At 66.5% G+C, this 56893-nt stretch carries 52 protein-coding genes and 2 tRNA genes (2 of these 54 only partly in view); 20 read left to right on the top strand and 34 right to left on the bottom strand.

Annotated features, from left to right (window positions below; genetic code table 11):
• The 4 genes in view from msbA to NJD74_RS06035 are tightly spaced (at most 3 nt apart) and all read right to left on the bottom strand, a layout consistent with a single transcriptional unit that may run on beyond the window.
• A protein-coding gene (gene msbA, locus NJD74_RS06050) for a lipid A export permease/ATP-binding protein MsbA (protein WP_070470672.1) crosses the window boundary here: on the bottom strand, positions 1-276 show its 5' portion. The gene continues 1473 nt to the left of window position 1, outside the view; 276 of the gene's 1749 nt are visible here — the first part of the coding sequence; its start codon is at positions 274-276; the stop codon falls past the left edge of the window.
• Complete coding sequence (locus tag NJD74_RS06045) at positions 273-695, bottom strand: biopolymer transporter ExbD (RefSeq protein WP_019183376.1); 423 nt, start codon at positions 693-695, stop codon at positions 273-275. The genes msbA and NJD74_RS06045 overlap by 4 nt, the downstream gene beginning before the upstream one ends.
• Positions 696-698: 3 nt before the next feature.
• Complete coding sequence (locus NJD74_RS06040) at positions 699-1373, bottom strand: MotA/TolQ/ExbB proton channel family protein (RefSeq protein ID WP_070470674.1); 675 nt, start codon at positions 1371-1373, stop codon at positions 699-701.
• A gap of 3 nt (positions 1374-1376) precedes the next feature.
• The gene (locus NJD74_RS06035; RefSeq protein ID WP_319623848.1) at positions 1377-3785 is read right to left on the bottom strand and encodes a DNA internalization-related competence protein ComEC/Rec2; all 2409 of its coding nucleotides are present in this window, start codon (positions 3783-3785) and stop codon (positions 1377-1379) included.
• Positions 3786-4010: 225 nt separating this feature from the next.
• On the opposite strand from NJD74_RS06035, the gene NJD74_RS06030 reads away from it, so the two are divergent.
• On the top strand, positions 4011-5474 hold the full coding sequence (locus tag NJD74_RS06030; RefSeq protein ID WP_319623847.1) for an MASE1 domain-containing protein: 1464 nt from the start codon (positions 4011-4013) through the stop codon (positions 5472-5474).
• A gap of 84 nt (positions 5475-5558) precedes the next feature.
• On the opposite strand, the gene NJD74_RS06025 is transcribed toward NJD74_RS06030, so the two are convergent.
• Together NJD74_RS06025 and uvrB are read right to left on the bottom strand one after the other, a co-directional pair.
• A tRNA-Val gene (locus NJD74_RS06025) sits at positions 5559-5633 on the bottom strand.
• Between the two features lie 107 nt (positions 5634-5740).
• Entirely contained in the window at positions 5741-7771 is a 2031-nt protein-coding gene (gene uvrB / locus NJD74_RS06020; protein ID WP_019183381.1) for an excinuclease ABC subunit UvrB, read from the bottom strand.
• Between the two features lie 202 nt (positions 7772-7973).
• Here uvrB and NJD74_RS06015 point away from each other — a divergent pair, with 202 nt between their 5' ends.
• A complete protein-coding gene (locus NJD74_RS06015) occupies positions 7974-8456 on the top strand; it encodes a GspH/FimT family pseudopilin (protein WP_051010499.1) in 483 nt (160 codons plus the stop codon).
• A 69-nt stretch (positions 8457-8525) separates the two neighbouring features.
• On the opposite strand, the gene NJD74_RS06010 is transcribed toward NJD74_RS06015, so the two are convergent.
• From NJD74_RS06010 to grxD, 11 genes are all read right to left on the bottom strand, one after another.
• Positions 8526-8602: transfer RNA gene (locus NJD74_RS06010), tRNA-Asn, on the bottom strand.
• Between the two features lie 68 nt (positions 8603-8670).
• Positions 8671-9063 carry a type IV pilin protein gene (locus tag NJD74_RS06005; RefSeq protein WP_070427008.1) on the bottom strand — a complete coding sequence of 131 codons (393 nt, stop codon included), beginning with the start codon at positions 9061-9063 and terminating at the stop codon, positions 8671-8673.
• 59 nt (positions 9064-9122) lie between these two features.
• Positions 9123-12938: a PilC/PilY family type IV pilus protein gene (locus NJD74_RS06000; RefSeq protein WP_319623846.1), complete on the bottom strand. Its 3816-nt coding sequence runs from the start codon at positions 12936-12938 to the stop codon at positions 9123-9125.
• Between the two features lie 10 nt (positions 12939-12948).
• Entirely contained in the window at positions 12949-13467 is a 519-nt protein-coding gene (locus NJD74_RS05995) for a PilX N-terminal domain-containing pilus assembly protein (RefSeq protein WP_070470681.1), read from the bottom strand.
• A gap of 1 nt (position 13468) precedes the next feature.
• Positions 13469-14638: a PilW family protein gene (locus NJD74_RS05990; protein WP_070427005.1), complete on the bottom strand. Its 1170-nt coding sequence runs from the start codon at positions 14636-14638 to the stop codon at positions 13469-13471.
• The gene (gene pilV / locus NJD74_RS05985; RefSeq protein ID WP_070427004.1) at positions 14635-15117 is read right to left on the bottom strand and encodes a type IV pilus modification protein PilV; all 483 of its coding nucleotides are present in this window, start codon (positions 15115-15117) and stop codon (positions 14635-14637) included. Before pilV ends, NJD74_RS05990 begins: the two co-directional genes overlap by 4 nt.
• Entirely contained in the window at positions 15114-15629 is a 516-nt protein-coding gene (locus tag NJD74_RS05980; protein WP_167390320.1) for a GspH/FimT family pseudopilin, read from the bottom strand. Before NJD74_RS05980 ends, pilV begins: the two co-directional genes overlap by 4 nt.
• 161 nt (positions 15630-15790) lie before the next feature.
• A complete protein-coding gene (gene ppnN / locus NJD74_RS05975) occupies positions 15791-17179 on the bottom strand; it encodes a nucleotide 5'-monophosphate nucleosidase PpnN (protein ID WP_319623845.1) in 1389 nt (462 codons plus the stop codon).
• A gap of 297 nt (positions 17180-17476) precedes the next feature.
• Positions 17477-20659, bottom strand: a complete 3183-nt coding sequence (locus NJD74_RS05970; RefSeq protein WP_319623844.1) for a TonB-dependent receptor — start codon at positions 20657-20659, stop codon at positions 17477-17479.
• 405 nt (positions 20660-21064) lie between these two features.
• Positions 21065-21805 (bottom strand): SDR family NAD(P)-dependent oxidoreductase, encoded by a 741-nt coding sequence (locus NJD74_RS05965; RefSeq protein WP_070470683.1) that lies wholly within the window; start codon positions 21803-21805, stop codon positions 21065-21067.
• Positions 21802-22122 carry a Grx4 family monothiol glutaredoxin gene (gene grxD, locus NJD74_RS05960; protein ID WP_019186185.1) on the bottom strand — a complete coding sequence of 107 codons (321 nt, stop codon included), beginning with the start codon at positions 22120-22122 and terminating at the stop codon, positions 21802-21804. Before grxD ends, NJD74_RS05965 begins: the two co-directional genes overlap by 4 nt.
• Before the next feature lie 162 nt (positions 22123-22284).
• On the opposite strand from grxD, the gene NJD74_RS05955 reads away from it, so the two are divergent.
• Positions 22285-22866, top strand: a complete 582-nt coding sequence (locus NJD74_RS05955; protein WP_070470685.1) for a Fe-Mn family superoxide dismutase — start codon at positions 22285-22287, stop codon at positions 22864-22866.
• Positions 22867-22995: 129 nt separating this feature from the next.
• Here the strand turns inward: NJD74_RS05955 and NJD74_RS05950 are convergent, their stop codons facing one another.
• Complete coding sequence (locus NJD74_RS05950) at positions 22996-24144, bottom strand: 5-(carboxyamino)imidazole ribonucleotide synthase (RefSeq protein ID WP_070470687.1); 1149 nt, start codon at positions 24142-24144, stop codon at positions 22996-22998.
• Positions 24141-24644, bottom strand: coding sequence for a 5-(carboxyamino)imidazole ribonucleotide mutase (purE, locus tag NJD74_RS05945; protein WP_019186188.1), 504 nt, complete (start codon positions 24642-24644; stop codon positions 24141-24143). The genes NJD74_RS05950 and purE overlap by 4 nt, the downstream gene beginning before the upstream one ends.
• Positions 24645-24703: 59 nt before the next feature.
• Here purE and NJD74_RS05940 point away from each other — a divergent pair, with 59 nt between their 5' ends.
• The 4 genes from NJD74_RS05940 (at position 24704) to NJD74_RS05925 (ending at position 27411) form a co-directional block, all read left to right on the top strand.
• Positions 24704-24973 (top strand): Trm112 family protein, encoded by a 270-nt coding sequence (locus NJD74_RS05940; RefSeq protein ID WP_019186189.1) that lies wholly within the window; start codon positions 24704-24706, stop codon positions 24971-24973.
• On the top strand, positions 24970-25827 hold the full coding sequence (nadC, locus tag NJD74_RS05935; RefSeq protein ID WP_319623843.1) for a carboxylating nicotinate-nucleotide diphosphorylase: 858 nt from the start codon (positions 24970-24972) through the stop codon (positions 25825-25827). The genes NJD74_RS05940 and nadC overlap by 4 nt, the downstream gene beginning before the upstream one ends.
• A gap of 95 nt (positions 25828-25922) precedes the next feature.
• The gene (locus NJD74_RS05930; RefSeq protein ID WP_070470690.1) at positions 25923-26972 is read left to right on the top strand and encodes a DUF2272 domain-containing protein; all 1050 of its coding nucleotides are present in this window, start codon (positions 25923-25925) and stop codon (positions 26970-26972) included.
• An 82-nt stretch (positions 26973-27054) separates the two neighbouring features.
• Positions 27055-27411 (top strand): DUF3301 domain-containing protein, encoded by a 357-nt coding sequence (locus NJD74_RS05925; RefSeq protein WP_019186192.1) that lies wholly within the window; start codon positions 27055-27057, stop codon positions 27409-27411.
• Positions 27412-27589: 178 nt separating this feature from the next.
• On the opposite strand, the gene NJD74_RS05920 is transcribed toward NJD74_RS05925, so the two are convergent.
• The 6 genes from NJD74_RS05920 to NJD74_RS05895 form a co-directional block, all read right to left on the bottom strand.
• Entirely contained in the window at positions 27590-28033 is a 444-nt protein-coding gene (locus NJD74_RS05920; RefSeq protein WP_019186263.1) for a ClpXP protease specificity-enhancing factor, read from the bottom strand.
• Between the two features lie 152 nt (positions 28034-28185).
• Complete coding sequence (locus NJD74_RS05915) at positions 28186-28821, bottom strand: glutathione S-transferase N-terminal domain-containing protein (protein WP_019186262.1); 636 nt, start codon at positions 28819-28821, stop codon at positions 28186-28188.
• Between the two features lie 160 nt (positions 28822-28981).
• Positions 28982-29728 (bottom strand): cytochrome c1, encoded by a 747-nt coding sequence (locus tag NJD74_RS05910; RefSeq protein ID WP_019186261.1) that lies wholly within the window; start codon positions 29726-29728, stop codon positions 28982-28984.
• Positions 29721-30980 carry a cytochrome bc complex cytochrome b subunit gene (locus NJD74_RS05905; RefSeq protein ID WP_019186260.1) on the bottom strand — a complete coding sequence of 420 codons (1260 nt, stop codon included), beginning with the start codon at positions 30978-30980 and terminating at the stop codon, positions 29721-29723. The genes NJD74_RS05910 and NJD74_RS05905 overlap by 8 nt, the downstream gene beginning before the upstream one ends.
• 2 nt (positions 30981-30982) lie before the next feature.
• Positions 30983-31603 carry a ubiquinol-cytochrome c reductase iron-sulfur subunit gene (petA, locus tag NJD74_RS05900; protein ID WP_019186259.1) on the bottom strand — a complete coding sequence of 207 codons (621 nt, stop codon included), beginning with the start codon at positions 31601-31603 and terminating at the stop codon, positions 30983-30985.
• Between the two features lie 171 nt (positions 31604-31774).
• Positions 31775-32731: a lytic transglycosylase domain-containing protein gene (locus tag NJD74_RS05895; RefSeq protein ID WP_319623842.1), complete on the bottom strand. Its 957-nt coding sequence runs from the start codon at positions 32729-32731 to the stop codon at positions 31775-31777.
• Between the two features lie 119 nt (positions 32732-32850).
• Here NJD74_RS05895 and miaB point away from each other — a divergent pair, with 119 nt between their 5' ends.
• The 8 genes from miaB to NJD74_RS05855 all read left to right on the top strand — a co-directional run bounded on the left by miaB (position 32851) and on the right by NJD74_RS05855 (position 40654).
• A complete protein-coding gene (gene miaB, locus NJD74_RS05890) occupies positions 32851-34314 on the top strand; it encodes a tRNA (N6-isopentenyl adenosine(37)-C2)-methylthiotransferase MiaB (RefSeq protein ID WP_302476393.1) in 1464 nt (487 codons plus the stop codon).
• 228 nt (positions 34315-34542) lie between these two features.
• Positions 34543-35529, top strand: a complete 987-nt coding sequence (locus NJD74_RS05885) for a PhoH family protein (protein WP_070426995.1) — start codon at positions 34543-34545, stop codon at positions 35527-35529.
• Complete coding sequence (ybeY, locus tag NJD74_RS05880; RefSeq protein ID WP_019185849.1) at positions 35526-36011, top strand: rRNA maturation RNase YbeY; 486 nt, start codon at positions 35526-35528, stop codon at positions 36009-36011. Before NJD74_RS05885 ends, ybeY begins: the two co-directional genes overlap by 4 nt.
• 55 nt (positions 36012-36066) lie before the next feature.
• Positions 36067-36753, top strand: coding sequence for a hypothetical protein (locus tag NJD74_RS05875; RefSeq protein WP_319623841.1), 687 nt, complete (start codon positions 36067-36069; stop codon positions 36751-36753).
• Positions 36754-36835: 82 nt separating this feature from the next.
• Positions 36836-37429, top strand: a complete 594-nt coding sequence (locus NJD74_RS05870; protein WP_319623840.1) for a hypothetical protein — start codon at positions 36836-36838, stop codon at positions 37427-37429.
• A gap of 64 nt (positions 37430-37493) precedes the next feature.
• Positions 37494-38375 (top strand): transporter associated domain-containing protein, encoded by an 882-nt coding sequence (locus tag NJD74_RS05865; protein WP_046272009.1) that lies wholly within the window; start codon positions 37494-37496, stop codon positions 38373-38375.
• Positions 38376-38383: 8 nt separating this feature from the next.
• Positions 38384-39640 carry a DUF4105 domain-containing protein gene (locus tag NJD74_RS05860; protein ID WP_319623839.1) on the top strand — a complete coding sequence of 419 codons (1257 nt, stop codon included), beginning with the start codon at positions 38384-38386 and terminating at the stop codon, positions 39638-39640.
• 15 nt (positions 39641-39655) lie between these two features.
• Positions 39656-40654, top strand: coding sequence for a magnesium and cobalt transport protein CorA (locus tag NJD74_RS05855; protein ID WP_319623838.1), 999 nt, complete (start codon positions 39656-39658; stop codon positions 40652-40654).
• Between the two features lie 185 nt (positions 40655-40839).
• Here the strand turns inward: NJD74_RS05855 and NJD74_RS05850 are convergent, their stop codons facing one another.
• The 7 genes from NJD74_RS05850 to NJD74_RS05820 form a co-directional block, all read right to left on the bottom strand.
• Positions 40840-42204 carry an NAD-dependent succinate-semialdehyde dehydrogenase gene (locus NJD74_RS05850; RefSeq protein ID WP_046272011.1) on the bottom strand — a complete coding sequence of 455 codons (1365 nt, stop codon included), beginning with the start codon at positions 42202-42204 and terminating at the stop codon, positions 40840-40842.
• Between the two features lie 116 nt (positions 42205-42320).
• Entirely contained in the window at positions 42321-43166 is an 846-nt protein-coding gene (locus tag NJD74_RS05845; protein ID WP_019185856.1) for an ABC transporter permease subunit, read from the bottom strand.
• Positions 43163-44074: an ABC transporter permease subunit gene (locus tag NJD74_RS05840; RefSeq protein WP_019185857.1), complete on the bottom strand. Its 912-nt coding sequence runs from the start codon at positions 44072-44074 to the stop codon at positions 43163-43165. The genes NJD74_RS05845 and NJD74_RS05840 overlap by 4 nt, the downstream gene beginning before the upstream one ends.
• The gene (potA, locus tag NJD74_RS05835; protein ID WP_019185858.1) at positions 44071-45204 is read right to left on the bottom strand and encodes a polyamine ABC transporter ATP-binding protein; all 1134 of its coding nucleotides are present in this window, start codon (positions 45202-45204) and stop codon (positions 44071-44073) included. The genes NJD74_RS05840 and potA overlap by 4 nt, the downstream gene beginning before the upstream one ends.
• 164 nt (positions 45205-45368) lie before the next feature.
• Positions 45369-46475 (bottom strand): polyamine ABC transporter substrate-binding protein, encoded by a 1107-nt coding sequence (locus NJD74_RS05830; RefSeq protein WP_319623837.1) that lies wholly within the window; start codon positions 46473-46475, stop codon positions 45369-45371.
• Positions 46476-46607: 132 nt separating this feature from the next.
• Positions 46608-48005 carry a glutamine synthetase family protein gene (locus tag NJD74_RS05825; RefSeq protein WP_319623836.1) on the bottom strand — a complete coding sequence of 466 codons (1398 nt, stop codon included), beginning with the start codon at positions 48003-48005 and terminating at the stop codon, positions 46608-46610.
• On the bottom strand, positions 48002-48760 hold the full coding sequence (locus NJD74_RS05820; RefSeq protein ID WP_319623835.1) for a gamma-glutamyl-gamma-aminobutyrate hydrolase family protein: 759 nt from the start codon (positions 48758-48760) through the stop codon (positions 48002-48004). Before NJD74_RS05820 ends, NJD74_RS05825 begins: the two co-directional genes overlap by 4 nt.
• A 197-nt stretch (positions 48761-48957) precedes the next feature.
• Here NJD74_RS05820 and NJD74_RS05815 point away from each other — a divergent pair, with 197 nt between their 5' ends.
• The 4 genes from NJD74_RS05815 (at position 48958) to NJD74_RS05800 (ending at position 54017) form a co-directional block, all read left to right on the top strand.
• Positions 48958-50244, top strand: coding sequence for an FAD-binding oxidoreductase (locus tag NJD74_RS05815; protein WP_319623834.1), 1287 nt, complete (start codon positions 48958-48960; stop codon positions 50242-50244).
• Between the two features lie 185 nt (positions 50245-50429).
• Positions 50430-52007 carry an MASE1 domain-containing protein gene (locus tag NJD74_RS05810; RefSeq protein WP_319623833.1) on the top strand — a complete coding sequence of 526 codons (1578 nt, stop codon included), beginning with the start codon at positions 50430-50432 and terminating at the stop codon, positions 52005-52007.
• Positions 52008-52138: 131 nt separating this feature from the next.
• Complete coding sequence (locus NJD74_RS05805; RefSeq protein ID WP_070471792.1) at positions 52139-53485, top strand: diguanylate cyclase; 1347 nt, start codon at positions 52139-52141, stop codon at positions 53483-53485.
• A gap of 70 nt (positions 53486-53555) precedes the next feature.
• A complete protein-coding gene (locus NJD74_RS05800) occupies positions 53556-54017 on the top strand; it encodes a bacteriohemerythrin (protein WP_019185865.1) in 462 nt (153 codons plus the stop codon).
• Here the strand turns inward: NJD74_RS05800 and NJD74_RS05795 are convergent, their stop codons facing one another.
• Positions 54018-55295, bottom strand: a complete 1278-nt coding sequence (locus NJD74_RS05795) for an MFS transporter (protein WP_319623832.1) — start codon at positions 55293-55295, stop codon at positions 54018-54020.
• A 172-nt stretch (positions 55296-55467) separates the two neighbouring features.
• Here NJD74_RS05795 and NJD74_RS05790 point away from each other — a divergent pair, with 172 nt between their 5' ends.
• On the top strand, positions 55468-56094 hold the full coding sequence (locus NJD74_RS05790) for a hypothetical protein (RefSeq protein ID WP_070471793.1): 627 nt from the start codon (positions 55468-55470) through the stop codon (positions 56092-56094).
• A gap of 6 nt (positions 56095-56100) precedes the next feature.
• Here the strand turns inward: NJD74_RS05790 and NJD74_RS05785 are convergent, their stop codons facing one another.
• A protein-coding gene (locus NJD74_RS05785; RefSeq protein WP_102789216.1) for an aldehyde dehydrogenase crosses the window boundary here: on the bottom strand, positions 56101-56893 show its 3' portion. 710 nt of this gene lie beyond the right edge of the window; only the last 793 of its 1503 coding nucleotides appear in the window; the start codon falls outside the window, past its right edge; the stop codon is at positions 56101-56103.

Here is a 56893-nt window from a genome sequence, read left to right as displayed (position 1 = left end):
CCCGGTGCGGGCCAGCGCGTAGTCGCTGACCAGGGTGGCCAGGCTGCGCATCATGAACAACCCGAGGATGGTCAGCGGCAGGATCACCGCCATGCGCGGCTCCGGGTTGACGAACCCCCGGTTGACCAGCGGCTCCATCAGCTTGGTGAAGCTGTAGCCGGCCAGCGCCTCGACCACCATCGCGATCACGGCCGCGACCATGAACACCCAGTACGCCCCGGTGTACCCGAGCAGCCGCTTGTAGATCGGCCAGACGGAAGAATGTTTCTTGCTCATGGACGCACCTCCGGCGCGGTAGCGATGGCGATGCGGCGGAAGCCCAGCTGGCCCAGGGCATCCTGGGCCGTGACCACGGCCTGGTAAGGCGTACGCGCGTCGGCGCGCAACAGCACGGTCTGTTCCCGATCGCTGCCGGCGACGGCGGCAATCGTCTGCTTGACCGACTCGACGTCGGTGCGCAGCACTTCCTGATCGTTGATGAAGTAACGCCCCTCGGCATTGACCAGCACGCTCAGCGAGCGCGGCGGCTCGGTGGTGTCCTGCTGGCTGGCGGTCGGCAATTGCAACTGCAGCGTCGAGCGCGCGTCGAAGGTGGTGGTGACCACGAAGAAGATGATCAGGACGAGGATCACATCGATCAGCGGGACCAGATCGATATGCGGTTCGTCCTGGATCCGGTCATTGCGGATACGCATCCGTCAGCCCTTGACCGTGACCGGTGCGGCGCCGGCTTGGGCACCAGCGGCACGCGGGGCAGTGTTCATCACGCCCGGGCGGCCATCCAGCGCGTCCAGCAGGGCCGAAGCTTCCTGCTCCATCTCGATCACGTAGCCGGCGATGCGGCCCTTGAAGTAGCGATGGAACATCAGCGCGGGGATCGCCACGATCATGCCGGTGGCGGTGCACACCAGTGCCTTGCCGATACCGCCGGCCAGCTGGTTCACATCGCCCACGCCGTGGTCGAGGATGCCCATGAACATCTGGATCATGCCGACCACCGTGCCGAGCAGACCGAGCAGCGGGCCGGCCGAGGCGATCGTGCCCAGGGCGTTCAGGAACCGCTCCATGCGGTGAACCAGGTGCCGGCCGGCGTCTTCAATGCGCTCGCGGATCTGGTCGCGCGGGCGATTGCGTGCTTCCAGCGCGGTGGCCAGCAGCGCGCCCAGCGGCGAATTGCCGCGCAGCGACTGGATGTGGCTCGGGTCAAGCTTGCCGCGTGCGGCCCAGTTGCGCACTTCCTGCCCCAGCCCCGGGGGCAGGACTTCATTGCGGCGCAGGGTCCAGAAACGCTCCAGGACAATTGCCAAAGCCAGTACGCCCAACAGCAGCAGCGGCAGCATCGGCCAGCCACCGGCCTTGACCAGTTCCCACACGTTTCAATCCTCCGGCCCAGCGGCCGCCTGTTTGATCGCCGATAGGATAGCAGCCGACCGGCTCCGCTCCGCGGCATCCCACCAACGCCGCTCGAAAACCCGTTGTTCACGCACCTGCAGGCCTTCACGCCCGAGCCAGATCCGCACCGCGCCGCTCTCGGCCGTGTTGAGCACCTCCGCGCCCACCGCCTGCCAGCGCGACACCACCTCGGCGCGCGGGTGGCCGAAGCGATTGCGATGGCCAGCCGAGACGATCGCCAGGCGCGGCGCGACGGCATCCACCCAGGCCGGGGTGGACGAGCTGGCACTGCCATGGTGCGGCACCACCACGGCTTCGGCCGCCAGCAGCGCACCTGCCTGCTGGAGCAGCCGCGCTTCGCTGCCTTTTTCGATGTCGCCGGCCAGCAGGATCGCCCCCCGGGCGGTTTCCAGCCGCAGCACGCAACTGCTGTCGTTGATCGACCGGGCTTCGCCGGGAAGAGGATGCAGCACCCGGAACGTGACCCCGTCCCACGCCCAGGATTGTCCGGCATGGCAGGCCGATGCGCGGCCACGCAGGGCGCCCTGCGGTGCCTGCACGACCGCATCGGGGAAGCTGCGGCGCACCCCGCGCAGGCCACCGGTGTGGTCGCGGTGGTCGTGGCTGATCATGATCCGGTCCAGCCGCCCCTGGCCCAGCGCACGCAGCGTGGGCACCACGATCCGCTCACCGGCATCGAAGCCATCGTCGGTCCCGGGGCCGGTGTCGTACAGCAGCGTGTGGCGGCGCGTGCGCACGACCACCGCCAGGCCCTGGCCCACGTCCATCACCAGCAGCTCCACCTCGCCCTCGCCAGGCCCGTGACGCGCCGGCCATAGCAGCGGCAGGCACAACAGCAGCGCCGCCACCCGCCCGCCACTGCCGCGCGGCAACAACAGCCAGAACACGCCGGACACCGCCGCCAGCAACGCCCAGCGATTGGCCTGTGGCAGCCACCACAGCGACAGCTCGCTGCGCGCGGCGTAGCCGAACAGCCACCAGCTTGCGTCGAAGCACCATGCCGCCAGCTGCCAGGGCCAGCGCCCCGCCCCCTCGATCAGCGCCTCAAGCGCGGTACCGAGCAGTGCCAGCGGCACCACCACCATGGTCCACCACGGAATCGCCACCAGGTTCACCAGCGGACCGGCGCGCGAAGCCTGCCCGAACAGCGCCACGGTCAGCGGCAGCAACGCCACGGTGGCCACGCCCTGGGCACTCAGGAATCCCCGCAGCCAGCCCTGCTCGCGCCCCGGCAGGCACCAGATCAGCCACAGCACGCCGGCAAAGCTCAGCCAGAAGCCGGGGGCCAGAACCGCAAGCGGATCGAACAACAGCATCGCCAGCGCCGCCAGCGACAGCGACTGGGCGACCGTCGCCCGTCGCCGGCTGCAACGCGCCGTTGCCACCACCGCGATCATCAGCACGGTGCGCACCGTCGGCAGCGCGAAACCGGCCGCTGCTGCGTACAGCGCCGCACCTGCGACCGCCGCGGCTGCGGCGCCCATCGGGCGCGGCAGGTAAAGGCCCGCTATCGGCAGGCACCGCCAGAGCCCGCCTGCCAGCAGTGCGGCCACGCCAGCCACGACGCCGACATGGAAACCCGAAATCGCTACCAGGTGGGTCACCCCCAGCGCACGCAGGTCGTCCCAATCGGCCTGGCCGAGGCCACGGGTGTCGCCCAGTGCCAGCGCCTGGACGAAGCGGCGGCCGTCGTCCTGGACCGCGCGGGCGATCGCGTCGGCCATCCGCTCGCGCCATGCCGGCAAGCCGGCCGGCTCGCCCAGTGGATGCGCACGGGCGGGCTCGCGCACGTACCCACTGCCCGCCACCCGTTGCCGCAATGCATAGCCCTCGGCGTCGAACCCGCCCGGATTCACCAGGCCACGCGGCGGCCGGACCCGCACGTTGAGCGACCAGCGCTCGCCGGCCCGCAGCGTGCGCCGGCGATCATCGGCGGCGCCACGGAATCCGTCGTACCAGCCCAGCGCCAGGTCGCGACCGCGGAGTCTGGTGGGCATCGCCGGATCTTCGTCCACCCGGAAGCGGAAGCGGGTTCCCCCGGGACCATGGTCGGGGAGGCTGACCACCCGCCCGTGCAGCACGTGGTCGACGGCGGCGCTGCCGGGTGTCAGCTGCTGGGCGAGCCCGGCGTGGCCGTGGAAGGCCGCCCAGCCTAGACCGAAGAGGGCCGCGCCAAGGAGGCGCAGGCGGGAGGGCAGGATCCAGAGCAGAAGACCGACCGCCGCCGCCGCAACGCCCCATTCCATCGGCAGCAGCCGGGGCGAGAAGATGATCGCGCAGATGCCTGCCAACAGCGAAACGACACACGCTTTGCCGAAGATCGGGAAGGCGGCATCGGTGGCGTGATCGGCACTGTCGAGCACCCGCGACATGCGCAACGCCCCACTGAAAACCATACTGTGCTTGTTCCCACAGCGTGTGCCCATCGGCGCTGGACCTGCCCGTCTGTCGGAAACTTGGAGACTCACGGGACAGGGAAGAGGCTTGGCCTGGCCATGTGCGGGAGGCGTGACCTGCCATTGCAGCAGCCTGTATTCGCCGATAGTGTCCGAGCAGTGCTGGTGACTGGTATCCAGCCCCCCCGACAGGAGGCGACCGTGGCGTTCGACTGGTTGAGACGCGACATCCACCTGCACGTACGCCTTCATCCCGGTGGCGTGCTGCTGGCGGTGAGCTATGCCGTTGCCTTCTGGGCAGCTCGCAATGTTTCGGTCGACCAGCTCTATCTTCCTGCGGGCCTGCGCGTTGCCGCCCTGCTGCTCTGCCCACCGCGCTACTGGGTCTACCTGATTGCGGGCGAGTACGCCTTCTTCGCCCTAGCGCGGTACCCGCTGATCCCGCAATATGGCCTTGCCTGGGTCGTGGTCGCTTCGGCCAGCCTAATGCCCGCTGTCGCAGGGATCGTGCACACGCATCGACGCTGGATGGCGTCGAGCAATGACACGTGGCTGCTTTCGGTCGCCCTGCTCGCGGCGATCGTGGCCACCGCCCTGAATCAGGGCCTTGCGTATCTACTGATGCCCACGCAGCACGTGGCCGTCTCCTGGGAAGGCGCTGCGCGATATGCCGTGGGGGACTATCTGGGCATTCTATTGATCGCGCCCTTGGTCGTCATGTGGCGACGCAGGCGCATGGCTGCCGAATCAATGCGTGGCTGGACACTGGCAGCTGTGGTTTCTCTGGTAGTGATCGGCGTCAACTTGATGGTCCTGCTCCGCATGGATAGTACTGGCCTGCCAGGCTCCCATGACCCCGCCGTATTCACCGCACAGCAGATTCTTGCAGCAACTGGAACTGTACTGCTCCTGCTCGGCGCGACCACCTCGCACTACTATCATCGTTTCCGACAGAACGAGTGGCTGGGGCGCCGCGCCATCGCCATGACCAGGACCACGCTTGTCGCCGGCGAACAGGACAGGCGCGAGCGCGCTTGGTACCTGCGGAATGTCGGCGATGACATCGACCGGTCCCTGCAGAAAATCGCAAATACGCTCGCGGCAAAGGGCCAGGACGGCTTGGCCTTGGAGCTCCAGCGCTTGCATGCCGCACAATCGGGTGCGTTACGGGTGCAGGCGAACTTGGTTTACCCCGTCGAAATAGAATCCGCGGGTCTGTACGTAGCTCTCCGGGCCGGCGCGATCGCCGATGCCTGGGCGCAGACGGATCGCGTCCTGCCCGCGCATTTGATGGGCGACCCGTGTGATCTGAGCCTTGATCTGCAGTTGGCGGCGTTCCGGAGCATGGCAGACGTCGTCGCGGTCCTGCTAACGGCAGAGAAAGGATCTCTACGTCTTCGCGCACGCACGATTCAACGTGGAGGACAGCAGGGCATCGTGGTGATCGCCGGGCTTCTGGATCCCCACCGGACGCTGGCACCCGGTACTGTGGAGCTCTCCAGGCAGGCGCTCGGTGCCCGCGCGCTGGCCTATCAGGGCAACGTGCAGTGCCGAGGCAACCGGATCCGCCTGGTGTTGAGGGAGACTCGTGGCTGCCAGGCAGAGCGACACGCCAGCGCGCCAGGAACACCCGCGCTTCCACGCAGCAACGTGAGCTTCTTCTGACTGGGCGCCAGAAAACGAAAAAGCCGGCCTATTGGCCGGCTTCGTCTTGTTCCACCTGTTCCCGTGGTTTCCCAGGTACTGAAGTGGTGGGCGGTACAGGGTTCGAACCTGTGACCCCTACCATGTCAAGGTAGTGCTCTACCGCTGAGCTAACCGCCCGTTTTGCGTCCCTGCCCCGCTGCGAATGCGTCGGTGCAGGCCGCGTATATTACGGATGCCCCCCGGAAAGCGCAACACTTTTGTGAAGATATTTCACGACGTGTTGTTCAGCCCAGACTGGCCTCCTTCAACTGGCGGATCTGGTCGCGTACCCGGGCGGCATCTTCGAACTCCAGATCACGCGCGTGCTGGTACATCTGCTGCTCCAGCGCCTGCAGGCGCTTGGCGATCTGGGCCGGGTCCATGGTGCGGTAATCGGTCGCCTCTTCGGCCACGCGCCCGCCCTTGCCCTTGCCCTTCCCTTTGCCGCGCGCCTCTTTCTCGGCCGCTTCCGAACGCGCGCCTTCGAGCACATCGGTGATCGGGCGCAGGACCGACTTGGGCACGATGCCATGCAGCTCGTTGTACTCGACCTGCTTGGAACGACGGCGGTCGGTCTCGTCGATCGCGGCCTGCATCGAACGGGTCATCTTGTCCGCGTACAGGATCGCCTTGCCGCGCAGGTTGCGTGCGGCGCGGCCGATGGTCTGGATCAGCGAGCCGGTGGAGCGCAGGAAGCCCTCCTTGTCCGCATCCAGGATCGCCACCAGCGAGACCTCGGGCATGTCCAGGCCTTCGCGCAGCAGGTTGATGCCGACCAGCACGTCGAACTTGCCCAGGCGCAGATCGCGGATGATCTCCACGCGCTCGACGGTATCGATATCCGAGTGCAGGTAACGCACGCGGATGCCGTGTTCGGTCAGGTATTCGGTGAGGTTCTCGGCCATGCGCTTGGTCAACGTGGTGACCAGCACACGGTCGCCCAGCTTGATGCGCTCGTTGACCTCGCTCATCAGGTCATCGACCTGGGTGCCGACCGGGCGGATCTCGACCACCGGATCGATCAGGCCGGTCGGGCGCACCACCAGTTCGGTGATCTCGCCTTCGGTCTCGCGCAGCTCATACGGACCCGGCGTGGCCGAGACATAGATGCTGCGCGGGCAGCGCTCTTCCCACTCTTCAAAACGCAGCGGGCGGTTGTCCAGTGCCGACGGCAGGCGGAAGCCGAACTCGACCAGCGTTTCCTTGCGCGACCGGTCGCCTTTGAACATCGCGCCGATCTGCGGAATGGTGACATGCGATTCGTCGATCACCAGCAATGCATCCGGCGGCAGGTAGTCGAACAGCGTCGGCGGCGGATCGCCGGCGTTCTTCCCAGTGAGATGCCGGGAGTAGTTCTCGATGCCGTTGCAGTAACCGACCTCGGCCATCATTTCCAGATCGAACTGGGTGCGCTGCGCCAGGCGCTGCGCTTCCACCAGCTTGTTCTGCTCGTACAGCTGCTCCAGGCGCACCTTCAGTTCCGCCTTGATCGTATCCACGGCCGACAGCACGCGTTCGCGCGTGGTGGCGTAGTGGGTCTTGGGGTAGATCGTGTAGCGCATCATCTTGCGCAGGCTTTCACCAGTGAGCGGATCGAACATGCTGATCTGCTCGACCTCGCCTTCGAACAGCTCGATGCGCACCGCTTCGCTGTCCGATTCGGCCGGGAACACGTCCACCACTTCGCCACGCACGCGGAACGTGCCGCGATGCAGCTCGAACTCGTTGCGCGTGTACTGCAGCTGGGTCAGGTGCTTGATCAGGTCGCGCTGGTCGATCCGCTCGCCGGTGGAGAGGATCAGGCGCATCGACAGATAGTCCTCCGGCGCGCCGAGGCCGTAGATCGCCGAGACGGTTGCCACCACGATCGCATCCGGGCGCGACAGCAGCGTCTTGGTCGCCGCCAACCGCATCTGCTCGATGTGCTCGTTGATCGAACTGTCCTTCTCGATGAAGGTATCCGACGACGGCACATAGGCCTCGGGCTGGTAGTAATCGTAATAGCTGACGAAGTACTCCACCGCGTTGTGCGGGAAGAACGATTTGAACTCGCCGTACAGCTGCGCCGCCAGGGTCTTGTTCGGCGCCATCACCAGGGTCGGCTTCTGCACCTGCTGGATCACGTTGGCGATCGTGTAGGTCTTGCCGGAACCGGTGACGCCGAGCAGGGTCTGCTTGGCGATGCCCGCCTCGAAGTTGGCGGTCAGTTTCTCGATGGCCGCCGGTTGGTCGCCCGCCGGCGAATACGGGGATACAAGTTGGAAACGATCGCTCATGGTGCCGCCACTGCCGGGAAGCCTTCAGTATAACGGCCGGGTTGGTGACGGCCTGTTGAGGAATCCACCGATGCCTGGGGCCCGGTCAGGCTGATATTCAGCCTCGGCACCGGCGCGCAAGCTTAGAGCTCCCCGCTGACGGATGACCTGCCCCATGCGCCTCCGGCCCAGCCCGCGTGACCGAAGCGCTGGCCTCACCCTGATGGAGCTGATGGCCACCCTGGCGATCCTCGCGCTGGTGGTCGCCGTGGCGGCACCCAACCTGGCCGAGACCGTCTCCAGCCTGCGCGCCGATGCCCTGCGGCTGCAACTGAACTCGGCATTCGCCGGCGCTCGCATGGCCGCGGTGACACGGCGCGAGATCGTCACCATCTGCCCCAGCGACGATGGCCGGCGCTGCGCGTCGGAATGGAGCACGGGGTGGCTGACGTATCGCGATCCCCGTCGCCAGCCACAACCGGCCGAGGCAGACATCCTCCAGTACTACCCGGGGCAGACCGGCCTGACCCTGCGGGCTCCGGCCTCTGCCGGGCGCCCTCGCCTGCGGTTTCGTCCGGATGGCAGCAGCATGGGCGTCAACCTGACGGTCACCATCTGCACCCGAGGACAAAGACACAGCAAGGTGGTTGTCAACAATGCCGGGCGCGCCCGCTCGGAGCGACTGCGCGACCGCGCGCCCTGCTGATGCAGGCCCGCCGGAAATGCCGGCACGAAAACGACAAAAGCCGCGATTGCTCGCGGCTTCTGCAGAATCTGGCGCCCGAAGTTGGACTCGAACCAACGACCCCCTGATTAACAGTCAAGTGCTCTAACCGGCTGAGCTATTCGGGCGGGGAGGCGCATTGTACGGGGCACTCGCGCGGAGGGCAACACCCTTGTGCATGCCGCCGTCCGTCACGTCACCAGCACTCGGAGAGCGTGCCCCCACTGGTCTTGACGTTGGCCTGGTTGATGCCGAGGTCGCCACACTTGTCCTTGGCCTGGTTTCCCTGTGCGGTCGCGGTCAGCGTGAACGTGGACTGGGTGCCGACGAACCCGACACTGTAGGCGGCCGTACCCCCTTCGCGCGGCGAGCTGACCGAGTCGCCACCGCCGGGCAGCGTGAACCCTTCATAGGTGTTCTGCGTGGTATGGAACCGCTCGGCCAACTGCGCGTACTCGACCAGGTCGGCCTTGACCTGCCCGCGCTTGGACTTGCGCGTCTGCTCGACGTAACTGGGGTATGCGATACCGGCCAGGATCGCCATGACGATCACCACCAGCATCAACTCGATCAGCGTGAATCCCCCCATCGCGCGGGCGGGGACAGGCGGCACGCGTCCGGCGCGGGCCAGGGTGGGAAACGAACGACTCATTGCAACTGCCTCCAGGACTGGCGTCCACAGGGATACGGCACGTACATGGGGACGCCGCCTGCCGCGGTGACCAGCATCTGGCAGGGCTCGGCGGGCGGGTCCACCGGGGGTGGCGTTCCGCCAGGTGAACCCGGTCCACCGCCGCCTGGGCTGTCGCCGGAAATCTTGCCGGGTGGCTGCTGGCGCGGCAGTACCTGCACCCCGACATCCTTCACCGGGGCGTTGCCGCCGGTCGACAGCGGAACCGCGGCCGTGCCAGCGCCGAACTTGGTGCCGGTCGGCGACCCGGCGCGCATTTTCGACAATGCCGGCGCACCGGACTGCGCACTCAGCCCGAACAGCCAGTTGGAGCCATCCGACGCACAGCTCTTGGTGGTTGGATTGGGCACATAGGTGGGCATGAAGACCACACCGGACGCCAGCGCGGGATACGCGAGGAAGCGCTCGCCCGCCGGCAGGTCGACATGCCAGCCGCGTGAATCGGCGGGGATCGTGCCCGGCGTCATCGTCCGCACATCACCCGAGGCAGAGACGGTATACGGACGCAGATCGGCCGCGGTCATCGTCAGGGAAGGCGTTTCGTCGGAGGCATCCAGGACCGCGTACAGGGATTGGATCGATTCGTCACGGACATCTTCGTTGAAGACGAAACTGCCCGTGCCGAAGAACAGCATCACACCACCGCGGTCACCATTGGTGGCGTTGATGCCGCCGGTGATCGGCTGACGGTAGGTCAAACCATTCCTGGTGCTGGTCTGCGTGGTGAACAGCGGCGTGGAAACCCTCGCACTGGTATCGCGCAGATCGAACTTCCATACCGCGCCCTTCTGGTCGGCCGCGTACACCGTATCGGCATAACCGTCACGGCCGCGCGTATTGCGGCCGCTGCCGGTCCAACGGTCGACCACCAGGATGTTGCCCAGGCCATTCTTGCCAGCCGGCGGGCTTCCTGCCGTCTCGGACGCTTCGATCATCGTGATGTTGGGGGAGCCGGTGCCGATGTCCACCATGAACAGCACCACCTTGCCACTGGCACTGCCATAACCATTGCCGAAGATGGCCTTCCAGGTCACGGTTCCGCTCGCGTCCTTGAACGGAACGATGACCGGCTTGCCCAGCACATGGCCGATATTGGCCTTCACGCCATCAGAGCCGCTGAGGTCATTGATTTCCCACAGGCGGCTGCCGGTGCCGAAGCTGCCCGGCTTGGTCACATCCAGTGCGAACACGCCGCGGCCGCCCGCGCCGGTACTGCCGACCAGTACGGTACCCCAGCTGGTGCCGATACGCGCATCGGACACGGCGACCGGACCATCGACATAGTAGCGATGAGAAAACTTCTGGAAGGCCTGATTGTTCGGATCGAGCGGGAACAACAGGTTGCCCATGTGCCCCATGGAGGTGGCGGGAATGTAGGCGAACGTTTCCGCGCCGCCGCCACTATCCATCGTACCGCTTACACCCATGCCGCCATCAAAGGCATGCAGCATGCCGTCGTTGGCGCCGACATAGACCATGTAACGCCCACTGCGCTTGGTCTCCAGGTAGGTGGTGTAGCTCGCGCCCAGGCCTTGATCCAGCCCGCGATAACCGTAGTCATCGATGGGGGCACTGATGACCGGCGACGAATTGATGATGTCGCCAAGCACCGTGGTGCGGTCGCGGAAGCGCCCCCCTCGCCGCGTTTCCAGACTCCTTTCGCCCAGCAGGTAGCTGACCGCATTTGCGCGCGTCGCGCCGAGATCGGTCAGCTCACCAGCCGAACACCGGGCCATGCCCGGGTACAACGACGGGGACAGGTCACACAACGACTCCAGCGTGACACTGTTGCTGCTGAAGGGAAGCACGTCGGTGTTCGTACCGAAGAACACCTTGCGCGCGGTCGGCTGCGGCATCTTGGCGCTGGCTTCCCACGCGGTGGTGTACACCGCTTTGCGCGTGGCCTGGTCCACGGTGATCTGGCTCGCGGTGAGGCGGCTGAACCAGTCGGTCGATTCGTTGGCGATCTCGTAGTACGGCGCCACCGCCATCGAGCCGGTGCCGATGCGCGCGCCCGACTGCGCGTAGCTGCCCGAGGAAGATGCACCGGCCGTCACCGACGACAGCACGCGACGCATGGCCTGGGTGATGTCGGCCGGGGTACGCGCGTTGATGAACTCGCCACGCGTGTTGACGGCGGCATGCCAGATGTCATCGATGGTGCTGATCGCACCGTTCTCGCGCTTTGGCCAGTTGTTGTAGATGGAGGCGTTGGTATACGGGTCCTGGACGATATCGGGATTGAACAGCTTGCCGCGCCCGCCCAGGGTGATGCCGTAGAAATTGACGTGCAGGTTCTTCTGGCAATCCAGGCGCGGATCCGGGTTGGCCGTATTGCAGGCCTCCGGCACCGGCACCAGCCCAGGCGCGAGTTCCGGACGCAGTGGGGATTTGCCATCCTTGTTGATGTAGTACGAAGCGGCGATATCAGCCATCGTATTGTCGTAGCTATCCTTGAACGGAATGCCCATGTTGCCGTCGCCATTGGCATTGGCGACCTCCGGGCCATCAAGGTTGCTGTAGCCATCGGTGAACAGCATGACGGCGTTTTTCTGGCAAGCCAGCTGCACCGGCGCCTGATCATCGGTGCGGGTGAACTGGGTGGCCGCCGCCTTCACCGCCTGGCGATTGGGTGTACTGCCCGAGGCGTTCAACGCGATCATGTCGGCGTACAACGCACGCTTGTCGTCCTTGGTACCCAGATCGCGGATGGGCAACGCCGCACCCTTGTCGCTCATGTCGTAGTCGGCGTTGTCGTTGATCTTGAAATAGCCCACGCGCAGGTTGTCCACCGTCGCCATGGATCGGGTCATGCCGGCGATCATGGAGCGGTTGCGGTTGCCGTAGTAGGAGAACCAGTTGGCGAAGTTCTGCAACGCGACGCCGTCGGTGCTCTTGATCGTGTACTTCCACATCGTGCAACCCGTGCCACAGGCATTGGCGGCCTCCGTGCGCGCTACCGCCGTGTAGGCGCCAGGGCTCCCGGCCAACTCCGGAACCGGATCACTCTTCCCCGTGAACGGAAGAAAGAACGTCGCTGGAACGTAGGTGAAGGTCGCGTCGTACCGCGTTGGCTGGGTCTGATTCCTGCCCGCCACGTAGAAATCGGTGGTCTTCCACGTGTAGTCCTTGTTCGCCGCGTAGGCCGTTCCGTCCTTCCCGTTCGCCGCGAAGACAGTGCCCTGGGGCACCACCATTCCATCGACCATGTTGAACACGCCGGTAGTGGCCGCGGTCAGATCCACCGTGTTGGCCGCGTTCGCCGCCAGGCGTGGATCTATCAGGGTCTTGGACGTGGCTGCCTGTGCGTAATCGACCACCTTTTCCTGGGCGGTGTCATAGCGCATCCACGGCTCATACTTGATCGTGGGGTTGTAGAAGGCCGGGTTGTAGGTCGGGGAGCGTGCGAAGCCGAACTTGTCGAACGGTGCAATGCCGTAATACGCGCCGGAAATGCGCGTGCCCGGCAGCACGTAATAGAAGGCGCAGGTACCCGTAGTACTGAGCGTCTTGGTGCTGCTGAAGAAACTCTTGGCCGTCGTATTCCAGCAGGCCTGGCCATCCGCCCCGGGGAACTGGGTCTGGAAGGTCATCGAGCCGGAGTTGTCGACCGTCATGATGAAGGCCGGCTGCGCCTGCACCTGGTTGTTCAACGGCACCTGGGACAGCGTCCCCTGCCCCTGCGCGGCGATCAGCTGATAGGTCAGCACCCCGCCGCCGACCAGAACGGCCAGTACCGACGCGGAAATGAGTGTGGTCCTGCGCGATACCATGTGCGCGTCCTCAGAGCTTGAAAACCGTGTCGATCACGGTCGAAGAGGTGGGATGTTCAGCGTCATCGGCGGCGTAGCCCGTGATCTGATAGATCGGAATGGGGGTATCGCGCGGCCCGCCCAGGCCCACGCCGGTGCCGAAGGGCACGCAGGTATCGATCTGCCTGACCGTTACCGCTGGAACCGCATCGGAACTCTGCTCGCTGCCCCACTCTGACGGGTCGAAGGCAGCATCGCAGCCGGCATCGATGTCGCCGGCGACAATCAGGCTGCCATCGGGCAGCTCCTGACGATTGGCGATTTTCTCCACCAGATGCTCGGCAGTGCGCACGGTCGCTTCGGTGTTCTGGAAGGACAGATTGCTCGCACGATAATTGGCCGACATCTTCTCCTGCATGCCGGCGACCTGCATGCCCGCGATACCGATCAGCGCCAGCAGGATCAACATCACCAGCGCCACATACAGCACGGCGCCACGCTGGCGTTGTGGGGCCGGAGAACGAACGACGGGGCGGACGGAGGCGTGCATGTCAGTTCCCATAGAGTCGATTGCGCAAGGCCACCGATACCTCATAGCTGGCCCGGTAGCGCGTATCACGGGTATCGGACGGCGCGAACTCCACGCCCAGTGCGCCCTGGCGAGCCACCTTCTGCTGGGCCTGCAGCGCATCGGCCGGCTGCGGGCTGCGCGCCAGCACGCCGACCTGCACCAGGCCCACGCGTCGCCACTGCCCGGCCGCGGCCGCGTCGGTGCCCGTGGAGACGCCACTGGCGGTTGCCTGCACGGTGATGTTGCCGATGGGCGAGGCATCGACACTGATGTCCGGGGTCGAATCCAGGCCGAACAGAACCTGCAGGTTTTCGATGCCTTCCACCAGCTCCTCATTGAGCTCGGCCGGGTACGCGCCGGCCGCATTGGCGCGGGCACGGCGCAACGCTGGCTCGCCGGACGCGCCGGCCCCGATGTAGTACACGATGGACTCGGCGCGGTAGACCAGCGTCTGCCCATTGGGCGGCGCATACCTGGACAGGTCCGCGTTGGTCGCCGTGACGGTGCCCCCGGCGACGCTTCCCGGGAAAATGTCGACGTGGGCACAATCGGCGATACCGAACATGGTCGGCGCAGCGGGCGTGCCCTGGCTCAACCGGGCGGCGCGCTCGGTGTCCACCGTCAATTCACTGCCGCCGCTGTCCGCGGTGATGGCCGTGACCGGAACGCCTTCACCGGCCAGGAAGCGCAGTACCAGCACATCGCTGCCCCCCAGTGGATTCAGCCCGACGATCTCGGACGGCAGGTTGCCTGCGTCACTCCAGGCCTCGCCCAGGGTCAGGGTATCGCCCGGCGCGGTACCCCCCGCTTCATAGCCCTGCACCGCCACCGAAAAATCCAGCGGACTGCCGGCCCCGGACGCAGCGGTGAAATGATGGCGCGGGTCGCCCTCGTCCTTGATGAAATGCGCCTGATCGTTGACGCAGCCGTAGTGGCCGGCCATGCGGATGTCGCGCTCGAGGAAATCGATCGCAAACCGGGCGTTTTCCTGGGTGCGTGCCACGCCTTCAGCCAACCTCGAGGCGGTGCGCGAGGCGATGAAGACCTGGATGACGCCCAGCATCAGCACGGTGCCGATCACCACCGCGACCATCAGCTCGATCAGCGACAGACCCGACTGCCTGCGCCGTGTGTTCGGGAAAGGGCTCATAGCTGCGATGTCACGGTGAAGGTGGTCTTTTCATCGGGTTTGTCCTTGTCCCAGCGCTGGTCACCCCAAGCGATCTGGACGGTGACGCTGCCATCTTCGTAGGCCACGTTGGCACTGGCGGTCTCGCCCAATGCCTTGGCCACCTGGCACTGCCACCGCGCGACGTTCTGCTGGATGGTGACCGCATTGCCGGTCGGGCGGCCGCAGGCCCCGGCAACAGCCACCGTCCCGGGCGAGAACGATGCCGTGCTGTACCAGGCCGCCTGATAGCGATTGGCGCGCATCTGATCGATCAGGTCGTACGCCAGGTTGGTCGCCTGGGTGCGGTAGTTGGCGCTCTGGGTGAAGCGCACACTCATGGTCTGCAGCAGCGCGAAGCCGAGCAGGCCGAAAGCAAGCACGACAATGGCAACCAGCACCTCGATCAACGTGAAGCCACCCGGCGCTGCGCGCAGGCGGCGAGGATGCTTGCGCTTCATTGGCACGCTCCCTGGGCACTGCGTGCCTGGCCGGAGGAATTGATGGTCACGGTGCGCTGCATCGGTTGGCCGCTGCATTCGTCCGGCCGCAGGGTCAGCGTCTGGTCGGCAGGCGCCTGGCGGCGACCTCGCCCGTCGAAACTGATGGCCACGTTGTCCGGCCCGTCCACCACCAGCCTGGGGTGGCCCTGGCTGTAGCGCAGGACCGTTTCGCTGGTTTCCAGGGTACCGCTGCCGTCGGGGTCGGCGAAGGCGAGGATGCCGCTGTTCCAGTCCCCGTCGCAGCTGGTGCCGGTGGCGCTGCCACAGACACCGCCGCCCTTGTTGTTGCGGATCGCCTCGCTGCGCGCGAGCGACAGCAGGCCCAGCGCTTCATTGTTGGCCGCGACCACCCGGTTGGAACGGATCACGCTCAGGAAATTCGGGAACCCCACCGCGACCAGCACGGCAAGCACCGCCATGGTCACCATGAGCTCAATCAGTGTGAAGCCGTTGGACCGGCGCAAAGACATGAAACGCTCCCCAGCGTTGATGACACAGAAGATGAACGCCCCGCCGCCGATCAGCAAGCGGCGGCAGGACGAACGGTCGCCCGGAGGCGACAGGCGTCAATGGGTTGACGCAGATCGAGAACCGGCAGCGGCCCCTGCCCGCCGCCGGCCCGGTCAGGCCCTCAGGCCATGACCTTGTAGCAGGGTTGGTACTCGCCGGAGATCTTCATCCGGCGCTGCTCGACGAAGGCGCGCAGCAGTTCATCCAGGGCCTGCATCATGTCCGCATCGCCGTGGATTTCGAACGGCCCGAACTGCTCGATGCGGCGCATGCCGTCTTCCTTCACGTTGCCGGCCACGATGCCGGAGAACGCGCGGCGCAGGTCGGCCGCCAGGGCATGTGGCGGACGGCCGTGGTGCAGGTCAAGCGACGCCATCGCCTCGTGGGTCGGCACGAACGGCTGCTGGTACTCCCACGGAATCTCGATGGACCAGTTGAAGAAGAACGAATCCTTCTGCGCCAGGCGGTGCTCGCGCACGCGCTTGATGCCCTGGGCCATCTTGCGGGCGACGTTGACCGGGTCGCCGATGATGATCTCGTAGCGGCTGGCGGCCTCTTCACCCAGGGTGAGGCGGATGAAGCGGTCGATCTGCTCGAAGTACGGTGCGGCCACGGTCGGGCCGGTCAGGATCAGCGGGAACGGCAGGTCCTTGTTCTCTTCGCGCAGCAGGATGCCCAGCAGGTACAGGATCTCCTCGGCGGTGCCGACGCCACCGGCGAACACGATGATGCCGTGGCCGATGCGCACGAACGCTTCCAGACGCTTCTCGATGTCCGGCATGATCACCAGATGGTTCACGATCGGGTTCGGCGACTCGGCGGCGATGATGCCCGGCTCGGTCAGGCCGATGTAGCGCGTGGTGGTCTTGCGCTGCTTGGCATGGGCGATGGTGGCGCCCTTCATCGGGCCCTTCATCGCGCCCGGACCGCAGCCGGTGCAGATATCCAGCCCGCGCAGGCCCAGCTCGTAGCCGACCTGCTTGGTGTACAGATACTCATCGCGGCCAATGGAATGACCGCCCCAGCAGACGACCAGATTCGGGTCGCCGGGATTGAGGATGTGCGCATTGCGCAGCAGCCCGAACACCGCGTTGGTGATGCCCTCGGACGACTCCAGCTCGGCCGCGTAGGCCGGGCCCATCTCGATGGCCATGTAGGCCAGGTCGCGGACCACGGCGAACAGCAGCTCGGCCACGCCGCGGATGATCTCGCCATCGACGAAGGCCATCGCCGGGGCGTTGACCAGATCGATGCGCACGCCGCGGTCCTGCTGCGCCACCTGGATATCGAAATCGGGATACAGATCGCGCGCCGCGCGCGGATCGTCCGAGGCGCTGCCGCTGGTCAGCACGGCCAGCGCGCAGCGGCGCAGCAGCTCGTGCATGCCGCCGCCGGAGGCGTCGCGCAGGCGTGCCACTTCAGCACGCGACAACACATCCAGCCCACCGCGCGGGTAGATCCGCGCGTCCTGCACCGGCAGCGTACGCGCCGGCTTTTCGTTGATCGTCATGTCCATCTTGTTCGCTTTCCTCAAGGTTACCGACTGTACCGCTGCCCCCTTAAAAAGCAAAACGGCCGGGAAACCCGACCGTTTGGATGTGTCCTGACCGCGACAGGGGCACTGGGCCGTCGCAATTGCACTGATTTCCGCGCAACCAACTGAATATACAGGCATGCACTACCCAGCACAACACTCAGTGGGGCGGCCGATGGAGACCGGGGCGCTCCAGCCGCCTCGTCCTGACAGACAAAAAAAAGCGACCGGGTTACCCCGGCCGCTTTTCAATCATCCACTAGGTCCGACGCATCAGAACTTGTAGCGGAAGCCCAGCTGCAGCGACCACTGCGACACACCGGTGTTGAAACCGTCGGCGTCCGCGTTGGCGAAGGCGCTGTCGGTCACGGTGGCGCTCGTGTTGCCCTGGCGCTCTGCACGGAACTCGTACAGGTACTTGCCAGTGGTCGGGTCGATGCCGCGGAAGTTGGCGATGCCCTGGTCAGCATAGAAGCCGAAGTCGTCGATGCGACCCCACTTCTTGTTGAGCAGGTTGCCCACGTTCTGGATATCGAGCCAGATTTCGGACTTGTGGCCCTTCATGAAGCCCGGCAACTGCTGGGTGATACGCACGTCAAAGGTGTTGACCCAACCGGCGCGAGCCGAGTTCTGCGGGGTCACCTGGCCGGCGTAACGGTTCAGCTGTGCATTGTTCTCCATCCATGCGAAGAAGGCTTCTTCCATGGCGGCACCGCCGGTGAACAGCACGTCGCCACGACCCTTCGGCACATAGAACAGGTCGTTGTAGGTGCGGCCGTCGCCGTTCATGTCGTTGGAGTACACGAAGCTGTACGGACGACCGGTACGGCCTTCATAGAACATGCCGACCTGGGTCTCGTAGTCACCGAAGAACGCATGCTTCCAGTTCACCGAACCCGAGATGCGGTTGCGGATCTCGTAACGCGAGCGCGCAAGCGCGTTCTCGTTGGCCTGGAAGATGTAGTTGTTGTTCCAGTTCGAGGTCGCCACCGAGGAGGCGTTGCTGGCAACTTCCTTCGCATCGGTATAGGTGTAGCCCAGGTTCCAGGCCCAGTCACTGTCCGGGCTGAACGGCTTGGCCAGGGACACGGTGAACTGCGCGGTGCGGCCCTTGTCGGTGTTGTCCAGCAGCACGGCATCGCTCACCCAGCTCGGGGTGGTCGACTTGGAGGTCGAGGCGTTGGCAACGTTGCCCCAGTAGAAGTTGCGACCGTCCGGACCGCCGGTGTAGCTCGGCTGCATCAGTTCCAGGCGCTTGAAGTACAGACCATCCTTGACCTTGGTCACCAGCAGCTCGGCCGATGCGACCAGACCGTTCCACGGCAGTTCGTGATCGAACGCCAGATTGGCCTTGTACACGGACGGGGTGCGGAAATCGTCGGAGACGAAGTTCACGACCTGCTGTGCCGGACGGTTGCGGTTGTTGTACGGGTAATCGGTGCCCTGGGTGAAGTTCACGCCGTTGTTGGCGTAGATGTTGCCCAGCCACACCTGCGGCGCTTCACCACGGAAGAGGCCAACGCCACCGCGCAGCTGCGTCGGGCGATCGCTGTCGAAGGTGTAGTTGAAGCCCACGCGCGGCTGCACCAGGAAGCCGTTGTCGCCGATCGAACGGTTGTCGTAACCGAAGAACTCGCTGGCGCGCTGGTTGTAGGCCGTGTCCTTGTTGGTGTCGTACTTGTCCGCACGCACGCCCAGGGTCAGGGTCAGGTTGTTGTTGACGTACCACGTGTCCTGCACGAACAGGCCCAGGGTGGTGTAGTCGTAGTCGGCCGCAAGGCTCTCCACGCCACCGTCCACCGGGTTGCGCCAGGTGCTGACCACCGGCGTGTTGTTACGGAAGCCTTCGATGCCGTTGTAGACCAGGTAACCGTCAATGTTCGGTGCGTACAGGTTGTAGATTTCGTTCTTGCTGTAATCCGCACCGAACTTCACGTCATGGTCGCCCAGGGTGAGCGTGCCGGAGGCGAAGTAGTTCCAGGTCTTGGTGTACAGCTCGTTGTACTGGGTGTTGGCTTCGGTACCCAGGTACAGGGTCGGGTTGGCGACCGACTCGCGGTTCGAGTTCAGACCGCCGAAACCGATCAGGATCGCCGGAGTACCCGGAGCCGACGGATTGCGGATGGCCGAGTAATCGCGGTAGCTGGCCTTGATTTCGGTCGAGAAGTTGTCGCTCCAGTCGCTGAACAGCTGGCCGACGTAGGACTCGATCTTCTTGTCGTGCTGGTACCAGTACGAGCTGATCGAGGCACCGGTGGTCTGGCCGTAGCCATTGATGCGCAGCTTGTCCTGCTCCAGCTTGCTGTAGCGGAAGCTCGCACGCTGATTGTCGGTGATGTTCCAGTCCAGCTTCAGCGCGTACTCTTCGAGGTTGGTGTCCGAAGCGGCGTCGTAGCTGCCCGCCGACACGCCATAGCGCTCCTGGAAGATCTGCTGGGCCTGCGCGATCTGGGCATCGGTGATGGTACCGGCGCCGATGGCGCTGCCGGCGATGTCGGCGCCCGGGGCGGACTGCTCGAACTTCTCATAGTTGGCGAAGAAGAACAGCTTGTCCTTCACCAGCGGGCCACCCAGCGTGAAGCCGTAGGTCTTCTCGTCTTCGAAACCGTTGAACTTGCCGCCACCCGGGTTGTCACCGAACCAGCTGCCGTCACGCATGTAGCCGTAGACCGAGCCGTGGAACTCATTGGTACCCGACTTGGTCACGGCATCAACCACAGCGCCGGTGGCGCCGGTGATGGTGATGTCGTAGCTGGACAGGTCGACGTTGATGGCTTCGATGGCTTCCATCGAAACCGGCTGGCGACGGGTCGGGAAGCTGTTGCCTTCCAGGCCAAAGGTGTCGCTGGCGGACACGCCATCGATACGGACGGCGTTGTAGCGCGGGTTCTGGCCGCCGGCGCTGATGCTGCCCGAAGCACGGTCAACGAAAGCGACGCGCGGGTCCAGGCGCATCATGTCCTGGATGTTGCCGCCGACGGACGGCATGGCTTCGATCGTTTCCTGGCTGATCGACGTGCCCGAGCCCATCTTGGTGGCGCTGAACACTTCCGAGCCTGCGGCCACGGCGGTGACCTGCACGGCATCGAGGTTCGTTGCAGCGAGGTCGCCGGTCAGTGCCGCATTGACGGTACCGATCTGGTTGACGCCGAGGTACACACCCTCTTCCGTCTTGGTGCCTTCACCCGGCTTGTTGATGGTGATGGTGTACGGACCACCCACGCGCAGGCCGCGCGCGTTGTAACGACCCGATGCATCGGTCGTGGCGCGGCTGACGGTGCCCGACTCGGTGTGCGTGATGGTGACTTCTGCACCGACGACAGGCGCGCCTGCAGCCGACGTGACCTGACCGCCCACACCGGAAGAGGTGCTCTGGGCGAAGGCGGGAGCGGCGGCAAGTGCAGCCACGAGACCAAGCGTGAGCTTGGACATCCGGAGACAACGGGAGTGGGTCATTGGGGAGTAGCCTCGATGCGAGATTGGCGATGGCGGAGAAAAAACGCGCCCAAGCAGCCTTGCTGGCGGCTGACTGGACTTTTATCTGGGTTCCCTAGCCGCGAGCTGGTTTCAGCCGCAACGGTTAACACTAGATTAACACGATAGCCCCGGATTGTGACGGTTTGGCGACAAAACACACGCCATCACAACGGGATCATGACGCCATCTTCACATTTGATTGTGACCGGCTGAATGCGGGCTACTGAGGGCCTCAGCGGTGTCCGGTTGGCGTTCTGCGGGTTGGCTGGGGAGACGGCCAGCGGCCGGCATTACCCATAGGAGCCCGGGGCACGTTTAGGAGGCCCGGGGCACATTCAGGAGGCTCTGGGCAGGTTCGCGCCAGCGGTGACGCCTTTGCCGCGCTCATGCGTCGAGAATCTGGCCGCGATACGCCGCGCCGGCAGCGGACAACAGCAGGACCGCGGCGGCGGCACACTCGGCCGGATCACGGGCGGTGCGGTCCTCATCCAGCGAGAACGCTCGGGCGCGCAGGGCCGTGCGCATCGGGCCCGGCTGCAGGCCACTGACCCGGACCGGGCTGCGGCCGAGTTCGTCATGCAGCGAGGCGATCAGCCCACGCAGGCCGTGCTGGGCGGCGCCATAGCCCCCCCAATAGGCCTGCCCCACCCGTGCCGGGTCGTCCACGGTGAACACCAGCGCGGCATCGTCGCTCTGGCGCAGCAGGGGCAGGCAGGCCTGGGCCAGCCAGGCCGGCGCGGTCAGGTTCACGTGCACGGCGCGGGCGAAGGCGGCGGGGTCGGCCAGCTCGAACGGGGTCAGCCCGGCGAAATCGGCCGCACAGTAGAGCACCCCATCCAGGTGGCCAAGTTCGGATTGCAGGCGTTCGGCCAGGGTCGCGTAATCGTCGGGGGTAGCCCCTTCCAGATCCAGCGGATACAGCAGCGGCTCGGGACCGGCTGCCTCGACGGCGGCATAGACCCGGTCCAGGCGGCGCGGTTTGCGCCCCAGCAGGACGACGGTTGCCCCGGCCTGCGCGCAGGCCACGGCTGCGGCGCTGCCAAACCCTCCCCCGGCCCCGGCGATGAGAATGACGCGATCGGCGAGCGATCCGGTCCCGACCACCACGGACGGGACCGCGCTCACGGCTGGGAGGCCTCTTCGACGATCCGCTTGAGCTCGCCGGATTCGAACAGCTCCAGCACGATGTCGCAGCCACCGATCAGCTCGCCGTGGATGAACAGCTGCGGGAAGGTCGGCAGGTTGGAGAAGCGCGGCAGGTTGGCGCGGATCTCGGGTTCTTCCAGCACGTTGACCGTGCGCAGCGCGATCGCGCCGGCGGCCATCAATGCCTGGATGGCACGGCTGGAAAAGCCGCACATGGGATATTGCGGAGTGCCCTTCATGAACAACACGAGAGGGTAACGTTCGACTTCGGACTGGATCTGCTGCATCACCGCCACAACGACTCTCCCTCCAATGGGACAACCCGGCCTCACCGGTCGGATAGACTTCCCTGGCCGCCATTGTATGCCCTACCTTCGCGTGGTGGGCACCCTGCCATCGGCCACACTGATGCCGATCCGCGATCGCGCGGCGCTTTCCCTTCCCAATCTGTCGTGCCCATGCCCCTCGAACTGCCTCGCCTCCCCTACGACCGCACCGCCCTGCAACCCCACCTGTCGGCGCAGACGCTGGACCTGCATCACGGGCGGCACCTGCGCGGCTATCTGGACACGGTCAACGCATGTATCGAAGGCACGGAACTGGCCGAGCTGCCGCTGGAGGACATCGTCCGCCAGAGCCAGGGCAGCCTGTTCGATGCCGCGGCCCAGGCCTGGAACCACCAGTTCTATTTCCACTGCCTGCACCCGCGCGCCGGTGGCGAGCCGCAGGGTCGGCTGGGCGAACTGGTGACCCGTCATTTCGGCGATGCCAAACGGCTGCGCGAGGCGTTCGACCGGGCGGCATTGAGCCTGTTCGGCTCGGGCTGGGTGTGGCTGGTACAGCATCCCAACGGCGCGCTGGCGATCCAGGTGACGCGCAACGCGGGCACGCCCCTGACCGGGGAGAGCACCCCGCTGCTGGCCTGCGATGTGTGGGAGCACGCGTATTACACCGACTACCAGAATGAGCGCGCGCGCTATCTGGAGGCCTTCTGGAAACTGGTGAACTGGGACTTCGTTACCGCGCAGCTGCGCGACTGATGCCCGGCAGCGCACGGCCGTTGGTCGTGCGTCCAGGTCATGCGCCCTGGCAAGTAGTGCCGGCCCCTGGCCGGCTCCCCTTGTACCTCGCACCGCCAGCGCCGGCCAGCGGCCGGCACTACCGGACCTCTAACCGCGCAGGATCTCGATCACCGGCGCGACCTGCTCGCCGCGATCAAGCTGCCCACCGACACGTTCCAATGCATCGGCCAGCACCGCCGCATCGTCATCACGCAGCGTGGCATGGCCAACCTTGCGCCCGTCCCGAGCCTGCTTGCCGTAATCGTGCCAATGGCCGCTGGCCTGGGCGAGCACGGCGTTGGCCTCCGGCATCTGCCCGATCCAGTTGAGCATGCAGGCATGACCCAGCATGCGCGTATCGCCCAGCGGCAGGCCCAGCACGGCGCGCAGGTGGTTTTCGAACTGCGAGGTCTCACTGCCTTCGATGGTCCAGTGGCCGGAGTTGTGCACGCGCGGGGCCATCTCGTTGGCCAGCAGCTCATCGCCACGGCAGAACAGCTCCAGCGCGAACACGCCGACATAGTCCAGCCGCTCGGCCAGGGTGCGCGCGTAGCCGATGGCCGCCTCATGCTGGGCCGCCGACAGCTGCGCCGGGGCCAGACTGGCCGAGAGCACGCCATTGACGTGCCAGTTGCCGGTGATCGGCCAGGCGCGGAACTCGCCATCCTGCGCCCGTACCGCCACCACGCTGACCTCGCGATCAAAGGCGACGAAACCTTCCAGAATCAGGCCGGTCTTTTCGACCTGGCTGCCGAGGGTGTCCCAGGCCGCGTCGATATCGGCGGCGCTGCGGATCCGGAACTGGCCCTTGCCGTCATAGCCCAGGCGGCGGGTCTTGACGATGCAGGGCATGCCGAACTCGGCGACCTTGGCGGCCAGTTCGTCACGGCTGCGGATATCGGCGAAGGCTGGCAGCGGGATGCCCAGCGACTGGAACAGGGTCTTCTCGCTGAGCCGGTCCTGGGCCACGGCCAGCGCATCCGGATGGGGATGCACCGGCACGCGCTCGGCCAGGAACTTGGCGCTGCGCGCCGGAACGTTCTCGAAATCGAAGGTCACCACGTCCACGCGGGCGGCGAACGCGGCCAGGGCCGCCTCATCCTCGAACGCGGCCACCTGCAGTGGCGCGACCTGGCCGCCACAGGCATCGGCGGCGGGGTCGAACAGCTCGAAGCGCAGCCCCATCGGCGCGCCGGCCAGGACCATCATGCGGGCCAGCTGACCGCCGCCCAGAATGCCAACGGTCCTGACGCTCATTGACGCGGGTCGTCGTGGGCCATGACGTCTTCGGTCTGGCGGGCGCGGAAGGCCTCCAGCGCCTCGCCGATCGCCGGCTGGTCCGAGGCCAGCATCGCCGCGGCGAACAGCGCCGCGTTGGAGGCGCCGGCGTTGCCGATGGCGAAGGTGGCGACCGGGATGCCGGCCGGCATCTGCACGATCGAGAGCAGCGAATCCATGCCGTTCAGGGCCTTGGACTGCACCGGCACGCCCAGCACCGGCACGGCGGTCTTGGCGGCGATCATGCCCGGCAGGTGCGCGGCCCCGCCGGCACCGGCGATGATCGCGCGCAGGCCACGCTGGCCCGCCTGCTCGGCGTAGGTGAACAGCACGTCCGGCGTGCGGTGCGCCGAGACCACTTTCACTTCATAGGGAACACCCAGCGAATCCAGCTTCTGGGCGGCGTGCTGCATGGTTTCCCAATCCGAGCGGGAACCCATGACGATGCCGACGAGCGGCGCGGTTTGGTTGAGGGTCATTGGCCGTCACCTGCCTTAAAGACGTATTCTAGCCGTCTTCCACGCAAGACGAAGAATCCATGGATCGCAAGCTGCTCGACCTCCTGTGCTCGCCCGATACGCGCCAGCCCCTGTCCCTGCTCGATGCCACCGGCCTGGACGCGCTCAACCGCGCGATCGGCAGCGGCGCCGTGCTCAAGGCCGATGGCAGCCCGCAGGCGCAGACGCTGCGCGAGGCCCTGCTGACCCGCGACCGCAAGCAGGTGTTCCGCGTGGACGATGGCATCCCGGTGCTGCTGGCCGAAGAGGCCATTGCCACCGCCCAGATCGCCGATTTCCCGGAAAAATGAGCCACCTCCCCGTGCCGGCCCCCGAGGCCGCCCTGGTGGCCGCCGATGTGGCCCGTGCACTGGCCGAGGACATCGGCAGCGGTGATGTCACCGCCGCCCTGCTCCCGGACCGCCCCGACACTGCCTACCTGCTGTGCAAGCAGGACGCGGTGATCGCCGGCCGCCCCTGGTTCGATGCGACCCACAGGGCGCTGGATCCGCAGGTGCGGATCGACTGGCGCGTGGCCGAGGGTGACCGTGTCGCCGCCGGCACCGTGCTGGCCCTCCTGCAGGGCCGCAACCGCAGCCTGGTGAGCGCCGAACGCACTTCGCTGAATTTCCTGCAGACCCTGTCGGGCACGGCGACCACCACCGCGCAGTACGTCGCGGCGGTGGCCGGCACCGGCGCGCGGATCCTGGACACCCGCAAGACGCTGCCCGGGCTGCGCGTCGCGCAGAAGTACGCGGTGCGCTGTGGCGGCGGTGACAACCACCGCCTGGGCCTGTTCGACACGGTCATGCTCAAGGAAAACCACATCCGCGCCGCCGGCTCGCTGACCGCGGCGGTGCAGGCAGCGCGCGTGCAGTGGCCGGCGTTGCCGCTGGTGGTCGAGGTTGAAGACCTGGACCAGCTGCGCGAGGCGCTGGAGGTGGGCTGCACCCGCATCCTGATCGATGACTTCGATGCCGCCACCCGGCGCGAGGCCGTGCGCATCGCGGCCGGGCGGATTCCATTGGAAGTCTCCGGCAGCGTCGGCCTGGACGGGCTGCGCGCGATCGCCGAGGACGGCGTGGACTGCGTCTCGATCGGTGGGTTGACCAAGCACGTGCAGGCGATCGACCTGTCGTTGAAACTGGGCCCGCCCCCCGGCTGAAGCGCGTGCCGATCCGCGGGCGATGCCTCCCCGCTTTCACGGTATGGGCAGATGCGGTCTGCGAGGCTGCGTCTGCCCCCATCTGGATTGCACGCATGCGCTGCCTGCCGCTTCTCGCCTGCCTGTCTCCCCTGCTCGCGCTGCTGCCGCTCCAGGCATCCGCAGCCGAGGTCTGCGATGTGCCACCGCGCTTCGGGCTCAGCCCGGTGGCGATCAACATCGTCCGGACTGCCTGCACTGAACATCGCCTCTGGTATCGGCCCTTCATCGACCGCGATGGACGCGCGGCCAGCCTGAGCGTCACCGAAGCCGAGGACGTCCACCTGGCCGACAACGGCCTGGTCGCCTGGCAGCGCGTGGTCGGCTACTGGCGGCAGAGCGGAACGTTGTCGCCGATGGGAAGCCAACCCGGCGCATCGAGCTGCATGGCCCCGCCGGGTACGCGCTATACCGATACCGATTGCCGTGCTTTCCTGATCGACAACCCATGGTCGGCGGCCTTCATCTCATGGGTGATGACCCGCGCCTCGGTACCCGGCTTTACCCGTTCGCCCCGACACATCGACTATATCCGGGCCGCCTTCCAGAACAGTGGTCCGTACCGCATGGCCGATCCCGCGCAGGAGAAGCCTGCACCCGGCGACCTGCTGTGCTACCTCCGCGACCGGCGTGAAACGCTGAGCTACAGCGGCCTGGTCCAGTCGCTGTCCAACGGCTCGGTCACGCACTGGAAATCGCACTGCGAAGTGGTCATCGCGGCCAACATGGGCGGTGACCGCACGCTGTATCTGATCGGCGGCAACGTCATGAACACCGTGGCGATGCGCAAGCTCTCGCTGGACCGCAGTGGCCGGATCGAGCTGCCGCCGGCCAAAGCCACGGCGAGCGACGGCATGGACCTGGGCTGCACGCCCGGCCGCGAAGAGGAGTGCAGCTTCAATCGCCAGGATTGGGCCGCCCTGCTGAAACTGGTGGCCACCGCGCCCGCGCCGATGCCGACGGTCACCCCGGACCCGGTGACCCCGCCCGCTGCCGGTGCTGGTGCCACGGCACCGCCGATGGCATCGCCGGCGTCCCAGGCACCGATGCGGGCCCCCACCGTGGTGCCGCCCCGCCCGCCGGTCCCGCCACCCCGCACACCCTGATCTTGATGGCGTATGGCTTGATCCGCGCCGCGTTCGTCGCCATCTTGGAGTCACCGACCTCCCTGACCGCGCCGAGTCACCGATGCCCAGTTTGATCCTGTTGATGATTGCCGGCGCGTTCGCCTACGCCTTCTGGAATTCCTCGCGTGCCGCCGCCGAACGCGCCGGCGTGCTCGGGCGCAACGCCTGCCGCGCAGCCGACGTGCAGTGGCTGGACCAGAGCGTGCATGCCACCGGCCTGCGCGTATGCCGCAAGGACAATGGCTGGCTGGGCTGGGAGCGCACCTTCAAGTTCGAGTACTCGCACGATGGCGTGGACCGCCACAGCGGGCGCATGGTGCTGCGCGGCGATCAGCTGATCACCTTCGTGGGGCCGTCGGCGGCGCGGATCAGCGAGATCCGGCGCGATATCGATACCCGCGACGCCGAAGACGTCTGACCCCGGTAGAGCCGACCGTTGGTCGGCTGCCGTTGGCCGTGGCCGTCAATGGGCGTGGAGAGCAGCCGACCAACGGTCGGCTCTACCGGGTCGTTGCCGTTGATGGGCGCGGAGAGCAGCCGACCAACGGTCGGCTCTACCCATGAAAATGGCCGCCTTGCGGCGGCCATCGTGTGTCTTATTTGACCACCCGCAGATGCGGGCGACCGCTGGGCTTGGGCGGTGCGTCGTCCGGCGGGGTCGGTGAATCGTCCGGCGGCAGCTCGTCGTCCGGGCCCGGCTCATGGCCAGGGATGTCATCGGGCAGCGCCATGCCCTGCCCGGTCTCGCGGGCGTACACCGCCAGCACGGCCGAGATCGGCACCTGCACGGGGTAACTGGTGCCGGAGAAACGGGCCGAGAAGCTCACGCTCTCATTGTCTATATGCAGGCGTACCACGGCGCGCTCGGCGATGTTCAGCACGACGCGACCGTCCTTGACCGCGCTCTGCGGAACCTGCACGCCGGGCATGCCGGCGTCGACCAGGATGTGCGGCGTCAGGTCGTTGTCATTGATCCATTCCACCAAGGCCCGCAACAGGTACGGGCGGTGGCTGGTCATGCGAAAAGTGTCTTCTGTCATGTGGTAGAGCCGAGCCGTGCTCGGCTGCTCTTGATCCGGATTGCCTGATGCAAGTGTACGCGCCCGCCTACCCGCAGGTCAGCCATGGCGCGTACCGGCACCGCGATTTCGTTCAGTACAGCCGTGCCGCACGCGGCGCTCGCCCCTGCCGATCAGACCGGCAGATCGCGCAGCTTCTTTTCCTGATCGGTCAGGCTGCGGATGAAGCCCGGATGCCGGAAAATGCGGTTGCCGTAGTCTTCGATCGATTTGCCATCCTTCGGCAACGGCACGTCCAGCGCCTGCAGCCGCCAGATGATCGGCGCCATCGCGCAGTCGGCCAGGCTCATTTCCGGATTGAGGAAGAACTTGCTGGCCTTGAACAGCGGCACCGCGCTGGTCAGCAGTTCCTTGAGACGTTTGCGCCCGGCCTCGGCCTGGGTCTTGTTGCCCAGCTGGATGGCCTGCACCTGCGGCACCCAGTCGTGTTCGATGCGCAGCATCGCCAGGCGGATGCGGGCCCGCGAGAGCGGATCGACCGGCATCAGCGGCGGGTGCGGATAGCGCTCGTCCAGGTACTCGCTGACCACCGAGGCCGCGTACAGCACCAGCTCGCGTTCCACCAGGGTGGGCACGGAGTGATACGGATTGAGATCGATGAGATCTTCGGGCGGGTTCTGCGGGTCGACCGGCACGGAGTCATAAGTGACGCCCTTGGCCGCCAGTACCAGCCGTACGCGATGGCACAGGACATCGTCGTTCGAGGAAAACAGCGTCAGGGTATTCCGCATGCGTACGCTCGCCGCCATCAAAGGCTCTCCAACGTCCGGTAACCGCCGGTCGTATCGGCGCCGCCAGCCCATTGCTGACGGTCGTCACAGTACCCGAGTGTGCAACCGCACATCACAAAAGCCAATAGGTCGATCGTCCCACGTGGGGAACGATCGCCGCGGGAAGGCGCCGGACCGCTCAGTGGACGTCCTTCCAGTATTCCTTCTTGAGCAGATAGGCCAGGAAGGTCAGCAGCGCCAGGAACAGGATCACCCATACCCCCAGCTTCTGCCGCTTCAGGGCGGCCGGCTCACCGGCATACTCCAGGAAATTGGTGATGTCGCGCACCGCCTGATCGTATTGGCCGGCATCGATGTTGCCGGGCTGTTCGATCTTCAGGCCGACCACCGGCGGGTCTTCGCCGGGGTTCTCCGGCTTGCCGTGCACGGCGTGCTGGAGCCCCTGCATTTCCCACAGCGGGTTGGGCATGGAGGCATTCGGGAACACGGTGTTGTTCCACCCCAGCGGACGCGTGGGATCGAGGTAGAACGACTTGAGGTAGGTGTAGACCCAGTCACTGCCCCGCACCCGCGAGATCAGGCTCAGGTCCGGCGGCATCTTGCCGAACCACTTTTCCGCCTGCGCCTTGGGCATCGTCACCGGGATCGGCTCACCGACCGGCGTACCGGTGAAGTTGAGGTTGTTCATGACCTCTTCTTCGCTCAGCCCGAGATCGGCGGCCATGCGCGAGTAGCGCAGGTATTTGAGCGCGTGGCAGCCCGAGCAGTAGTTCATGTAGAGCTGTGCGCCACGCTGCAGCGACGCACGGTCGCTGAGGTCGTTGCCGGCCTGCAGGGTCTTGGCACCTTCGGCGGCATCGGCCACCGCGACACCGAGCATCAGGGCGGCCGCGCAGGCCAGCCGGACAATCCAGTGGTCAGTCATGCGTGGTCACCCGGTCCGGTACCGGCTTGGTCCTGTCCAGCTTGGTCCATAGCGGCATGGTGATGAAGAAGGCGAAGTACAGGAAGGTCAGCACGCGTCCGATGTAGGTCTCGTGCGCATCCGTACCCGGGCCGGAGCCGATCACGCCCAGCCACACGAAGCACACCGCGAACATGCCCAGCAGACCGCGCGAGAGCAGGCCGCGGTAGCGGTAGGACTTCACCCGCGCGCGATCCAGCCACGGCACCAGGAACAGGATGGCGATCGCCGAGAACATCACGATCACGCCGCCGAGCTTGTTGGGCACCACGCGCAACATCGCGTAGTACGGGGTGTAGTACCAGACCGGCTTGATGTGCTCGGGTGTCACCAGGCGGTTGGCCTCGGTGAAGTTGTCGTGCTCCAGGAACAGGCCGCCGAAGGCCGGCGCGAAGAAGATGATGAAGGCGGCGATGATCAGCAGGAAGCCGGCGCCGACCGCATCCTTGAGCGTGTAGTACGGGTGGAAGGGGATGCCGTCGGTAGGTGCGATGGCCGACCAGCGGTTGCCCTTCGGCCCCTTCTTGATCTCCACGCCGTCCGGGTTGTTGGAGCCCACCTCGTGCAGCGCGCCCAGGTGCAGCACCACCAGCAGCAACAGCACCAGCGGCAGGGCGATCACGTGCAGGGCGAAGAAGCGGTTGAGGGTGGCGTCGCTGGGGAGGTAGTCGCCCATGATCCATTCGGTCAGGCCGGTGCCGATCACCGGGATCGCACCGAACAGCGAGATGATCACCTTCGCGCCCCAGAACGACATCTGGCCCCATGGCAATACGTAGCCCATGAAGGCTTCGGCCATCAGCACCAGGTAGATCAGCATGCCGAGGATCCAGACCAGCTCGCGCGGCTTCTGGTAGCTGCCGTAGAGCAGCCCGCGGAACATGTGCAGGTAGACCACGATGAAGAACAGCGAGGCACCGGTGGAGTGCATGTAGCGGATCAGCCAGCCCCACTCCACGTCCCGCATGATGTATTCGATGGAGGCGAACGCTTCGGCCGCGTTCGTCTTGTAGTGCATCGTCAGGAAGATGCCGGTGACGATCTGGTTGACCAGGATCAGCAGCGCGAGCGAGCCGAAGTAGTACCAGATGTTGAAGTTCTTCGGCGCGTAGTACTCGGTGACGTGCTTGCGGTAGACCGGCATCAGGCCCGGCGCGCGGGCGTTGACCCAGTCGGCGACGCCGGTGGCGGTGCGGGAAAGGATATTGGCCATGATCAAGCCGCCCCCTGCGGATCAACGCCGATGATGATGGTGTTGTCGTCCTGGTAATGGTGCGGCGGCACCAGCAGGTTGATCGGTGCCGGAACATCCTTGAACACGCGACCGGACATGTCGAAGCGCGACTTGTGGCAGGGGCAGAAGTAGCCTCCCTTCCACTGGGGGTCGTAGGGCTCGGGGCGGATCTCGGCGACCATTTCCGGCGAACAGCCCAGATGGGTGCACAGCCCGACCAGCACCGAGACCTCGGCCTTGATCGAGCGGAACTCGGGATTCTGCTTGAGCACGTACTCGGGCTGCTGTTCTTTCTCGCCCGACTCGGGATCCTTGAGGCGGCCGTCCAGCCCGTGCAGCGCATCGAGGATGGCCTTGGAGCGTTTGACGATCCAGATCGGCTGTCCACGCCACTCCATGACCAGACGCTGGCCTTCCTGGAGCGCACTGATGTCGGCAATCACCGGGGCACCGGCCAGTTTGGCGCGGGCGCTGGGATTCCAGGACTTGATGAACGGTACCGCTGCAAATCCGACGCCGACCGCTCCGACCACCGCAGTGGTTGCTGAGAGAAACCGCCGACGTCCAGTGTTGACTGGATCGTTTACCCCATCGTTGGCCATCCGGCACTCCGATATTGATTTAGGTAGCTTGAGGCTGCCAGCAGACCGGTGGGGGCCAGTCCACATTGAATCAGCCGCGAGTGTAGCTGAACCGAAGTCGGCCACACAACGCGGTCCTACGGAACGACATTACCCCGACAGTACGGCATCAGGCACCACCGGCGCCATGGGTCATTGATGGCTGGCCACGGCGCCGCGGTAGCGGTCGGCCAACAGAGCCACCCGCTTCACGTAATACTGGGTCTCGCTGTAAGGCGGCACGCCACCATGGCGGTCGACCGCGCCCTCGCCGGCGTTGTAGCCCGCCGCGGCCAGGGTGAGATCGCCGTTGAAGCGCTTGAGCAGCCAGGACAGGTACTGCACGCCGCCGCGGATGTTCTGCGAGGCATCGAAGGAATCGCTGACCCCGAAGCGGCGCGCGGTTGGCGGCATCAGCTGCATCAGCCCCTGCGCGCCGGCCCGGCTGAGCGCGGTCGGGTTGTAGGCCGATTCGGCATGGATGATCGCGCGGACCACCGCCTCTTCCACCCCGAACTCGCGGGCCGCAGCGGCGATCTCGCTCTGGTAGGCCGTGGTGTTGAGCCGTACCGAGCCGAAGTTGACCGCCGGGTTGGCGCCACAGGCGTAGCAGCGCTCGATGAAGCTGTAGTGGATGGTGCGGACCTGGCCAAGGCTGGCGACCCCACTCGGGCGTGCGCTGGTGTAATGGCGCACGCCGTCTTTCATATAGGCGTACAGCTGGCCACTGCGGACCTTTCCAGCCTTGTTGCCAGCCGCCGCCGGGGCGGAGGGCGCGGTCAGCACCGTGGCCGGGACGGGGGACGGTGCCGGGGCCGGGTTGATCGCAGTCGCCGCGGTGGCGGTATCGGCCCGGGCCGGCGCTGGCGCCGCGCGGGCGATCGGGGCCGCCGGGGCCGGCGCGGGCGGCGCTGCCACGGCCCGGCGAGGCGCCGCGCCGCGGTCGGGCCGGTAGCTGCTGATCACACTGCAGCTGGCCCCGGCCACGCGCTTGCTCACATAGCTGGGAATGCCGTCGCTGCCAACACACTTGTACAGGGTGCCCGCACTGGCCGGCATAGCGGTCAGCGCAGCCAAGGCCAGCGCAGCGATCCCCAACATCCCCTTCATGAGCGGGAGTGTCCCCAATTCCCCGGGGATTGCCAAGGGGGGCGCCCGACCCGGCTACAATGGCCTGCTCACCGCAGCCAACCGGCTGCCTGCCCGCCCACCCGACTGGAATAAGCGCCATGACCGGGACGCCAGCTTCGACCGCGCCGACTTCGGCCGGTTCTGCCCTGCCTGCCTCCGCTCCGCCCAGCTCCGCCCCCCGCCCCGACCTGCTCCCCCTGCCCGGCGCCAAGCCGCAGGTGAACGGTCCGGTGCGCGGCAAGCTGTACATCAAGACCCACGGTTGCCAGATGAACGAGTACGACTCGACCAAGATGGCCGACGTGCTCGCCGCCGCCGAAGGGCTGGAACTCACCGACGACCCGGCCGAGGCCGACGTGTTGTTGATGAACACCTGCTCCATCCGCGAGAAGGCCCAGGAGAAGGTGTTCAGCCAGCTCGGTTACTGGAAGGCGCTGAAGAACAACGGCCGTGGCGTGATCATCGGCGTCGGCGGCTGCGTGGCCTCGCAGGAAGGCGAAGCGATCATCAAGCGTGCCCCGCACGTTGACCTGGTGTTCGGCCCGCAGACCCTGCACCGCCTGCCGGAGCTGATCCGCCAGCGCCGGGAATCGGGCCGGTCGCAGGTGGACATCAGCTTCCCGGAGATCGAGAAGTTCGACGCCCTGCCCGAGCCGCGTGCCGAGGGGGCCTCCGCATTCGTGTCGATCATGGAAGGCTGCTCGAAGTACTGCTCGTTCTGCGTGGTGCCCTACACCCGCGGCACCGAGGTCAGCCGCCCGTTCGAGGACGTAGTGGTGGAAGTGGCGCAGCTGGCCGCGCAGGGCGTGCTGGAAATCAACCTGCTCGGCCAGAACGTCAACGCCTACCGTGGCCCGTATGGCGACGGCGAGTTCGCCGACCTCGGGCTGCTGATCCGCACCATCGCCGAGATCGACGGGGTCGGCCGGATCCGCTTCACCACCTCGCACCCGCTGGAGTTCAGCGACTCGCTGATCGATGCCTACCGCGATGTGCCGCAGCTGGCCAACTTCCTGCACCTGCCGGTGCAGGCCGGCAGCGACCGCGTACTCTCGGCGATGAAGCGTGGCTATACCGCGCTGGAATTCAAATCCAAGATCCGCAAGCTGCGCGCGGTGCGCCCGGACATCTCGATCAGCTCGGACTTCATCGTCGGCTTCCCCGGCGAGACCGATGCCGAGTTCGAAAAGACCATGAAGCTCATCGAGGACGTGGGCTTCGACCAGAGTTTCTCATTCATCTATTCGCGCCGCCCGGGCACGCCGGCTGCCGATCTGGAAGACACCACCACGGATGCGGAAAAGCACGCGCGCCTGTCGCGCCTGCAGGCCCGGATCAACGAGCAGGCGGCGGCCATCTCCGAAAAGATGGTCGGCACCGTGCAGACCGTGCTGGTGGAAGGCCCCTCCAAGCGCAACCCGAACGAGCTGACCGGCAAGAGCGAGAACATGCGCTCGGTGAATTTCCCGGGGCACCCGCGCCTGGTCGGCCAGTTCGTCGATGTGGTGATCACCGAGGCGTACAGCAATTCGCTGCGCGCGCGGATGGTGACGGCGGACTGAGCAAGGCATCGCGCGCGCCGGACCACGGCGCGCCCCCGGCGTGACGCTTTTTTGATCACGCCATCAGACCCGTTGTCGCACTAGGGCTGCGCGCAGCTATCCACAGCTTGCTGCACCGGCACTGCACAGGCGATGTGGAAAAGTAGCGGCGGCCCGACACCCGCGCTACCCTGTTCTCCCTTTCCCAGCTTGCGGCCCGGTCGGCTGGACCGGCGGCCGCCGGACGCAATGACCGCACTCGCACAACGCGACTTCACCCTCACCCCGGAAGACAACGAGCGCCTGGCCAACATGGCCGGCCCATTCGACGAACATCTCCGCCAAGTGGAACTCAAACTCGGCGTGGAAATCGCCAACCGTGGGCACGTGTTCCGCGTGACCGGCCCCAAAGCCGTGGTCGCCGATGCTCAGGCCCTGATCGAAGCGCTGTACGCCGAAGCCGGCGACGTGGTGTTCGACAGCCACGCCATCCACCTGCGCCTGAACCAGGCCAACGTGGAGCAGGTGGCAGAACGCGCCTACGAGGCCCAGGAGGTGGCGATCAAGGTCAAGCGCGGCACCGTGCGCGGCCGGGGCGCCAACCAGGCCCGTTACCTGCACCAGATCACCACCCATGACATCAACTTCGGCATCGGCCCGGCCGGTACCGGCAAGACCTTCCTGGCCGTGGCCAGTGCGGTGGAAGCGCTCAACGAAGCGCGCGTGCAGCGCCTGATCCTGGTCCGCCCGGCGGTGGAGGCCGGCGAAAAGCTCGGCTTCCTGCCCGGCGACCTGAGCCAGAAGGTGGACCCGTACCTGCGCCCGCTGTACGACGCGCTGTATGAAATGCTCGGCGTGGAAAAAGTGATCAAGCTGCTGGAGAAGAACGTCATCGAGATCGCGCCGCTGGCCTACATGCGCGGGCGCACCCTCAACGATGCGTACGTGATCCTGGATGAAGCGCAGAACACCACGGTTGAACAGATGAAGATGTTCCTGACCCGCCTGGGCTTCGGCTCCACTGCGGTGGTCACCGGCGATCTCACCCAGACCGATCTGCCCAAGCACGTGAAATCCGGCCTGCGCGATGCCATCGAGGTCCTGCGCGATGTCGAGGGCGTGAGCTTCACCTTCTTCGAAGCGCGCGACGTGGTCCGTCATCCGCTGGTGGCGCGCATCGTCAGCGCTTACGATCGCCGCGATCTGCAACAGGTCCAACCCGGAGCGAACCCATGACCCGTGGTCCCGTACGCCTGGACGTCGCCATCAACTACGCCCTGCCCCGCGCGGGTCTGCCCTCGGCGGTGAGCTTCCGCAAATGGGTGGCCGCGGCCCTGAAAGGCCGCATCCGCGAGGCCGACCTGGCCATCCGCCTGGTCGATGCCAAGGAAGGCCAGTCCCTGAACCGGCATTACCGCGGCAAGGATTACGCCACCAACGTGCTCAGCTTCCCCGCTGAGTTGCCGGAGGGCCTGCCCAAGGGCGTGAAGTTCCCGCTGCTGGGCGACCTGGTGATCTGCGCCCCGGTGGTTGCCCGCGAGGCCGACGAACAGGGCAAGGCGCTCAACGCCCATTACGCGCACCTGACCGTGCACGGCGTGCTGCACCTGCTCGGCTGGGACCATGAGGACGAGAAGGAAGCCGATGCCATGGAACAGCTCGAGCGCGACATCCTGGCCGAACTCGGCATCGCCGATCCGTATGCCGGCGAGCGCTGAGTCCCCCCTGCGCTGCGCTTGCTGATGTCTTCGCCATACAAGGATGTATGCCGCCATGCCGATGCCTGATCGACGCTCCGCCCTGGGCCCTGCACTGCTCGCCCTGTCCCTGCTGGCGGGGGTGTATTCCGCCCTGGGCGCGCCAGGCCTGACCGCACTGGCCCCGGCGGGGCGTGATCCCGGCGCCATCCGGATGGGCATGCTGGCGCTGTCGGCGGTGATCGCCTTGCTGTCATTGGCGCCGTCACGCAGCTGGTGGGCGGCCCGGCAACGGCGCGCGCCGTTGTCCGCGAGCTGGACCCGCCGGCTGGCGACGCTGTCAGTGGCCGTGTTCATCGGTGGCACCCTCACGTGCCTGTTCGCGGGCCTGATCCTGCCCCATCTGCTGGCCGACCCGGGCGGGGCAACGCTCACCGCCAGCGGCTTCAGCGTGGTGGCCTGGTCAGGCCTGGCGGCCGCGCTGGCCGCTCCCCTGGGGTGGCGGACGCTGTATGCCTGGTCGCGGCGCGATGGTGCCCGACCGGCCCAATCGGCGACCTTCCGTGCCCGGCCGGTGCAGGTCGCCCTGCTGTTCGTGCTGGCCGCCGCCTTCGCACTGGTATTCGGGCGCGGGCTGGTCGCCTCCACCGCCGGCGCCCCCGCGCTGATCCACCTGGGTGCGGTGGTGCTGCTGCTGTGTGCGGCGGGGATCGCGGTGGTCACCTTCACCGCCACCGTGCGCTGGCTGCTGCGCCGTCGCTGACGGCCTGCCATGGCGGGCCGCCCCCCGCTATGATCGACGCCGCGTCCGTGCGCTGCACGCCTTTGTTGATGGACCTGTTCCGATGACCCCGTTGCGACCTGCCTGCCTGGCCCTGCTGGCCGTGCTTTCCGCCCCGGCCTTCGCCGAAGCGCCACCGCTGGACCTGCCCGCCCTGATCGAATGCCGCCAGCGCGTGAGCGACTACGAGGCGGTGGCCCCGGTCGTGGCCGACCCGCTCAAGGCAGTCGCCAACGGCCTGCAGCCGCTGCCGCAGACCAACCAGTTCATGACCGAATTCCGCCTGGCCGCGCCGATCACGGTGTTCGGCGAGCGCGCCGAGTACATCGCCGTCGCCGGGGCCAGCATCATGGCCATCCTGGACCTGGCCGACCCGCGCCCGCTGGCCAAGCGCCTGGCCCTGGAAGACGGCGTGGACACCCCCCAGAAATTCATGGCCGGGCGCGAGCTGGTCAGCCGCGACGTGACCGACCCGCGGACCGGCGAGGCCCTGATCGAATCGGTGATCCTGAGCCTGTCCACGGTCAAGTCGCACCCGGGCAAGACCCTGGCCGGCTGCACCTACAGCCTGGACCTGCCGCCGGAGGAGGAAACACCGCCGGCCAGCCCCACCGCGGCCCCCTCGCCGGGCGTGAACCCGGCGGCGGCGAGGCGCTGACAGGCCCTCGCATCCTGATAGACTAAATCCAACGCCCGGCCTGCCGGGTGCCTTTTTTCCAGAGATGTCTGAAGACGACAGTAGTAGCTCCGCGCAGGAGCACAATGAAAAGAAGCGCAGCTGGCTCGAACGCCTGACCTCTGCCTTCTCCGGCGAACCCCACACCCGCGACGAGCTGGTGGCGGTACTGCACACCGCGCACGAAGACGGCCTGATCGCCGCGGACACGCTGCGGATGATGGAGGGCGCCATTTCGGTGGCCGAGCTCACCGTCGGCGACGTGATGATCTCGCGCTCGCAGATGGTCTCCCTGCCGGTCGAAGCCCCCTTCCTTGAACTGATGAAGCAGGTGGTCGAATCCGGCCATTCGCGCTTCCCGGTGCACGGCGACAACAAGGACGACATCCTCGGCATCCTGCTGGCCAAGGACCTGCTGCGCGGCGTGGTCGCCGACAACGGGCCGGCCAACATCCGTGAGCTGCTGCGCCCGGCGGTACTGATCCCCGAGGCCAAGAAGCTCAACGTGCTGCTGAAGGAGTTCCGGCTCTCGCGCAACCACATGGCCATCGTGGTGGACGAGTACGGCGGTGTCGCCGGGCTGGTCACCATCGAGGACGTGCTGGAGCAGATCGTCGGCGAGATCGACGACGAGCATGACGAGGCCGAGGACCACACCTCGCAGATCGCGATCCAGGCCGATGGCCAGTACGTGGTCGACGCGTTGACCGCGATCGAGGATTTCAACGAGCGCTTCGGCGCCACCTTCCCCGACGATGACTACGACACCATCGGTGGCCTGGTCACCGAGGCGATCGGGCACCTGCCCGAAACCGGCGATGAGCTCACCCTGGACCGCTTCGTGTTCCGGGTGGCGCGTGCCGATGCCCGCCGCGTGCAGGCGTTCCACGTGACCGTGCTGCCGCCCGACACCCACAACGAGGATTGACCCACGCCATGCGGCCCCCTTTGAATCGGTGGTCGCTGTGCCGCCTGTTGTTCGTGTTGTCGCTGCTTGCGATGGCCAGCCTGCCCTTCGGGGCGCTGGCCGCGCAGGATGCCGCGCCCGCGCCCGCCACCGCGGCACCTGCCGGCGAGGCGCCGCGCATCGGCGTGGTCACCATGCAGCCGGGCGAGATCTTCTTCGAACGCTTCGGGCATGACGCGCTGGTGGTGGTCGATCCGGTCACTGGCGAAGCGACCTCCTACAACTTCGGTTACTTCGACCCGAGCGAGTCCGATTTCATCGGCAACTTCGTGCGCGGCGACATGATGTACTACCTGGTCGCGCTGCCGCTCGGGCAGGATCTTTCCTACTACCAGGAGAGCGGCCGCGGCGCGAGCGTGCAGTGGCTGGACCTGACGCCCGTGCAGGCGCGCACCCTGGCCGAATCGCTGGCCGAGCGCGCCAAGCCGGAAAACGCGCGTTACCACTACGATTACTACACCGCCAACTGCGCCACCATGGTCCGCGATGCGATCGATGGTGCCCTCGGTGGCGGCCTGCATTCGCAGCTGTCGGGGCGCTCGCGCGGCAACACCTACCGCAGTGAATCGGTACGCCTGGCCTCGCCCTCGCCGTGGATGTGGCTGGGCTTCGATATCGGCCTGGGCCCGTTTGCCGACCAGCCGCTGTCGCGCTGGCAGGAAGCGTTCGTCCCGATGCGCCTGGCCGATGCGCTGCGCCAGGTCCGCAACAGCGAAGGGCGCCCGCTGGTGCAGGCCGAGCAGGAACTGCTGCCGCACCGGATCGCGCCGGAACCGAGCGAGTCTCCCCGCCGCTGGTGGCCGTGGCTGCTGTGCGGCCTGATCGCTGCCGCAGGCGTGGTCGCCCTGCGGCGCCGGCGTCGTCTGCTTGGTGGCCTCGCGCTGCCGTTCTGGCTGTTCTGCGGTATTGGCGGCGCTCTGCTGACCTACCTGTGGGGCTTCAGCGCGCACCAGGCCGCCTGGGCCAACCGCAACCTGCTGCAGCTCTCGCCGCTGTGCCTGCTGCTTGTCCCCGCCGCGGTCACCCTGCTGCGCGGCCGCGTGCCGCGCGCGTGGTTCCGGATCGTGCTGTGGGCGGTGGCCGGGCTGTCCCTGCTGGGGCTGGTGCTGCACTGGCTGACCCTGCAGGCGCAGTACAACCTGCAGTGGATCGTGTTGCTGCTGCCGATCCACGTGGCGCTGGCGTGGACGCTGGGCCGCCGTGACCTGTCCGTCACGGGCCGCTGACGCACGATGCCCGCCATGGATACCGTCACACCCGATAACCCCGCCTGCGTCATCAACTGCGTTCACTACGATGACCAGGGCAAACGCCACGACATCAGCCTGGATGCGATCAGCGATGTGATCGCCAGCGACAACGGCTTCGTCTGGGTCGGCCTGTACGAGCCCGATGACAGCGTGCTGCTGAAACTGCAGCAAGAATTCGGCCTGCATTCGCTGGCCATCGAGGACGCCCGCAACGCGCACCAGCGGCCCAAGGTCGAGGCCTACGGCAATTCGCTGTTCGTGGTGGTGACCACCGCGCAGATGGTGGACGAGCGGATCCGTTACGGCGAAACGCACGCCTTCCTCGGCCCGCGCTTCCTGGTCACGGTGCGGCACGGCGCGTCGCTCTCCTATGCCGCCCCGCGCGCCCGCGTGGAGCGCGAGCCGGAGCTGCTGCGCACCATGGGGCCCTCGTACTGCCTGTACGCGGTGCTGGATTTCGTGGTCGACAACTACCTGCCGATCACCCAGCGCTACCGCGACACGCTGGAACTGCTGGAGAAGGACATCTTCTCCGACAACTATAAACGCCACACCGTGGTGCGCCTGTACGAGCTCAAGCGCGAGCTCAACAAGATGCGCATGGCCGTGGCGCCGCTGCAGGACATGCTCTCGCAGATCAAGCGCTACCAGGGTGACCTGGTGCCGGACGAAGTGAAGCTGTACCTGCGCGACGTGCACGACCACGCGGTACGGATCAGCGATGTGATCGACACCCTGCGCGAAATGCTGGGCACCGCGCTGAGCGTGAACCTCTCGCTGGTCACCCTGGCCCAGGGCGAGACGGTCAAGCGCCTGGGTGCGTGGGCGGCGCTGCTGGCCGCCCCGACCCTGATCACCAGTTGGTACGGCATGAACTTCACGCACATGCCCGAGCTCGACAAGCCGTGGGCGTACCCGGCGATGATCATCGGCGTGGGTGCGGTGTGCGTGGGCCTGTACCGGTTGTTCAAGCGCGCGCGCTGGCTTTAGGCAGCGACCGTTGGTCGCTACGGTGGTGACCGTTGTTCGCTACGGCGGGCGACGGCTGGCCACGACGGTGGGTAGTGCCGGCCGCTGGCCGGCTCCTCCGGTGGCATGACCCTTATCTGATGTTCGCGGGCGTCCGGGGCATGGGCGTGAGCCGGCCAGCGGCCGGCACTACCCGGTTCATGGCATCAGGCGACGTAAACGGTCTTGATGTTCATGAACTCATGGATGCCATGCTCGGCGAGTTCGCGGCCGAAGCCGGAACGTTTGCTGCCGCCGAAGGGGAGGCGCACGTCGCTCTTGACGATGGCGTTGACGAAGGCGGCACCACATTCCAGCTGCTGGGCGATGGCTTCGCCACGGGCCGCATCGGTGGTCCACACGCTGCCACCCAGGCCGAAGGTGGTGTCATTGGCCACGCGCAAGGCTTCGGCGTCATCGCTGACCCGCAGGATCGCCGCGGCCGGACCGAACAGTTCTTCGTCGTAGGCCGGCATGCCGGGGGTGACGTTGTCCAGGATCGTTGCCGGATAGCCAGCATGCGAACCGGCCACCGGCTCGCCGCCCAGCAGCAGCTTGGCGCCCTTGGCGATGCTGTCCTGCACCTGCTTGTGCAGTTCGTCGCGCAGGTCCGCGCGTGCCATCGGGGCCAGCGTGGTGTTCTCGTCCTGCGGATCCCCGTAGACGCGCTTGCCTGCAGCGGCGACGAACTTCTCCACGAACGCATCGGCGATCGCATCGACCACGATGAACCGCTTGGCCGCGATGCAGGTCTGCCCGCTGTTGTCGAAGCGTGACTTCACTGCTGCAGCCACCGTCTTTTCGAGATCGGCATCGTCCAGCACCACGAAGGCATCGCTGCCGCCCAGTTCCATCACGCACTTCTTGAGCTGGTCGCCGGCGTTGGCCGCGATGGAGCGCCCGGCGCGCTCGCTGCCGGTCAGCGTTACCGCTTTGACCCGCTTGTCGCGCAGCACTTCGGCGGCCTGGTCGTTGTCGATGTGGAGCACATCGAACACGCCTTCGGGCAGGCCGCCGTCGCGGCACACCGCCAGGATCAGGTCGGCGCACTGCGGCACGTTGCTGGCGTGCTTGAGCAGGGCCACGTTGCCGGCCATGAACGCCGGCGCGAGGAAGCGGAACACCTGCCAGATCGGGAAGTTCCACGGCATCACCGCGAACACGCAGCCGATCGGCTCATAGCGCACGTAGCTGCGCTGGGCTTCGGTATCGATCAGCTGCGGCTTGAGGTAGTCAGCCGCATGGTCGGCGTAGAACTCGCAGGCCTCGGCGCATTTCTCGATCTCACCCAGCGCCTCCACCTTGAGCTTGCCCATCTCGGTGGTCATCGCGTGCTGGATGTCGCCCTTGCGTTGGCGCAGCTGGGCGGCAATCGCGCGCAGGATCGCCCCGCGCTCCTGCAGCGAACGCGCCGCCCAGGCCGGGAACGCCCCGGCAGCTGCCGCCAGGCGCTGCTCGACCTCCTTGGCGGTGAGCAGTTCATGGCGGTAGGTGACCTGGCCGGTCGCGGGATTGATGATGTCAGCGGTCATCACGGGTCTCCGAAAGTCAGACCCGCATTGTGCGCCCGGCCTCGTGAGCCGGATGTTGCCGGATCAGGGTGAACGCCGCGACAAAGCGTCGCAGCAGCGGCCTGCCCCGGCACCGTTCAGCTGGGGTCCTGCAGTGCCATCTGCATGTCACGCTGGCGGCGCTTTTCCGCCCGGGCAGTGATGTACCAGCCGACCACCGCCGCGATCGACACCGCCAGCACCATCAAGGTGGCCAGCGCGTTGATCTCCGGCTTGATGCCCATCCGCACCGAGGAGAACACCTTCATCGGCAAGGTCGTGGAGTTCGGCCCGGCCACGAAGCTGGCGATCACCACGTCATCAAGGGAGAGCGTGAACGCCAGCAGCCAGCCGGCCACCAGCGCCGGGGCGATGATCGGCAGGGTGATCTGGAAGAACACCTTGAGCCGGCTAGCGCCAAGATCCATGGCGGCCTCCTCCAGCGAGCGGTCCAGCTCCTGCAGCCGCGAAGACACCACCACGGTCACGAAGGACAGAGTGAAGGTGACGTGCGCGATCCAGATGCTGGTCACGCCGCGGCTGGGAAAGCCGGGGATGCCGCCCATCGCCACCAGCAGGGTCATCAGCGAGAAGCCCAGGATCACTTCCGGCATCACCAGCGGTGCGGTGATCAACGCCCCGAACAGGGTCTTGCCGGGGAAGCGGCGCATGCGGGTCATCACCATCGCCGCCATCGTGCCGAGCACGGTGGCCGCGCAGGCGGTCCAGAATGCGACCTTCAGGCTGATCCACAGCGCGTCCAGGATCTGGCGGTTGTTGAACAGCTCACCGTACCAGCGCGTGGAGAAGCCCGACCACACCGTGGCCAGCTTGGAGGCGTTGAAGGAATACACCATCAACAACAGGATAGGCAGGTACAGGAAGGCGAAGCCGAGCCCGAGCAGGCTCCAGCCCAACCAGCGGTTGCTGCGCACCATGCTCATGCCAGCTTTCCTTCCAGCTCGCGCTGCTGCATGCGGTTGAACAGCAGGATCGGCACCAGCAGCAGGGCCAGCATCACGATCGCCACCGCCGAGGCCGTCGGCCAGTCTCGGTTGTTGAAGAACTCGCCCCACAGCACGCGACCGATCATCAGCGTGTCCGGCCCGCCCAGCATTTCCGGAATCACGAATTCACCCACGGCCGGGATCATCACCAGCATGCAGCCGGCGATGATGCCGGTGCGCGACAGCGGCAGCGTGATCCGCAGGAAGGCCTGCCACGGCTTGGCGCCGAGGTCGTAGGCGGCCTCGAGCAGGCGGTTGTCCAGCTTGACCAGGTTGGCGTACAGCGGCAGCACCATGAACGGCAGGTAGCAGTACACGATGCCGATGTAGGCTGCGGTCGGGGTGTACAGGATCTGCAGCGGTGCATCGATCAGGCCCAGCTTGAGCAGCAGCTGGTTGAGCAGGCCGTTGCGGTCCAGGATGCCGATCCACGCATACACCCGGATCAGGAACGAGGTCCACGAGGGCAGCACCACCAGCATCATCGCCACGTTGCGCGCGGCCGGGCTCATCCGCGAGATCACATACGCCATCGGGTAGCCGATCAACAGCGTGAGCAGGGTCGAGATGACCGCGATCTTGATCGAGCTCAGGTAGGCCAGCAGGTACTGGTTGTCCTTGACCAGTGCCGCGTAGCTGCCCAGGTTGAGCTTGAGCGAGAAGGCGCCGTCCACGTACTCCAGCAGCCAGGTGTACGGCGGTGAGCCGACCTGGGTGCGCGCGAAGGAGATCATCAGGATGATCACGAACGGCACCGCGAAGAACAGCAGCAGCCACAGGTACGGCGCGGCGATCACGCCGGCGCGCGTGCCCGGGAGCCAGCGCTTCCAGCCGGTCGCGCTCATGAGGTCAGCACCACGCCGTCGTTGTCGCGCCAGTGCACCCAGACGGTGTCGCCCCAGGTCAGGCCATCGCTGGCCCAGCGCTGCGAGTTGGCGAAGTTGGACAGCACCTTGGCCCCGCTCGGCAGGCGCACATGGAACACCGAGTGGCTGCCGAAGTAGGCGATCTCCTCGATCACGCCCTGCGCCTTGTTGGTGTCGCCGGCCGGTTCGTCCTTGCCGATCATCACCTTCTCCGGGCGCAGCGCGAAGGCTACCGGCTGGCCTTCGTAGCCGGTGATGCCGTGGGCGACGTAGATCGGCGCAGGGAACAGCGGCGTGCGCACCGTGACGTATTCGGGCAGGTCCTCATCGAGCACCCCGTCGAACAGGTTCACCGAACCGATGAACTCGGCCACGAACCGGTTGGCCGGCTGTTCGTAGATTTCATCCGGCTTGCCGACCTGCTGGATCCAGCCGGCATCCATCACCGCGATCCGGGTGGCCATGGTCATGGCTTCTTCCTGATCGTGGGTGACCATCACGCAGGTCACCCCGGTGGTCTCGATGATGTTGACCAGCTCCAGCTGCATCTGCGAGCGCAGCTTCTTGTCCAGCGCGCCCATCGGCTCATCCAGCAACAGCAGCTTCGGACCCTTGGCCAGCGACCGCGCCAGCGCCACGCGCTGCTGCTGGCCACCGGAGAGCTGGTGCGGTTTGCGCTTGGCCAGCTTGGTCAACTGCACCAGCTCCAGCATCTCGCCGACACGGCGATTGATCGCATCGCGGGCCATGCCGTCCTGCTTCAGGCCGAAGGCGATGTTCTGCTCCACCGTCATGTGCGGGAACAGCGCATAGGACTGGAACATCATGTTGATCGGGCGCTGGTACGGCGGCAGCGCGTTGATGCGCTGGCCGTCCAGGTCGATGGTGCCCTGGGTGGGAGTCTCGAAGCCGCCCAGACAGCGCAGCAGCGTCGATTTGCCGCTGCCCGAGCCTCCCAGCAGCGCGAAGATCTCGCCCTTGCGCACGTCCAGGGTGACGTCGTCGAGCGCGACGAAGCCGTCGAACTCCTTGCGCAGCGCGCGGATGGACAGGTAACCCGGTTCCAGGACCGGGAGGACCGCGCCTTCCGGCTTGGCTTCAAATGGCATGGGGGGCGGCTCCAGGAGCGGCGGCAGGACGGGGGGAGCATCCCATTTTACCGGTGGTGGCCGCGTCATGTGCTACCCGGCGGGGCGGCCCGCGTTGCCGGCCCCGGACGCACGCGGCCCCCGAAACGACGACGCCGGCGCGGGGCCGGCGTCGCAGGGGGCACTCAGCGCCCGGTTTTCACCTCGGTCCACAGCCGGGTGTAGAGCTTGTCCACCTCCGGCGTGTTGATCGAGTAGGTGAACATCTTGGCCGCCACATCGGCCGGCGGGTAGATGGTCGGATCGGTGCGGATCGCCTCGTCCACCAGCGGCGTGGCCGTGGTCACCGGGTTGGCGTAATGGATGAAGTTGGTGTTGGCCGCGGCGACCTTGGGCTCGAGCAGGTAGTTGATGAAGGCGTAGGCCGCCTCCGGGTGCTTGGCATCCTTGGGGATGGCCAGCATGTCGAACCACTGCGGGGCGCCTTCGCGCGGGATCGAGTAGGCCACGGTCACGCCGTTGGAGGCCTCGGCCGCGCGGTCGCGGGCCTGGATGATGTCACCGGACCAGCCCACCACCAGGCAGGTGCCGCCGTTGGCCAGCGAGCCCACGTACTGCGAGGAGTGGAAGTTCTGCACGTACGGGCGGATGGTCTTGAGCAGCCCGGCGGCCTTCTCCAGCGTGGCCGGGTCCTGGCTGTGCGGATCCTCGCCCAGGTAGTGCAGCGCGATCGGGATCATGTCCGACGGCGTATCCAGGATGGTGATCCCGCAGTCCTTCATCTTGGCGATGTTTTCGGGCTTGAAGATCAGGTCCCAGCTGTTGGCGATCTCGGTGCTGCCGCCGAAGCGCTGCTTGAGCAGTTCCACGTTGTAGCCGATGCCGGTGGTGCCGATCATGTACGGCACGCCGTATTCGTTGCCCGGGTCCTGCTGCGCGATGCGCTTCATCACACTCGGGTCGAGATTGGCCAGGTTCGGGATCCTGCTCTTGTCCAGCGGCAGGAACACGCCGGCCTTGATCTGGCGGCCGAAGAAATTCAGCGTCGGCACGACCACGTCGTAGCCGCTGTTGCCGGCCAGCAGCTTGGTTTCGACCATCTCATCGCTGTCGAACACGTCATAGGTCACCTTGGTGCCGGTGGCCTTCTCGAAGTTCGGGATGGTGTCTTCAGCGATGTAGTCGCTGTAGTTGTAGACGTTCAGCACCTTGGCGTCGTCCTGCTTGTCACCGCCGCCACAGGCGGTCAGCACGGATACGGCAATGCCGAGGGTGAGGATTCGCAGCTTCATCGGACTCTCCACAGGTCAGGTGCGAGTTGGGGGGAACCGGCCGGACCGGCGCAACGGGTGCCAGCCTACCGGGCATGCCCCCATTTTCCCAGCACACGGCCCTCACGGCCATGCCGGATGTGGTGCCTGGGGTCAGACGTTGAGCAGCAGGAACTCGCGCTCCCAAGAGCTGATGACCCGGAAGAAGGTCTCGTATTCCTTGCGCTTGACCGACACATAGGCACGGCAGAAGCGCTCGCCCAGCATCTCGCGCAGCGCCGGGCAGCCTTCCAGCCCGTCCAGCGCCTCGCCCAGCGAGCGTGGCAGGTCGTAGCCCAGCTCCTTCGCGCTGCCGCTGATCGGGGCGGTCGGCGAGCCCTGCTCGCGGATGCCCAGCAGCCCGGCGGCCAGGGTCGCGGCGATGGCCAGGTAAGGATTGGCGTCCGAACCGGCGAACCGGCTTTCCACCCGCATGTTCTCCGGCGTATCCAGCGGCACCCGCAGCCCGCAGGTGCGGTTGTCGAAGCCCCAGTGCACGTTGCTCGGGGAGACCTCGCCGAACATCAGCCGGCGGTAGGAGTTCACGTTCGGCGCGAAGAACGCCATCGCCGCCGGCACGTACTTCTGCAGGCCGGCCAGGTAATGGCCGAACAGCGGACTGAAATCCTCACCGCCGTGCTCGCCGCTGAACACATTGCTGCCATCGCTGATCCGCAGCAGGCTCTGGTGGATGTGCATCGCACTGCCCGGCTCGTTCTCCATCGGCTTGGCCAGGAAGGTGGCATAGATGCCGTGGCGCATCGCCGACTCGCGCATGGTGCGCTTGAACAGGAACACCTGGTCGGCCAGGTCCATCGCATTGGCGTGGGTGAAGTTGACCTCCAGCTGCGCGGCGCCGGATTCGTGGATGAGCGTGTCCACGTCCAGCTTCATCGCGTCGCAGTAGTCATACATCAGATCGAGGATCGGATCGAACTCGTTGACCGCGTCGATCGAGTACGACTGGCGCGCCGTCTCCGGGCGACCGGAACGGCCGGCCGGCGGCAAGAGTGGGAAATCCGGGTCGGTGTTCTTCTGGACCAGGAAGAACTCCAGCTCCGGGGCCACCACCGGGCGCAGGCCGAGCTCGGCATAGGCGTTGAGCACCCGGCGCAGCACGTTGCGTGGGGCCAGCTCATGCGGCTCGCCGGTCTTGGTGAAACAGTCGTGGATGACCTGCGCGGTGGGATCGGTTGCCCACGGCACCATGCGGACGGTGTCGGCATCCGGGCGCAGGATCATGTCCGAGTCCGAGGGCGAGGTCAGCTCGTAGTAGTCGTCCGGGAATTCGCCGGTGACGGTGGTGGCGAAGATGCCCTCCGGCAGGCGCGTGCCGTAATCGTGCGAGAACTTGTCGGCCGGAATGATCTTGCCGCGCGCGTTGCCGGTGATGTCCGGCACCAGGCACTCCACCTCCGTGATGCGCCGGTCCTTGAGCCAGCGCAGCAGCGTGCTCTCCTGCGGAACAGGCTTGGGGGCGGCGGCTTTGCGCGAACGCGTTCGGGTGGTCATGACCGGTCTGCTGTAAGAGAGTTGCGGCGACAAGCATCGCCGAAAGCGTGAAAAATGCTGTGATAGAACGAATTGTCGGCCACCCGCCACTCCGGATGCCACTGCACCCCGAGCACGAAACGATGCGCGGTGCTGCGGGCGGCTTCTATCAGGCCATCCTCAGCAACGGCCTCGATCTGCAGGCCCTCGGCCAAGCGATCGATGCCCTGCCCGTGCACGGAATTGACCGTTGCCGTGGGCACCCCGGCCCAGCCGGCCAGCCAACCGCCTTCGGACAGCTGCACCGCATGTGCAGGACCATACTGCACCTCGACCGCCGCCTGTGGGTCTTCGCGATGATCGCCCAGCCCCGGCACCTCGTGCACGCGCGGATGCAGGCTGCCGCCGAGCGCCACGTTCAATTCCTGGAAACCGCGACAGATCGCCAGCACCGGCAGATCGCGGGCCAGCGCTTCATGCAACAAGGACAGCGCGTTCGCATCGCGCGCCGGGTCATGCCGATTGCCCGGCCAGCTCGGCGGCCCCGCATACAGATGCGGCTCGATGTTGCTTACCGCGCCGGTCAGCAGCAGGCCCTGCAGCCGGTCCAGCCACGGCGCGGCCGGCAGCGGCGGTTGCAGGCTGGGCAGCAGCACCGGGGTGACACCGGCCGCCTCGGCCAGCGCGCGGACGTACTTCTCACCCGCCGCCGCGAAGGGATGATGGCCCAGCATCGTGCTGTCGGTGGGCAGTCCGACCCAAGGGGGCGAGACCATGCGTCATGCTCGGATGACCTGCAGCCACGTTACCCCCGTGCGCAGACCTCGCGCAACACAGCGCCGCATCGGCGGTGCGCGCCCCCCTCACACGCCTGCGGCAGTAGCTGCGACAGACTGACCCCTGTCCCGCGCGCCGGTTGCTGGCATCCTTTGTCCATGATTGTTGTCCTGTCCTCTCCCCGCCGGTGCCCGGCATGACGGCTGCCGGCGAGGCGCATGCACCCAGCTGGTACGCCGACAGCGTGCCGGGCGCGCCGCTACGTGAACCGCTGACGGGGGATCTGAGCGCCGACGTGTGCGTGCTGGGTGCCGGCTACACCGGCCTGTCCGCCGCCCTGACCCTGGCCGAGCGCGGTTATCGCGTCGTGCTGCTGGAGGCGCACCGCGTGGGCTGGGGGGCGTCCGGCCGCAACGGTGGCCAGGCGATCGTCGGCTACGGCTGCGAGGTGGATACGCTCGAGCATCTGGTGGGCGCTGAAGACGCGCGGGCGCTGTTCGAATTCTCGCGCGATGGCATGCGCCTGCTGCGTGACCGCATCGTCCGCCACCAGATCGAGTGCGATTGGCGCGACGGCCACGCCAGCGTGCCGATCAAACCCCGCCAGGAGCGCATGCTGCGCGCCGGGCTGATCGATCTGGCCCAGCGCTACGACTATCCCCTGGAGTGGTGGGACCGCGCCCAGCTGCGCGGGCAACTGGACAGTCCGCGCTATCGCGGGGCCATGTTCGATCCTCACAGCGGCCACCTGCATCCGCTGGCCTACGCACAGGGCCTGGCCCGTGCCGCCGAGGCAGCCGGGGCGGTGATCCACGAGCAGTCGCCGGTACTGCAGTTGATCCGGGGGGCCCGGCCGCAACTGCGTACCGCGCACGGCACGGTCAGCGCCGATCACGTGGTGATCGCCGGCAACGCCTGGCTGGAGGGCATCGCGCCCGAGCTGGAATCGCGGATCATGCCGGTCGGCACCTACATCGGCGCCAGCGCGGTCCTCGGACAGGCGCGGGCGCAATCACTGATCCGCAACGACATGGCCGTGGCCGATGTCAGCTGGGCGCTGGACTATTTCCGACTGAGCCGCGACCACCGCCTGCTGTTCGGCGGCCAGGCCAGCTACTCCGCCCTGCCCCCGCCCGGCCTGCGCGGGGTGATGACCCGGCGCATGCGCGCGGTGTTCCCGCAGCTGGCCGACGTGGAGCTGGAGTACGTGTGGGGCGGTTATGTCGACATCACCCGCAACCGTGCCCCGCACTGGGGCCGGCTGACCCCGAATGTCTATTTCGCGCAGGGCTTTTCCGGCCACGGTGTTGCCGCTGCGGGCCTGGCAGGCCAGGTGCTGGCCGAGGCGATTGCCGGGCAGGCGGAGCGGCTGGACGTGTTCGAGCGTATCCCGCACCGCCCTTTCCCCGGCGGGCGCCTGCTGCGGACGCCGCTGCTGGTGGCGGCGATGTCCTGGTACAAGCTGCGCGATGCGTTGTGGTGAGGGTTCAAGGGGCCGGCATCCTGCGTGTTACAGAAACTGAACTGGCGCGAACCGGTGCCTGAGACCCGGCCGCGATCCCGCAATTGCACGATCGGCCTTCTGTCGATACCGTCAGCATGGAACGGATGCTCGTGCGGAATCGGCACTCGCCCTGGGATTTTCCACCGGCGAGATGGGAGGGGGGCGTGGGACTGCAGTGGTCGAACGAAGGTCTTCATCTGAATCTGCGTATCCAACCGGCCGGATGGATCCTTGCGGTGGTGTACGCCGTGGCCTGCTGGGGCGCTCGGAAAATATCCCTCGACCAGTTTTACCTGCCGGCCGGCGTGCGCGTTGCCGCACTGCTGATCTGCCCACCGCGACTGTGGCCTTACCTCCTCCTTGGGGAGTACGCCTACTTCGCGCAGATGCGCGTTCCGATGATCGGTAAGTATGGCTGGCTATGGGTCGTCCTTGGTTCGGCGTTCCTCATGCCCGCCGTGGCGATGATCGTTCGTCTACACCGCAGGATGATGGCAGGTACTACCGACATCTGGCTGGTGTCCGTCGCGATCGCTTCCGCCGCTGCAGCCACCACGATCAATATCACAGCATCGCACCTGCTATGGCCGGTACCCCCCTCCATTCCGCCGCTGAGCGGCGCAGCCCGCATGTTTCTGGGCGATTTCATTGCCATCTTGACCGTCGCGTTGCCTGCGCTGCTCTGGACACGTCGGCGGAGTGAACCAGAGTGGTCGAGGCGCTTCACGGTGCCCACCCTGGCCGCCATCGGGCTGACCCTTCTGCTCGGACTGTCGGCCACCGTGATGGCACCGGAAACCGCTGGTGCCAAGGCCAGCGTGCTGCTGTTGATGGCCCTGCCTGCGATTGCGCTCACGTGCATGCATGGATGGCGCGGAGCCGCCATCGGCGTTCCGCTGCTGAACCTGATCATCCACATGACGACGCCCAGTTCCGGCCATCCGGAATCCTTCGACGCGGAGACCTTCGCCACGCAGCAGAGCATGGCAGTGCTCAGCATCGCGCTCCTGGCGCTGGGCTCGAGCATCAGCTATTACCGCCAGCAGTACAGGGCCCGCGCGCTGGCCGAAGAAGCGGCCCGGGCGCTAGCCAGAACGTCTCAGATCTCCACGGAAATGCACCTCAAAGAGCGCGCTCTTCATCTGAGGGAAATCGGCGATGGAATCGATGCTTCACTCAGCCAGGTGATGACATGGCTTCAGTCGCACGGTCACCACGACACCGCCACTGACCTGCTACGTGCATCGGCGAAGCACGCACGACAGTTCCGCGAACAGACCAGCCTCCTCTATCCAACCTCGCTTGAGCAGCTCGGCCTTTATCTGACCATGCAGACTGGCGGTCTTCGCCAGGCCTGGGAAGAAACGCATCGCGTAACCCGTCCACTCCTCGCCGGCAATCCCTGTCATTTGAGTGTGGAACTGCAATTGGCGGCCTATCGGACGTTGAATGATGCTGTGTCTCTTCTGCTGGGGCGGGAAACCGGGCAGCTCAGTATCCAGACACGTTGCGGCCGCGTGCGGGAGCAGCGCGGAATCGTCATGGTGGTGGCACTGCTGGACAGAGGTCGCGCGCTCTCGTGGGCAACGACGGACCTGGCGCGTGAGCAGCTGACGGCACGCGTGCTTGCCCACGGCGGGAGAGTGCATTGCCGCCACAATCGCATCAGGATTCTGCTGAGGGAGACCGCCCTCCCCGTCCCGCAACGGAGTGAAACGCTGCTGCGCACGGGGTGCGCATAGCGCCTGCCTGAGCGGGCGACGGAATGTCCAGGCCTTCGGCGAGCACGGACGGAACGCGTCGACCACCCCTAAAGTTACGCGTGAAACCGCCGCTACCAGTCCCGACCCACTCGGAACCGAGCGTACGCCTCATGCCGGCACTGTTGCAGGGCGCTGTCCTCAGCGACCCCGGTGATGCCCTGCCCCAGCGGATCCTGCTGGTGGAAAACTCGCGCACGTTCACCAGCATGCTGCGCGAGGCGATCGAGCAGCGGCTGGAGCTGCCGGTGTCGGTCGCGACCAGCCTGGCCGAGGCCGGGCGGTTGCTGGATGAGGAACACGGCTGGTTCCTGGTCCTGACCGGCCTGGTGCTGGCCGATGGTGACCGCGATACCGTGGTGGACTACTTCCTCTCACGCGGGTTGCCCACGGTGGTGGTCAGTGGCGTCTACGACGAGGACCTGCGCAAACGGGTGCTGCAGCAGCAGATCATCGATTACGTGCTGAAGAACACGCCGGGCAGCATCGATTACCTGGTGTGGCTGGTACAGCGGCTGGAGCGCAACCGGCGGATCGCCGCGGTGGTGGTGGATGATTCGATGTCGGCACGGATGTACGCCGCCTCGCTGCTGCGCATGTACGGGCATGATGTCTACGAGGCGGCCGACGGTGCCGAAGGGCTGAAGGCGATCGAAGCGCACCCGGCGATCCGGCTGGCCGTGGTCGACCAGGAGATGCCGGGCATGGAGGGGGTGGAGTTCACCCGCCGCCTGCGCACGATGCGCTCACGCGACAAGCTGGCGGTGATCGGGATCTCCGGCAATACCGACCCGTCGCTGATCCCGCGCTTCCTCAAGAACGGCGCCAACGATTTCCTGCGCAAGCCCTTCTCGCGCGAGGAGTTCTTCTGCCGCGTCTCGCAGAACGTGGACCAGCTGGAGCTGATCGGCACCCTTCAGGACCTGGCCACCCGCGATTTCCTGACCGGCCTGCCCAATCGCCGCTGCTTCCTGGAACAGAGCCAGCGCCAGCTGCCGCAGCTGCACCTGGATGGTGAGCAGGTGGCGGTGGCGATGATCGATATCGACCACTTCAAGCACATCAACGATACCCATGGCCACGAGGCCGGCGATGACGCGCTGCGCGCGGTGGCCGCGGCGGTCGCCCAGCACGCGCGCCAGGAAGACCTGATCGCGCGCTTCGGTGGCGAGGAGTTCTGCCTGCTGGTGCCCGGCATGGATGAAGAGCAGGCCGTGCATTACTTCGACGAACTGCGCCAGGCCATCGCCGCGCTGGAGGTCGACCTGGGCCACACCACGCTGCGCATGACGGTGAGCATCGGGCTGTGCTGCCTGCGCCCGCAGCGCGACTCGCTGCACCGGCTGATTTCCGAGGCCGACCGCCAGCTGTACCTGGCCAAGGCCGGCGGCCGCAACCGGGTCCACTGCGCCACCGTGGCCACCGGCCCACGCCAGCGCGAGCCTGCCCTGGTGCCTTGATCGAGATCAACGCGGCCCCGGCCGCGACTGCCTAGAGTCGCCCCCAGTTGAACAGCGCGGGGAACGCACCATGGCACTTCTGGTCTGGCAGGACGATCTGAACATCGGTATCGATGTCATCGATCACCAGCACATGCGCATCGTGGAGATGCTCAACCACCTGCACGTCGCCCAGAAGAGCCTGGAGCGGCTGGCCGTGGCCGAGGTGATCGACGAGCTGGTGGATTACACGATGTCCCATTTCGCCTTCGAAGAAGAGCTGATGGAGGAAGCCGGCTATCCGTTCTGTTCGGCGCACAAGCGCGTGCATGAGATCTTCGGCAAGCGCGTGGGCGAGTACCGGCTGCGTTTCCAGGCCGGTGAGGACATCACCGAAGAGCTGCGCACGATGCTCTCGCGCTGGCTGTTCAATCATATCCGGGGCGACGACAAGGCCTACGCACCGCAGGTCAAGCAGCATCTCAACCAGTTCGCGCGCGAGCACCAGCAGGGTAGTTGGCTGGGCCGCACGCTCAAGCGCTTCTTCCGCTGATCAGCGCCCGCGCCGGCCCATCGCCAGCAGGGCGACGATGGTGATCAATGCGGTGACGCACAGGTAATAGCCCACGGCGACCAGGCCATAGCGTTCGGCCAGCCAGGTGGCCACGTATGGCGCCGGGGCCGCACCGAGAATGCCGGCCAGGTTGAACGAGAGCGAGGCGCCGGTGTAGCGCACCTGCACCGGATAGATCTCGGCCAGGAAGGTGCCGCACGGGCCGTAGGTCAGGCCCATCAGGAACAGGCCCAGCGCCAGGAACCCCAACACCAGCCACGGGCTGCCGGCCTGGAACAGCGGCGCGAACGCCACGCCGAAGGCGAGGATCAGGCCGCTGGCCACGATCATCGTGCGGCGCGTGCCCCAACGGTCGCCGTACAGCGCGGAAATGGGAATGCCCGCCGCGAAGAACAGGATGCCGACCATCTGCAGCAGCAGGAACTGCTCGCGCGAGTAGCCCAGCACGGTGGTGCCATGGCCGAGGGTGAACACCGTCATCAGGTAGAACAGCACGAAGGTGGCGAACGCTCCCAGCGTGCCCAGCACCAGCGTCAACGGGTGGTCGCGCAGCACGCTCCACATCGGCAGCCTGACCCGCTCGTTGCGGTCCAGTGCGGCTTGGAACTGCGGGGTCTCGTGGATGTTCAAGCGCACCCACAGGCCGATGCCGACCAGCATCGAACTGGCCAGGAAGGGCACGCGCCACCCCCATCGCAGGAAATCAGCCTCGCTCATCGCGCGGCCGAGCAGCAGGAAGATACCGGCCGAGAGCAGGAAGCCCAGCGGAGCACCCAACTGCGGGAACATGCCGTACCAGGCGCGCTTGCCGGGCGGTGCATTCTCGGTGGCCAGCAGCACCGCACCACCCCACTCTCCCCCCAGCCCCAGGCCCTGCCCGAAACGGCACAGCGCCAGCAGTGCCGGTGCGACCAGGCCGATGCTGGCATGCGTGGGCAGCAGGCCGATGGCCACCGTGGAAACCCCCATCGTCAGCAATGCCGCCACCAGCGTGGCCTTGCGCCCGATGCGGTCGCCGTAGTGACCGAACACCGCCGAGCCGACCGGCCGCGCGATGAAGGCCACGGCGAAGGTCGCCAGCGACTGCAGCATCGCCGCGCCATCGCTGCTCTCGGGGAAAAACAGGTGCGGAAACACCAGCACCGCCGCGGTGGCGTAGATGTAGAAATCGAAGAACTCGATGGTGGTGCCGATCAGGCTCGCCAGCAGGATGCGGCGGGGGGAGTTCACGACGGGTGCGACAGCAGGTGTGGACATCGGGTACGCAGAAAAGGGCAGCTGCCGGATTCTGCCACGCCCTCCCCAAGCCTGCCGCGATGGTTGCAGACGAGACTGTCAGCCAGTGACCGGGTCCACAGGCTGCGTGCCGGCCGGGAACTTCCATCCGACCACCGGGTCTAACCGCGGTCACCCGCCAGGAAGGTTCCGGATGTCAGGCTCAAGGAAGCGTGCCCGCTCGCGCTGGACCCAGACCAGCGCCATCGCGGTGGTGATGGCCGTACACGGGCTGATGCTGGGCGTGCTGCTGCGCTCACCCGGCCCGGGCGATGCCTTCCCGGATGAGCGCCTGCAGGTGTACTGGCTGCCTCGCCCGTTGCCGGTACCGGTTTCGCCACCGCCCAGTGCCACGACGCCCCGCACACGGCAGGCCGCCGCATCGCAGCGCCTGCCTGCGCCGGCCGTGGTCGTGCCGGTCGCCGCAGCCGCCGCCGCGCCGGCTCTGCCGGAAGTGACCGCCCCGCTTGATCTGAGCGTGCCATCGTCGCTGACCGGCAGCGGCATCGAAGCGGCCTCACTGGCCCCGCGCGTGCTGGGCGCCCGTGACGTGCACGCGGCCTTCCAACCGCGGCGCGAGCGCTTCCGGATGAACGCCGGAATGTCGCCGGAGCAGATCGTGCAGGGCATTTTCCAGCTGATCGGTGCCTGGCCGCCCGGCTACACGGTGGACCAGTGCCGCCTGACGCGGCAGCAGATCGACTACCTGCGCAACGCGGTGGATGAACGGGATCGCGACCTGCTGCGCGAGTCGCTGGTCCGCCACAGCCAGGACTGCTGAGCGAGGTCAGCCGCCCAGGTGGATCCAGGTCGCCTTGAGTTCGGTGTACTTGTCGAAGGCGTGCAGGGATTTGTCGCGGCCGATGCCGGACTGCTTGTAGCCACCGAACGGGGCGGTCATGTCGCCGCCATCCCACTGGTTGACCCAGACGCTGCCGGCACGCAGGCCGCGTGCCACCCGGTGCGCGCGGCCCAGGTCGCGCGTCCATACGCCAGCGGCCAGCCCGTAGATCGAATCATTGGCCATGCGCAGCGCGTCCGCCTCGTGATCGAAGGTGAGCACCGAGAGGACCGGCCCGAAGATTTCCTCGCGGGCGATCGTGTGCTGCGGATCGACCTCATCGAACACGGTCGGCTCGACATAGCTGCCACCCGGCACCACCTCCAAGCGCTTGCCACCCAGCAGCAGGCGCGCGCCCTCGGCCTCGCCGCGCGCCACGTAGTCCAGCACGCGGCCGGCGTGGGCGTCGTCGACCAGCGCGCCCATCGCCGCCTCCGGCTCGAACGGGTGCTGTGGCTGCATGTGCCGCCCATGCGCCAGGACCCGGGCCACGAAGGCATCCTTGATCGAGCGCTGGACCAGCAGGCGCGAGCCGGCGGTGCACACCTCGCCCTGGTTGTAGAAGATCGCCGTGGCGGCGGCCTGGGCGGCCTTGTCCAGATCGGGCGTATCGGCGAACACGAGGTTCGGGCTCTTGCCACCGCACTCCAGCCAGGTGCGCTTGAGATTCGATCTGCCCGCGCATTGCAGCAACCGGCGGCCCACCGCGGTGGAACCGGTGAAGGCCAGCGCATCCACG

This window comes from Stenotrophomonas sp. RG-453 (genome assembly GCF_033843685.1).
GTDB lineage: Bacteria > Pseudomonadota > Gammaproteobacteria > Xanthomonadales > Xanthomonadaceae > Stenotrophomonas > Stenotrophomonas bentonitica_A.
This window is presented reverse-complemented; position numbering and strand designations above follow the sequence as displayed.

Coding starts and splice junctions, on each gene's coding strand:
- NJD74_RS06045 (WP_019183376.1), bottom strand. CDS start 695: ATGCGTATCCGCAATGACCGGATCCAGGACGAACCGCATATCGATCTG.
- NJD74_RS06035 (WP_319623848.1), bottom strand. CDS start 3,785: ATGTCGCGGGTGCTCGACAGTGCCGATCACGCCACCGATGCCGCCTTC.
- uvrB (WP_019183381.1), bottom strand. CDS start 7,771: ATGAGCGATCGTTTCCAACTTGTATCCCCGTATTCGCCGGCGGGCGAC.
- NJD74_RS06015 (WP_051010499.1), top strand. CDS start 7,974: ATGGAGCTGATGGCCACCCTGGCGATCCTCGCGCTGGTGGTCGCCGTG.
- NJD74_RS06005 (WP_070427008.1), bottom strand. CDS start 9,063: ATGGGGGGATTCACGCTGATCGAGTTGATGCTGGTGGTGATCGTCATG.
- NJD74_RS06000 (WP_319623846.1), bottom strand. CDS start 12,938: ATGGTATCGCGCAGGACCACACTCATTTCCGCGTCGGTACTGGCCGTT.
- NJD74_RS05995 (WP_070470681.1), bottom strand. CDS start 13,467: ATGCACGCCTCCGTCCGCCCCGTCGTTCGTTCTCCGGCCCCACAACGC.
- NJD74_RS05990 (WP_070427005.1), bottom strand. CDS start 14,638: ATGAGCCCTTTCCCGAACACACGGCGCAGGCAGTCGGGTCTGTCGCTG.
- pilV (WP_070427004.1), bottom strand. CDS start 15,117: ATGAAGCGCAAGCATCCTCGCCGCCTGCGCGCAGCGCCGGGTGGCTTC.
- NJD74_RS05980 (WP_167390320.1), bottom strand. CDS start 15,629: ATGTCTTTGCGCCGGTCCAACGGCTTCACACTGATTGAGCTCATGGTG.
- ppnN (WP_319623845.1), bottom strand. CDS start 17,179: ATGACGATCAACGAAAAGCCGGCGCGTACGCTGCCGGTGCAGGACGCG.
- NJD74_RS05970 (WP_319623844.1), bottom strand. CDS start 20,659: ATGACCCACTCCCGTTGTCTCCGGATGTCCAAGCTCACGCTTGGTCTC.
- NJD74_RS05955 (WP_070470685.1), top strand. CDS start 22,285: ATGCCCCTCGAACTGCCTCGCCTCCCCTACGACCGCACCGCCCTGCAA.
- NJD74_RS05950 (WP_070470687.1), bottom strand. CDS start 24,144: ATGAGCGTCAGGACCGTTGGCATTCTGGGCGGCGGTCAGCTGGCCCGC.
- purE (WP_019186188.1), bottom strand. CDS start 24,644: ATGACCCTCAACCAAACCGCGCCGCTCGTCGGCATCGTCATGGGTTCC.
- NJD74_RS05940 (WP_019186189.1), top strand. CDS start 24,704: ATGGATCGCAAGCTGCTCGACCTCCTGTGCTCGCCCGATACGCGCCAG.
- nadC (WP_319623843.1), top strand. CDS start 24,970: ATGAGCCACCTCCCCGTGCCGGCCCCCGAGGCCGCCCTGGTGGCCGCC.
- NJD74_RS05930 (WP_070470690.1), top strand. CDS start 25,923: ATGCGCTGCCTGCCGCTTCTCGCCTGCCTGTCTCCCCTGCTCGCGCTG.
- NJD74_RS05925 (WP_019186192.1), top strand. CDS start 27,055: ATGCCCAGTTTGATCCTGTTGATGATTGCCGGCGCGTTCGCCTACGCC.
- NJD74_RS05920 (WP_019186263.1), bottom strand. CDS start 28,033: ATGACAGAAGACACTTTTCGCATGACCAGCCACCGCCCGTACCTGTTG.
- NJD74_RS05915 (WP_019186262.1), bottom strand. CDS start 28,821: ATGGCGGCGAGCGTACGCATGCGGAATACCCTGACGCTGTTTTCCTCG.
- NJD74_RS05910 (WP_019186261.1), bottom strand. CDS start 29,728: ATGACTGACCACTGGATTGTCCGGCTGGCCTGCGCGGCCGCCCTGATG.
- NJD74_RS05905 (WP_019186260.1), bottom strand. CDS start 30,980: ATGGCCAATATCCTTTCCCGCACCGCCACCGGCGTCGCCGACTGGGTC.
- petA (WP_019186259.1), bottom strand. CDS start 31,603: ATGGCCAACGATGGGGTAAACGATCCAGTCAACACTGGACGTCGGCGG.
- NJD74_RS05895 (WP_319623842.1), bottom strand. CDS start 32,731: ATGAAGGGGATGTTGGGGATCGCTGCGCTGGCCTTGGCTGCGCTGACC.
- miaB (WP_302476393.1), top strand. CDS start 32,851: ATGACCGGGACGCCAGCTTCGACCGCGCCGACTTCGGCCGGTTCTGCC.
- NJD74_RS05885 (WP_070426995.1), top strand. CDS start 34,543: ATGACCGCACTCGCACAACGCGACTTCACCCTCACCCCGGAAGACAAC.
- ybeY (WP_019185849.1), top strand. CDS start 35,526: ATGACCCGTGGTCCCGTACGCCTGGACGTCGCCATCAACTACGCCCTG.
- NJD74_RS05875 (WP_319623841.1), top strand. CDS start 36,067: ATGCCGATGCCTGATCGACGCTCCGCCCTGGGCCCTGCACTGCTCGCC.
- NJD74_RS05870 (WP_319623840.1), top strand. CDS start 36,836: ATGACCCCGTTGCGACCTGCCTGCCTGGCCCTGCTGGCCGTGCTTTCC.
- NJD74_RS05865 (WP_046272009.1), top strand. CDS start 37,494: ATGTCTGAAGACGACAGTAGTAGCTCCGCGCAGGAGCACAATGAAAAG.
- NJD74_RS05860 (WP_319623839.1), top strand. CDS start 38,384: ATGCGGCCCCCTTTGAATCGGTGGTCGCTGTGCCGCCTGTTGTTCGTG.
- NJD74_RS05855 (WP_319623838.1), top strand. CDS start 39,656: ATGGATACCGTCACACCCGATAACCCCGCCTGCGTCATCAACTGCGTT.
- NJD74_RS05850 (WP_046272011.1), bottom strand. CDS start 42,204: ATGACCGCTGACATCATCAATCCCGCGACCGGCCAGGTCACCTACCGC.
- NJD74_RS05845 (WP_019185856.1), bottom strand. CDS start 43,166: ATGAGCATGGTGCGCAGCAACCGCTGGTTGGGCTGGAGCCTGCTCGGG.
- NJD74_RS05840 (WP_019185857.1), bottom strand. CDS start 44,074: ATGAGCGCGACCGGCTGGAAGCGCTGGCTCCCGGGCACGCGCGCCGGC.
- potA (WP_019185858.1), bottom strand. CDS start 45,204: ATGCCATTTGAAGCCAAGCCGGAAGGCGCGGTCCTCCCGGTCCTGGAA.
- NJD74_RS05830 (WP_319623837.1), bottom strand. CDS start 46,475: ATGAAGCTGCGAATCCTCACCCTCGGCATTGCCGTATCCGTGCTGACC.
- NJD74_RS05825 (WP_319623836.1), bottom strand. CDS start 48,005: ATGACCACCCGAACGCGTTCGCGCAAAGCCGCCGCCCCCAAGCCTGTT.
- NJD74_RS05820 (WP_319623835.1), bottom strand. CDS start 48,760: ATGGTCTCGCCCCCTTGGGTCGGACTGCCCACCGACAGCACGATGCTG.
- NJD74_RS05815 (WP_319623834.1), top strand. CDS start 48,958: ATGACGGCTGCCGGCGAGGCGCATGCACCCAGCTGGTACGCCGACAGC.
- NJD74_RS05805 (WP_070471792.1), top strand. CDS start 52,139: ATGCCGGCACTGTTGCAGGGCGCTGTCCTCAGCGACCCCGGTGATGCC.
- NJD74_RS05800 (WP_019185865.1), top strand. CDS start 53,556: ATGGCACTTCTGGTCTGGCAGGACGATCTGAACATCGGTATCGATGTC.
- NJD74_RS05795 (WP_319623832.1), bottom strand. CDS start 55,295: ATGTCCACACCTGCTGTCGCACCCGTCGTGAACTCCCCCCGCCGCATC.
- NJD74_RS05790 (WP_070471793.1), top strand. CDS start 55,468: ATGTCAGGCTCAAGGAAGCGTGCCCGCTCGCGCTGGACCCAGACCAGC.